This window comes from Ostreiculturibacter nitratireducens (genome assembly GCF_032670585.1).
GTDB lineage: Bacteria > Pseudomonadota > Alphaproteobacteria > Rhodobacterales > Rhodobacteraceae > Ostreiculturibacter > Ostreiculturibacter nitratireducens.
This window is the reverse complement of record NZ_JAVQHL010000003.1, coordinates 440,329-482,156: the sequence shown is the minus strand read 5'-3', so window position 1 is coordinate 482,156 and position 41,828 is coordinate 440,329. Positions and strand designations below refer to the sequence as shown.

At 64.4% G+C, this 41,828-nt stretch carries 49 protein-coding genes, 1 tRNA gene and 1 pseudogene (1 of these 51 running past the window's edge); 44 read left to right on the top strand and 7 right to left on the bottom strand.

The features are described from left to right. The 4 genes and pseudogenes from ABCN56_RS16755 to ABCN56_RS16740 all read right to left on the bottom strand — a co-directional run. Positions 1-123 (bottom strand): annotated as a pseudogene (locus ABCN56_RS16755) (electron transfer flavoprotein subunit beta/FixA family protein); the annotation flags it as partial. A 121-nt stretch (positions 124-244) separates the two neighbouring features. Continuing rightward, complete coding sequence (locus ABCN56_RS16750) at positions 245-817, bottom strand: cob(I)yrinic acid a,c-diamide adenosyltransferase (protein WP_343081961.1); 573 nt, start codon at positions 815-817, stop codon at positions 245-247. Continuing rightward, entirely contained in the window at positions 817-1,026 is a 210-nt protein-coding gene (locus ABCN56_RS16745; protein ID WP_343081960.1) for a twin transmembrane helix small protein, read from the bottom strand. Before ABCN56_RS16745 ends, ABCN56_RS16750 begins: the two co-directional genes overlap by 1 nt. A 74-nt stretch (positions 1,027-1,100) precedes the next feature. After that, positions 1,101-1,925 (bottom strand): SDR family NAD(P)-dependent oxidoreductase, encoded by an 825-nt coding sequence (locus ABCN56_RS16740; RefSeq protein WP_343081959.1) that lies wholly within the window; start codon positions 1,923-1,925, stop codon positions 1,101-1,103. 121 nt (positions 1,926-2,046) lie between these two features. On the opposite strand from ABCN56_RS16740, the gene parC reads away from it, so the two are divergent. Beyond that, the gene (parC, locus tag ABCN56_RS16735; protein WP_343081958.1) at positions 2,047-4,284 is read left to right on the top strand and encodes a DNA topoisomerase IV subunit A; all 2,238 of its coding nucleotides are present in this window, start codon (positions 2,047-2,049) and stop codon (positions 4,282-4,284) included. A gap of 75 nt (positions 4,285-4,359) precedes the next feature. On the opposite strand, the gene ABCN56_RS16730 is transcribed toward parC, so the two are convergent. Further along, positions 4,360-5,721 carry a cytochrome P450 gene (locus ABCN56_RS16730; RefSeq protein WP_343081957.1) on the bottom strand — a complete coding sequence of 454 codons (1,362 nt, stop codon included), beginning with the start codon at positions 5,719-5,721 and terminating at the stop codon, positions 4,360-4,362. A gap of 93 nt (positions 5,722-5,814) precedes the next feature. Between ABCN56_RS16730 and ABCN56_RS16725 the strand changes: the two genes are divergently transcribed. Next, positions 5,815-6,447, top strand: coding sequence for a hypothetical protein (locus ABCN56_RS16725; RefSeq protein WP_343081956.1), 633 nt, complete (start codon positions 5,815-5,817; stop codon positions 6,445-6,447). A gap of 104 nt (positions 6,448-6,551) precedes the next feature. Further along, a complete protein-coding gene (gene tuf / locus ABCN56_RS16720; RefSeq protein WP_343081942.1) occupies positions 6,552-7,727 on the top strand; it encodes an elongation factor Tu in 1,176 nt (391 codons plus the stop codon). A 115-nt stretch (positions 7,728-7,842) separates the two neighbouring features. On the opposite strand, the gene ABCN56_RS16715 is transcribed toward tuf (ABCN56_RS16720), so the two are convergent. Beyond that, on the bottom strand, positions 7,843-8,616 hold the full coding sequence (locus ABCN56_RS16715; RefSeq protein ID WP_343081955.1) for an MBL fold metallo-hydrolase: 774 nt from the start codon (positions 8,614-8,616) through the stop codon (positions 7,843-7,845). Between the two features lie 203 nt (positions 8,617-8,819). Here ABCN56_RS16715 and ABCN56_RS16710 point away from each other — a divergent pair, with 203 nt between their 5' ends. From ABCN56_RS16710 to rplP, 24 genes are all read left to right on the top strand, one after another. Further along, the gene (locus tag ABCN56_RS16710; RefSeq protein ID WP_343081954.1) at positions 8,820-9,248 is read left to right on the top strand and encodes a c-type cytochrome; all 429 of its coding nucleotides are present in this window, start codon (positions 8,820-8,822) and stop codon (positions 9,246-9,248) included. Positions 9,249-9,357: 109 nt separating this feature from the next. Next, positions 9,358-9,433, top strand: a tRNA-Trp gene (locus tag ABCN56_RS16705). Between the two features lie 241 nt (positions 9,434-9,674). Continuing rightward, on the top strand, positions 9,675-9,860 hold the full coding sequence (secE, locus tag ABCN56_RS16700) for a preprotein translocase subunit SecE (RefSeq protein WP_343081953.1): 186 nt from the start codon (positions 9,675-9,677) through the stop codon (positions 9,858-9,860). A gap of 195 nt (positions 9,861-10,055) precedes the next feature. Further along, positions 10,056-10,589 (top strand): transcription termination/antitermination protein NusG, encoded by a 534-nt coding sequence (gene nusG, locus ABCN56_RS16695; RefSeq protein WP_343081952.1) that lies wholly within the window; start codon positions 10,056-10,058, stop codon positions 10,587-10,589. Positions 10,590-10,685: 96 nt separating this feature from the next. Then, on the top strand, positions 10,686-11,114 hold the full coding sequence (gene rplK, locus ABCN56_RS16690; protein WP_343081951.1) for a 50S ribosomal protein L11: 429 nt from the start codon (positions 10,686-10,688) through the stop codon (positions 11,112-11,114). A 3-nt stretch (positions 11,115-11,117) separates the two neighbouring features. Beyond that, positions 11,118-11,816 (top strand): 50S ribosomal protein L1, encoded by a 699-nt coding sequence (rplA, locus tag ABCN56_RS16685; protein ID WP_343081950.1) that lies wholly within the window; start codon positions 11,118-11,120, stop codon positions 11,814-11,816. Positions 11,817-12,093: 277 nt separating this feature from the next. Then, positions 12,094-12,609, top strand: coding sequence for a 50S ribosomal protein L10 (gene rplJ / locus ABCN56_RS16680; protein WP_343081949.1), 516 nt, complete (start codon positions 12,094-12,096; stop codon positions 12,607-12,609). Positions 12,610-12,676: 67 nt separating this feature from the next. Next, on the top strand, positions 12,677-13,057 hold the full coding sequence (gene rplL, locus ABCN56_RS16675) for a 50S ribosomal protein L7/L12 (protein WP_343081948.1): 381 nt from the start codon (positions 12,677-12,679) through the stop codon (positions 13,055-13,057). Between the two features lie 232 nt (positions 13,058-13,289). Continuing rightward, on the top strand, positions 13,290-17,423 hold the full coding sequence (gene rpoB, locus ABCN56_RS16670) for a DNA-directed RNA polymerase subunit beta (protein WP_343081980.1): 4,134 nt from the start codon (positions 13,290-13,292) through the stop codon (positions 17,421-17,423). A 47-nt stretch (positions 17,424-17,470) separates the two neighbouring features. Continuing rightward, positions 17,471-21,712 (top strand): DNA-directed RNA polymerase subunit beta', encoded by a 4,242-nt coding sequence (gene rpoC / locus ABCN56_RS16665; protein WP_343081947.1) that lies wholly within the window; start codon positions 17,471-17,473, stop codon positions 21,710-21,712. Between the two features lie 124 nt (positions 21,713-21,836). Next, entirely contained in the window at positions 21,837-22,754 is a 918-nt protein-coding gene (locus ABCN56_RS16660) for a DMT family transporter (protein WP_343081946.1), read from the top strand. A gap of 379 nt (positions 22,755-23,133) precedes the next feature. Next, positions 23,134-23,505, top strand: a complete 372-nt coding sequence (rpsL, locus tag ABCN56_RS16655) for a 30S ribosomal protein S12 (protein ID WP_343081945.1) — start codon at positions 23,134-23,136, stop codon at positions 23,503-23,505. A 12-nt stretch (positions 23,506-23,517) separates the two neighbouring features. After that, positions 23,518-23,988 carry a 30S ribosomal protein S7 gene (rpsG, locus tag ABCN56_RS16650; RefSeq protein WP_343081944.1) on the top strand — a complete coding sequence of 157 codons (471 nt, stop codon included), beginning with the start codon at positions 23,518-23,520 and terminating at the stop codon, positions 23,986-23,988. Positions 23,989-24,006: 18 nt separating this feature from the next. Continuing rightward, positions 24,007-26,130, top strand: coding sequence for an elongation factor G (gene fusA, locus ABCN56_RS16645; RefSeq protein WP_343081943.1), 2,124 nt, complete (start codon positions 24,007-24,009; stop codon positions 26,128-26,130). A 48-nt stretch (positions 26,131-26,178) separates the two neighbouring features. Next, positions 26,179-27,354 carry an elongation factor Tu gene (gene tuf / locus ABCN56_RS16640; protein ID WP_343081942.1) on the top strand — a complete coding sequence of 392 codons (1,176 nt, stop codon included), beginning with the start codon at positions 26,179-26,181 and terminating at the stop codon, positions 27,352-27,354. Positions 27,355-27,427: 73 nt separating this feature from the next. Then, positions 27,428-27,736, top strand: coding sequence for a 30S ribosomal protein S10 (gene rpsJ / locus ABCN56_RS16635; RefSeq protein WP_071469578.1), 309 nt, complete (start codon positions 27,428-27,430; stop codon positions 27,734-27,736). Between the two features lie 13 nt (positions 27,737-27,749). Next, the gene (gene rplC, locus ABCN56_RS16630; protein WP_343081941.1) at positions 27,750-28,598 is read left to right on the top strand and encodes a 50S ribosomal protein L3; all 849 of its coding nucleotides are present in this window, start codon (positions 27,750-27,752) and stop codon (positions 28,596-28,598) included. Continuing rightward, positions 28,588-29,208 carry a 50S ribosomal protein L4 gene (gene rplD / locus ABCN56_RS16625; RefSeq protein WP_343081940.1) on the top strand — a complete coding sequence of 207 codons (621 nt, stop codon included), beginning with the start codon at positions 28,588-28,590 and terminating at the stop codon, positions 29,206-29,208. The genes rplC and rplD overlap by 11 nt, the downstream gene beginning before the upstream one ends. Continuing rightward, positions 29,205-29,501: a 50S ribosomal protein L23 gene (locus ABCN56_RS16620; protein ID WP_343081939.1), complete on the top strand. Its 297-nt coding sequence runs from the start codon at positions 29,205-29,207 to the stop codon at positions 29,499-29,501. The genes rplD and ABCN56_RS16620 overlap by 4 nt, the downstream gene beginning before the upstream one ends. A gap of 117 nt (positions 29,502-29,618) precedes the next feature. Next, entirely contained in the window at positions 29,619-30,455 is an 837-nt protein-coding gene (gene rplB / locus ABCN56_RS16615) for a 50S ribosomal protein L2 (RefSeq protein ID WP_343081938.1), read from the top strand. A gap of 3 nt (positions 30,456-30,458) precedes the next feature. Continuing rightward, complete coding sequence (gene rpsS / locus ABCN56_RS16610) at positions 30,459-30,737, top strand: 30S ribosomal protein S19 (protein WP_343081937.1); 279 nt, start codon at positions 30,459-30,461, stop codon at positions 30,735-30,737. A gap of 5 nt (positions 30,738-30,742) precedes the next feature. After that, complete coding sequence (gene rplV / locus ABCN56_RS16605) at positions 30,743-31,132, top strand: 50S ribosomal protein L22 (protein ID WP_343081936.1); 390 nt, start codon at positions 30,743-30,745, stop codon at positions 31,130-31,132. Continuing rightward, positions 31,132-31,842: a 30S ribosomal protein S3 gene (rpsC, locus tag ABCN56_RS16600; protein ID WP_343081935.1), complete on the top strand. Its 711-nt coding sequence runs from the start codon at positions 31,132-31,134 to the stop codon at positions 31,840-31,842. Before rplV ends, rpsC begins: the two co-directional genes overlap by 1 nt. 14 nt (positions 31,843-31,856) lie before the next feature. Beyond that, positions 31,857-32,270 (top strand): 50S ribosomal protein L16, encoded by a 414-nt coding sequence (rplP, locus tag ABCN56_RS16595; RefSeq protein ID WP_343081934.1) that lies wholly within the window; start codon positions 31,857-31,859, stop codon positions 32,268-32,270. A gap of 123 nt (positions 32,271-32,393) precedes the next feature. On the opposite strand, the gene ABCN56_RS16590 is transcribed toward rplP, so the two are convergent. After that, positions 32,394-33,110, bottom strand: a complete 717-nt coding sequence (locus ABCN56_RS16590; RefSeq protein ID WP_343081933.1) for a hypothetical protein — start codon at positions 33,108-33,110, stop codon at positions 32,394-32,396. Positions 33,111-33,267: 157 nt separating this feature from the next. On the opposite strand from ABCN56_RS16590, the gene rpmC reads away from it, so the two are divergent. The 17 genes from rpmC to ABCN56_RS16505 all read left to right on the top strand — a co-directional run. Then, complete coding sequence (gene rpmC / locus ABCN56_RS16585) at positions 33,268-33,471, top strand: 50S ribosomal protein L29 (RefSeq protein ID WP_343081932.1); 204 nt, start codon at positions 33,268-33,270, stop codon at positions 33,469-33,471. Between the two features lie 12 nt (positions 33,472-33,483). Then, entirely contained in the window at positions 33,484-33,714 is a 231-nt protein-coding gene (rpsQ, locus tag ABCN56_RS16580) for a 30S ribosomal protein S17 (protein WP_343081931.1), read from the top strand. A 76-nt stretch (positions 33,715-33,790) separates the two neighbouring features. Then, positions 33,791-34,159, top strand: a complete 369-nt coding sequence (gene rplN, locus ABCN56_RS16575) for a 50S ribosomal protein L14 (RefSeq protein WP_035714274.1) — start codon at positions 33,791-33,793, stop codon at positions 34,157-34,159. Then, positions 34,159-34,464 carry a 50S ribosomal protein L24 gene (gene rplX, locus ABCN56_RS16570; RefSeq protein ID WP_343081930.1) on the top strand — a complete coding sequence of 102 codons (306 nt, stop codon included), beginning with the start codon at positions 34,159-34,161 and terminating at the stop codon, positions 34,462-34,464. Before rplN ends, rplX begins: the two co-directional genes overlap by 1 nt. Next, a complete protein-coding gene (gene rplE / locus ABCN56_RS16565) occupies positions 34,464-35,024 on the top strand; it encodes a 50S ribosomal protein L5 (RefSeq protein WP_343081929.1) in 561 nt (186 codons plus the stop codon). Before rplX ends, rplE begins: the two co-directional genes overlap by 1 nt. A 20-nt stretch (positions 35,025-35,044) precedes the next feature. Beyond that, positions 35,045-35,350, top strand: a complete 306-nt coding sequence (gene rpsN, locus ABCN56_RS16560) for a 30S ribosomal protein S14 (RefSeq protein ID WP_343081928.1) — start codon at positions 35,045-35,047, stop codon at positions 35,348-35,350. Between the two features lie 12 nt (positions 35,351-35,362). Further along, the gene (gene rpsH, locus ABCN56_RS16555; RefSeq protein ID WP_343081927.1) at positions 35,363-35,761 is read left to right on the top strand and encodes a 30S ribosomal protein S8; all 399 of its coding nucleotides are present in this window, start codon (positions 35,363-35,365) and stop codon (positions 35,759-35,761) included. Between the two features lie 10 nt (positions 35,762-35,771). Continuing rightward, the gene (gene rplF / locus ABCN56_RS16550) at positions 35,772-36,305 is read left to right on the top strand and encodes a 50S ribosomal protein L6 (protein WP_343081926.1); all 534 of its coding nucleotides are present in this window, start codon (positions 35,772-35,774) and stop codon (positions 36,303-36,305) included. 11 nt (positions 36,306-36,316) lie between these two features. Then, entirely contained in the window at positions 36,317-36,676 is a 360-nt protein-coding gene (gene rplR, locus ABCN56_RS16545) for a 50S ribosomal protein L18 (RefSeq protein ID WP_343081925.1), read from the top strand. Between the two features lie 10 nt (positions 36,677-36,686). After that, a complete protein-coding gene (rpsE, locus tag ABCN56_RS16540; protein WP_343081924.1) occupies positions 36,687-37,265 on the top strand; it encodes a 30S ribosomal protein S5 in 579 nt (192 codons plus the stop codon). A 12-nt stretch (positions 37,266-37,277) separates the two neighbouring features. After that, positions 37,278-37,469: a 50S ribosomal protein L30 gene (gene rpmD, locus ABCN56_RS16535; protein WP_343081923.1), complete on the top strand. Its 192-nt coding sequence runs from the start codon at positions 37,278-37,280 to the stop codon at positions 37,467-37,469. A gap of 349 nt (positions 37,470-37,818) precedes the next feature. Continuing rightward, a complete protein-coding gene (rplO, locus tag ABCN56_RS16530; protein ID WP_343081922.1) occupies positions 37,819-38,292 on the top strand; it encodes a 50S ribosomal protein L15 in 474 nt (157 codons plus the stop codon). Positions 38,293-38,396: 104 nt separating this feature from the next. Continuing rightward, complete coding sequence (gene secY, locus ABCN56_RS16525) at positions 38,397-39,758, top strand: preprotein translocase subunit SecY (RefSeq protein ID WP_343081921.1); 1,362 nt, start codon at positions 38,397-38,399, stop codon at positions 39,756-39,758. Then, positions 39,755-40,420, top strand: coding sequence for an adenylate kinase (locus ABCN56_RS16520; protein WP_343081920.1), 666 nt, complete (start codon positions 39,755-39,757; stop codon positions 40,418-40,420). Before secY ends, ABCN56_RS16520 begins: the two co-directional genes overlap by 4 nt. Positions 40,421-40,623: 203 nt before the next feature. Next, a complete protein-coding gene (gene rpsM, locus ABCN56_RS16515; protein ID WP_343081919.1) occupies positions 40,624-40,992 on the top strand; it encodes a 30S ribosomal protein S13 in 369 nt (122 codons plus the stop codon). A 15-nt stretch (positions 40,993-41,007) separates the two neighbouring features. Then, positions 41,008-41,397, top strand: coding sequence for a 30S ribosomal protein S11 (rpsK, locus tag ABCN56_RS16510; RefSeq protein ID WP_343081918.1), 390 nt, complete (start codon positions 41,008-41,010; stop codon positions 41,395-41,397). Positions 41,398-41,518: 121 nt separating this feature from the next. Continuing rightward, positions 41,519-41,828, top strand: partial view of a DNA-directed RNA polymerase subunit alpha gene (locus tag ABCN56_RS16505; RefSeq protein ID WP_343081917.1) — the 5' portion only. Its footprint extends 707 nt past the window's final position; only the first 310 of its 1,017 coding nucleotides appear in the window; its start codon is at positions 41,519-41,521; the stop codon falls past the right edge of the window.

Genomic DNA, 41,828 nt, shown 5'->3' with positions numbered 1-41,828 from the left:
GATCTCGTCGAACGGGTTCATCGACATCTTGACGTTGGCGAGATCGACACCCGTCCCGTCCGCCTTCACGCGAACCTTCACGTTATAGTCGATCACCCGCTTGACGGGCACGAGGACCTTCATGGCTAGCAACTCCTCTAATCCAAGCTCTCGGTCGCTCTGTTAGCCGCTCCGCGCCGGGGAAAACAGTGCAAAATCGACGCGGGAAGTCGCAGGCACGCCAAGTTTCGGCCCGCGAAGGGGTTCAGCGGTTCGCGCCGGGGACCCAGAGCACGTCTGCACGGCCCTCGTCATTGGCAATGCGCGCCGCGACGAAGAACCAGTCCGACAGCCGGTTGAGGTATTTCACCGCAGCCTGATTCACCGATTCCATCGTGGCGAGTTCCACCGTCAGACGCTCCGCCCGGCGCGAGACCGTGCGGCAATGGTGGAGATGCGCCGAAAGAGCGGAACCGCCAGGGAGAATGAAGCTTCTGAGCGGCTGGAGCCGCGCGTTCATCGCGTCGATCTCTTTTTCCAGCCTGTGGACCTGCGCCTCGACCATGCGCAGGACGGGGTATCCCGCCTCGCCGTCGCGTTCCATGTCCGGCCGGCAGAGATCGGCCCCCAGGTCGAAGAGGTCGTTCTGGATGCGCGCCAGCGCGGCGTCCATCTCGCCCCCGGCGTGGAGCCGCGCGAGGCCAAGGGCCGAATTCGCCTCGTCCACCGTCCCGTAGGCCGCGACGCGCAGCGAATGCTTGGCGACCCGCGCCCCGTTGCCGAGCGCCGTTTCGCCGGCGTCGCCGGTCTTCGTGTAGATCTTGTTCAGAACGACCATCAGCCCCCTCCGGAACGGCGAAATGCCACGAACGCCAGGATCAGCGCGACCGCGACGGCCTGCGCGATGATCCGGTAGCGCATGATGCGGTTCGCGTGCTTGCGGTTGAAGTCGCCACCCTTCGCGAAGCCGCCGATCCCGATCATCAGGATGACCAGGACGCCGAGGCAGGCGAGCGCAGCGACGATGAAAAGCGGGTCTTTTGCCATGATCTCCCCCGGGCGATGGGCCCCATGTAATGCGGGGCGCGGAAAAAGCGAACCCCGAAACACCGAAACCACGGTCAGCCCTTGCGCAGGACCCAGTCGAGCACGCGGCCCGGAAGGACGCGCCTCAGCGCGCCCATCATGTAGGTCGGGGTGGTCACGTAGTAGCGGGGCTTCGGGTTCCGCGATTCGAGCGCGCGCAGGATCTTTTCGGTGACGGCCGAGGCGGGCAGTTCGAAGCGGTCCGGTCCACGCTTTTCGTAGAGGCGCTTCAGGAGGCTCGCGCGGTATTGTTCGACCCGCGCGCTGTTCTCCCAGTCGATCCATTTCTCGAAATGCGGGATGGAGTTCACGCGGATCTTCGACGTGACGGGCCCCGGCTCGATCAGGATCACCCTGATCGGCGTGTCGGAAAGCTCCAGCCTCAGGACATCCGTGAGGCCCTCCATCGCGAATTTCGTCGCGACATAGGCCCCGCGCCAGCGGATCGCGACGAGGCCGAGGACGGAGGAGCAGTTCACGATCCGCCCGTGCCCCTGCGCACGCATGACAGGTATCACCCGCCGTGTGAGGTCATGGACCCCGAAGAGGTTCGTTTCGAAGATTTCCCTGAGCGCACCGCGCGGCAGGTCCTCGACCGCGCCGGGGCAGGCGAAGGCGCCGTTGTTATAGAGAGCGTCGAGTGTTCCCCCCGTGCGCGACAGCGCCTCGGCCAGTCCCGCCTCGATGCTTGCCTCATCGGCGTAGTCGAGGGGAAAGCTTTCGAGCCCCTCCGCCTCGAGCCTCGCGCAGTCCTCAGGCTTCCGGCAGGTCGCGAAGACCCGCCAGCCCGCGCGTTTCAGCCCATGCGCGGCGTCATGGCCGATGCCGCTCGAACAGCCGGTAATCAGGATCGATTTCATTGCCGCCCTTCCGATTTGCGCCTTCTCGCTAGGCCCTTTTCGCGCCGCGCGCAAACCCCACGATGGGGACTCGGGCGAATTCGCGCTGGACCGGGACCCGCCCGCGATTTACACAACATCCATGTCCGACAAGTCCGACGATACCAATATGGAGCCCACGACGGTCGCCGAACCGCTATCCCGCGCGATCGGGGAGCGGTATCTGACCTACGCGCTCTCGACGATTATGAACCGGGCGCTGCCGGACGCGCGCGACGGGTTGAAGCCCGTGCACCGCCGCATTCTCTTCGCGATGCGGGAGCTGAAGCTCTCGTCCACCGGGGGGTTCCGGAAATCGGCGAAGATCTCGGGCGACGTCATGGGGAACTACCACCCCCACGGCGACGCGGCGATCTACGACGCGATGGCGCGGCTCGCGCAGGACTTCAACATGCGCTACCCGCTCGTGGACGGGCAGGGGAACTTCGGCAATATCGACGGCGACAACCCGGCCGCCTCGCGCTACACCGAGGCGCGCCTCACCGCCGCCGCCGAGGCGCTGATGGAGGGGCTCGCGGAGAACGCGGTCGACTTCCGCCCGAACTATGACGGAACGCTCGAGGAACCCGTCGTCCTTCCCGCCGCCTTCCCGAATCTTCTGGCGAACGGTGCCTCCGGGATCGCGGTCGGAATGGCGACGAACGTCCCGCCGCACAACCTGCACGAACTGATCGACGCCTGCCTGCATCTGATCAACGCGCCGGACGCCCGCGACGAGACGCTGGTGAAATACATACCCGGCCCGGATTTCCCGACCGGCGGCGTGATCGTCGAACCACCCGAATCGATCCTCGAAGCCTACCGCACCGGCCGCGGCGCCTTCCGCCTGCGCGCCCGCTGGGAGGTTGAGGATCTCGGCCGCGGCACTTGGCAGATCGTCGTGACCGAAATCCCGTTCCAGGTGCAGAAGTCGAAGCTGATCGAGCGTCTGGCCGAGGTCATCCAGACCAAGAAGGTGCCGCTTCTGGCCGACGTGCGCGACGAAAGCGCCGACGACGTGCGGATCATCCTGGAGCCGCGCGCCCGCACGGTCGATCCGGAACTCCTCATGGGCATGCTCTTCCGCAACTCCGACCTGGAGGTGCGGTTCTCGCTCAACATGAACGTGCTGATTGACGGGCGCGTGCCCAAGGTCTGCTCGTTGAAGGAGGTGCTCCGCGCCTTCCTCGATCATCGCCGCGCGGTGCTCCTGCGCCGCTCGCAACACCGGCTGGACAAGATCGACCATCGGCTCGAGGTCCTCGAAGGCTACATCATCGCCTATCTCAACCTCGACCGCGTGATCGCGATCATCCGGACCGAGGACGAGCCGAAGCCCGTGCTGATGGCCGAATTCGAACTGACCGACGTTCAGGCCGAGGCGATCCTCAACATGCGCCTCAGGAGCCTCCGCCGGCTCGAGGAGATGGAGCTGCGCAAGGAGCGTGACAACCTTCTGATAGAGCGCGCCGACCTCGAGGACCTTCTCGCCTCCGAGGCGCTGCAGTGGAAGCGGATCGGGACGGAACTGAAGGACGTCCAGAAGGCCTTCGGCAAGAATGCCCCCGGCGGCGCGCGGCGCACCAGCTTCGCCGAGGCCGGCGAGGTCGAGGAGGTGCCCTTCGAGGCGATGATCGAGCGTGAGCCGATCACCGTCATCTGCTCGAAGATGGGCTGGATCCGCGCGATGAAGGGTCACCAGCCGCTCGACGCCGAGGTGAAGTTCAAGGACGGCGACGAGGGGCGTTTTACCTTCCATGCCGAGACGACCGACCGGATCCTCCTGTTCGGCACGAATGGCCGCGTCTACACGCTGACCGGCGCGAACCTGCCCGGAGGGCGCGGGATGGGCGAGCCCGTGCGCCTGATGGTGGACCTGCCGAACGAGGCCGACATCGTGGACCTCGTCATCCACCGCGCGGGCGAGAAATACCTCGTCGCCTCGACGGATGGCGACGGGTTCGTGGTGCCCGCCGATGAATGCCTCGCGCAGACGCGGGCAGGGAAAGTCGTGCTGAACCTCCGCGAGGGGGCGAAGGCGCGGGTCTGCCGGCCCGTCACCGGCGACCACGTCGCGGTGGTGGGCGAGAACCGCAAGGTCCTGGTCTTCCCGCTCGAAGAACTTCCGGAGATGAGCCGCGGCAAGGGCGTCAGGCTTCAGAAATACAAGGATGGCGGCCTTTCGGACGCCACGACCTTCACGCTCGCCGACGGGCTTTCCTGGAAGGATCCGGCGGGCAGGACGCGGACGGAATCCGACCTCACCGAGTGGTTCGGCAAGCGCGCGAGCGCGGGCCGGATGGCCCCGCGCGGCTTCCCGCGCGACAACCGGTTCAACTGAGGCCGGGCGGTTGACGCCGCCCCGGTCAGGCTCAAGGCCCTTCGCCCCGCGGCGGCCGCGAACCGGAAACCGCAGTCAGACCTTCTCGACCATCAGCCAGACACCGCCCTCTGGCCGCAGTGTGACGATCATCACCGGCTTGGGGTCCCGCCCTGGCACACGGGAAAACCGGAACTGCGCAAGCAGTGTCGCGAGGATGATCACCGCCTCCTGCAGCGCGAAGGAGGCGCCGATGCAGATGCGCGGCCCGGCGCCGAAGGGCAGGTAGGCGTAGCGGTCGATCGCCTTCAGGTCCTCGAAGCGGTCCGGATCGAAGCGGTGTGGGTCTTTCCAGTGCAGGTGGCTCCGGTGCAGAGCGTAGATGGGCAACATCACGGTGTCGCCGGGCTGGATGTCGCGGCCGCAGAGCGTGTCGTGCCTCAAGGCCGTTCGCGACAGGAAGGCCGCCGGCGGGTAGAGCCGCAGCGCCTCGTCCACGATCTGACGCACGTAGCCCAGTTTCGGCAGATCCGCGACCGTTGCCGCACGGTCGCCGAGCGCCCCGCGCGCCTCCTCCCGCGCACGTTCCTGCACGGCGGGATCGAAGGCACAGAGGTAGAGTGCCCAGGACAGCGTCAGCGCCGTCGTCTCGTGCCCCGCGACGATGAAGGTCAGAAGGTTGTCGCGCAGCTCGCCCGTGTCCATCTTCCGCCCCGTCTCCGGGTCCTCGGCGACGAGGAGGAGGTCGAGGAGATCGGGCACCTCGCGCGGACCGGCGCTGCGCCGCGCCTCGATCGCGCCGTCGGCCATCCGTTTCATGTCCCGCATCGCTTGCGCGGAAACGAGACGCTGCGGCCGCGGCACCCATCCCGGCGCACCGAGGATGTCCAGCAGCGACACCTTCGCCGTCTGGCCGATATAGGCGTCGATCGCTTGGTGCACGGCGGCCCGGTCGAATCCTTCGTCGCCCGAGAAAGTCACGTCCGAGATGACCTCGAAGGTCGCCGTAACCATCTCGTCGTAGAGATTCGCCGCCCGCCCTTCGGCCGCCGCGATCCGCTCCGCCGCGCGTTCCGCCGCCGCGGTCATCACGGGGGCGAGCGCCTCGACGTTCCGCGCGGCGAAGGCGGGCGCCGCGGCGCGCCGCTGCCATCGCCACTCGGCCCCTTCCGCGATGAAGAGGCTGTCGCCGATCGCGGGCCCGAGGATCAGCTTGGTCACGTCGGATTTCGGATAATCCTCCAAGGCCTCCTTGAGGATGCGGCGGAGCGCGCCCGGGTCCATCACCATGTGCCAGCGCTTTCCGGTCTTGCCCGACACCATCGGCTGCCTGAGCGCGATTTCCGGGATCAGCTCGAGCAGGTTCCGCCGCGCCACCTTCAACGTCTGCCAGATTCCCCAGGGCTGGGTGACGAGGGGCACCTGGACCGGAAGTTCGGGGCTCGCGGAAATGTTCATCGCAGTCTCCTTCCGGCCAAGGATATAGGCCCATCGGCGCCCCGGCAAAGCCCGGCGATTGCATGACCTGCCCTGTCGCGCTATGGCAAATCCATGAAGGAGACGCTGCTCATGCCCCGCACCGCCCGCCTGCTCCGTTCGATCACCGCCGTCGCTGCGGCGCTGCTCCTTGCGGCCTGCGCCAAGGAGGATCTGACCAGGCCGCCGCCGCCGATCGGCGATTTCGCCCTCGGCTACACGATCATCGTGGCGGAGAACGCCAAGCAGGCCGGCCCGTCGCGGCAGGCGACGCCCGAGGAATGGCAGGCGGTTCTGAAGGAAGAGATCGACAAGCGCGTCGGCCGCTACGATGGGGAGAAGCTCTACCACCTCGGCATCGCCGTCGATGCCTACGCTCTCGCGATTCCGGGCGTTCCGCTGGTCGTTAACCCGAAATCCGTGCTCGTGGTCAGCGCCAACGTCTGGGACGACACCGCGCAGCGCAAGATCAACGCGGTGCCGAAGCAGATCACCGTCTTCGAGAAGAGTTCGCCCAGGACCTTCATCGGCTCCGGCCTGACCCAAAGCGGCGATACCCAGATGCGGAACCTGTCCGCCTCCGCGGCCCGTGCGATCCAGGCCTGGCTGGTCGAGAACAAGGCCTGGTTCACGCCCGAAGCGGTCGCCGCGCGCGCCGCTGCGGCGGGTCCGCCCGAGACCGTTTCCGCCCCAGAACCGGCAAACTGATCGCAGTCCAACTGCCGCTTGATTTTTCCCGCCGCTGTGGCTACGCAGCGCGCGGTGTTGAACCCGGGTTCCCAGGAACCCCCGAACCATGAGGCGCCCGCGAGATGGCAAAGGCAAAGTTTGAACGGACGAAACCGCACGTGAACGTTGGCACGATTGGCCACGTTGACCACGGCAAGACGACGCTGACGGCTGCGATCACGAAGTATTTCGGGGAGTTCAAGGCGTACGACATGATCGACGCCGCGCCGGAAGAGAAGGCGCGCGGGATCACGATCTCGACGGCGCACGTTGAATACGAGACGGCGAACCGCCACTACGCGCACGTCGACTGCCCCGGCCACGCCGACTACGTGAAGAACATGATCACGGGCGCGGCGCAGATGGACGGCGCGATCCTCGTGGTGAACGCGGCCGACGGCCCGATGCCGCAGACGCGCGAGCACATCCTGCTCGGCCGTCAGGTTGGCATTCCCTACATGGTCGTCTACCTGAACAAGGTCGACCAGGTTGACGACGAGGAGCTCCTCGAGCTCGTCGAGATGGAAGTGCGCGAGCTTCTGTCGTCCTACGAATACCCGGGCGACGACATCCCGATCATCAAGGGTTCGGCGCTGGCCGCTCTTGAAGGCCGCGATCCGGAGATCGGCGAGAACTCGATCCGCGCCCTGATGGACGCCGTCGACAGCTACATCCCGACCCCGGCGCGTCCTGTCGACCAGCCGTTCCTGATGCCGATCGAGGACGTGTTCTCGATCTCGGGCCGCGGCACGGTTGTGACCGGCCGTGTCGAGCGCGGCGTGATCAACGTCGGCGACGAAGTCGAGATCGTGGGCATCCGCGCGACGCAGAAGACGACCTGCACGGGCGTCGAGATGTTCCGCAAGCTCCTGGACCGCGGTGAGGCCGGCGACAACATCGGCGCGCTGCTGCGCGGCATCGACCGTGACGGCGTCGAGCGTGGTCAGGTTCTCTGCAAGCCGGGTTCGGTGAAGCCGCACACGAAGTTCGAGGCCGAAGCCTACATCCTGACGAAGGAGGAAGGCGGCCGCCACACGCCGTTCTTCGCGAACTACCGTCCGCAGTTCTACTTCCGCACGACGGACGTGACCGGGACGGTGAAGCTTCCGGCCGGCACCGAGATGGTGATGCCGGGCGACAACCTGAAGTTCGAGGTCGAGCTGATCGCCCCGATCGCGATGGAAGAGAAGCTCCGCTTCGCCATCCGTGAAGGCGGCCGCACCGTCGGCGCAGGCGTCGTCTCCAAAATCATCGAGTAATCTCGTCCGGAGCGATCTTCGAAGGCGCGGGCAGGGAACTGTCCGCGCCTTTTTCTTTTCCGCGTCCTGGAGCCGTATCCCGCTATCGCGAGCGGATGGCTGACCAGGGGCGCCGCTATATCTCGATGAGATCCCCCGCTCCCACCGTCGGCATGGCGAAGGCGGCATGGAATTTGACGAGATATTCGAACTCCACGCAATGCATCGGCAGGAGGCGCTCCACCTTCTCCTGCATGAACCAGTCGATCGTTTCATCGATCGGCGGGTCCTCGGCCTTCATCATGTGGAAGCCACCTATGACCGCGTGGAGATGCTGTCCGGTCACTTCCTTCGCGCGGATGGCGATGTTGCATATCCCTGCATGGGAGCATCCGGAAACCACAACCGCGCCCTTGTCCGTCCTGAACGCCAGGGCGGTGTCGTCCTCCATCGGGTCGTCGAAGCACGTGCCGCGTTCGAACGGGGTGACGCGCGGGATCTCGCCCAGAAAGAACGCTCCCGGAGCGAGTTCCAGCGGCGCGCGCGTCGTTTCGACCTCGAAGTCAGAAGCCAGTTTCGCGCGAATGTCCCGATAGTCCTGCATCGCACCGGGGTCGTCGGAGTCGTATGACTCGGTCAGAACCCTCGGGTGGCAAACGACACGTTTCCTTTCCTTGAACCGGTGGGACAACAGCCCGCGCGTGTGATCGTCGTGAAAATGCGACAGTGCGATGACGTCGACATCGTCGAGATCGATGCCTGCGATGTCCGAGTTGCGCAGCCAGACATCCGAATAGCCCGTATCGAACAGGATATTCTCGCCACCATGCTCGATCAGTGCCGAGAAACCCCACTCTGCCTGCCACACAAGGCCGCAGGCGGAGTTTTCGCAGAGCAGCCGGATCTTCATATCCCTCAGGCTACAGTGATTGCCCGTCAAGTCAAACGCCCCGTGGAGCCCGGCTTTCAGCTGGCTCTCCAGAAGGAGCATCGTGACCGGGGCATGCTTTGGGTTCCCTCCGCGGGCGAAGCCGGGGATAAGGCTTGTGATATTGGCTTGGGCAGCATACGTTTCTTTTGACGCGCGACAGATACAGGTTGGAGGAGCCTCACATGCCTAAATCTCGCTCGCTGGCCATTGCAGCCGCGCTTGCGTCAATCACCTTCACGTTCGCCGCCAACGCCCAGGATGGAAGCCTGGGCGAAATAGAGTTCATGAACAGTTGCGCCCAGTGTCACGGCGCAGGGGGGAAGGGTGACGGCGTGATGGCCGGCTTCCTGAATACCGCCGCGCCGGACCTGACCGTGCTGCAGCAGGCCAACGGCGGCGTATTCCCCTTCGCCCGCGTCTATGGCGTCATCGATGGAACCGTCCAGGTCGGAGCGCATGGCACCACCGAAATGCCCGCCTGGGGTCAGCGCTATGCCGCCAAGACGCCCGCGGCGCTCGGGTGGGAGTATAGCCAGCAGGATCAGGAAGCCTTCGTGCGCGGCCGGATTCTTGCGCTTACCGAGTACATCTCGACGCTCCAGCAACAGTGACGCGCGCCGTTGGCCGCATCCCGGGGCGCGCTTCGGTGCGCCCCGTTTCCTTTCGCGTGAAAACCCCACTTGATTTCGCCGCGCCGCTGGCTTAGGTCGGCGCTGGCCTAGGGGTATAGCTCAGTTGGTAGAGCATCGGTCTCCAAAACCGAGGGTCGCGGGTTCGAGTCCTGCTGCCCCTGCCAGGCCCATCCAGACATGGTTCGTTTGCACAATCCGTGGCCGCCCGGTCCGAAACTGGCCGCAGGAACCGCATGGCGCAATCCTGCGAAGGCTTGCGGGGCAAGGGTTGCGGCCACTTCACCGGTTCCCTGCGCATGAAAAAGTCACGTTGGCGACAGTCTTTCCCGCTTGCGCTTGAAATTCCCCTCTGGGCAGCGTATCTCGCCCCGGTCGGAAGCAGGCCCGGAACGCGAGACGAGATAGATGGCGAATCCCCTTCAATTCATCCAGCAAGTCCGTTCCGAGGTCGCGAAGATCGTGTGGCCGACCCGCCGCGAGGTCGTCCTGACCACGGTCATGGTGTTTCTCATGGCTTCCCTCGCATCGGTCTTTTTCTTCCTGGTGGACCTGATCATCCGCCAGGGGCTCAACGTGGTTCTCGGGGTCTGATCCCCGAGCGGCAAGCGCCCTTTCCGGACTTGAAAACCAAGGCCATCGCCTGTAGAGGGGGCGCGTCAATATGGAACCGGCGTGCATCGATTCGGGTGATGCGCGCTGTTTTTTGTTCGGGCAAGCGCGTACAGGCGCGCGCTGAATAACGGAATCTCCGGCGGCTCGCCGTCGGTCTCAAGAGGTCGGGCTAGCATGGCGAAGCGGTGGTATTCGGTGAGCGTTCTCTCGAACTTCGAGAAGAAAGTCGCCGAACAGATCAAGCAGGCCGTGGCTGACCAGGGTCTCGAGGGCGAGATCGAAGAGGTTCTCGTGCCGACCGAAGAGGTGATCGAGGTTCGTCGCGGCAAGAAGGTGACGTCCGAGCGCCGCTTCATGCCGGGTTACGTGCTCGTGCGGATGGACATGTCCGACCGGGGGTATCACCTGATCAACTCGATCAACCGCGTGACCGGTTTCCTCGGCCCGCAGGGCAAGCCGATGCCGATGCGCGACGACGAGGTGAACGCGATCCTGAACCGGGTCGAGAAAGGCCAGGAGGCGCCGCGCAGCCTGATCCACTTCGACATCGGCGAGCAGGTCAACGTGACCGACGGTCCGTTCGAAGGTTTCAGCGGCATGGTCGAAGAGGTGGACGAAGAGAACAGCCGCCTCAAGGTGACCGTGTCGATCTTCGGCCGCGCGACGCCGGTCGAACTGGAATTCACGCAGGTGTCCAAGGGTGCCTGACGTGTGAGCCGTGGGAGGCGAGCGGGGCTTGGGCCCCGCGGACCGGACCACTAAACCAAGGCCCCTCGCGGGGCGGGTGACAAAGGAGAGGCCCTTATGGCCAAGAAGGTAATCGGGCAGCTGAAGCTGCAAGTCAAAGCGGGGCAGGCAAACCCGTCTCCGCCGATCGGTCCGGCGCTGGGTCAGCGCGGCATCAACATCATGGAATTCTGCAAGGCGTTCAACGCCAAGACGCAGGAAATGGAGCCCGGCTCGCCGGTTCCGACCATCATCACCTACTATGCGGACAAGTCCTTCACCTTCGAGATGAAGACGCCGCCGGCGTCCTACTACCTCAAGAAGGCCGCCAAGCTGCAGTCCGGCTCGAAGAAGCCCGGCCGCGACACGGCGGGCGCGGTGACCGTGGCTCAGATCCGCGAGATCGCCGAAGCCAAGATGAAGGACCTGTCGGCCAACGACGTCGAGGCTGCAATGCAGATCATCCTCGGCTCGGCCCGTTCGATGGGCATCGAGGTGAAGGGGTAAGACATGGCCAAGCTCGCTAAACGCACTGCGGCCGCTCGCGCCGCCTTCGAAGGCAAGTCGAACCTCTCGGTCGAGGAAGCCGTCAAGCTGATCAAGAGCACGGCTGCGGCCAAGTTCGACGAGACGCTCGAAATCGCGATGAACCTCGGCGTCGACCCGCGTCACGCCGACCAGATGGTCCGCGGCGTCGTCACGCTGCCGAACGGCACCGGCAAGACGGTGCGCGTGGCCGTGTTCGCCCGTGGCGCCAAGGCTGACGAAGCCAAGGCCGCCGGCGCGGACATCGTCGGTGCGGAAGACCTGATGGAAACCGTGCAGGGCGGCAAGATCGAGTTCGATCGCTGCATCGCCACCCCGGACATGATGCCGCTCGTCGGCCGTCTGGGCAAGGTGCTGGGCCCGCGCAACCTGATGCCGAACCCGAAGGTCGGCACGGTGACCATGGACGTCGCGGCTGCCGTTCAGGCGGCGAAGGGCGGCGAAGTCCAGTTCAAGGTCGAGAAGGCCGGCGTCATCCATGCCGGCATCGGCAAGGTTTCGTTCGACGAGGCGAAGCTCGCCGAGAACGTCCGCGCCTTCGTGGACGCCGTCTCGCGCGCGAAGCCCTCGGGAGCGAAGGGCACCTATGTCAAGAAGGTGTCGCTGTCCTCGACCATGGGTCCGGGCGTGTCGCTCGACTTGGCGTCGGCGACCGGGAACTGATTGAACGGGTGGGCCCGGCGCCCACCCATGAAATTCCCCGGGCCTTCGGGCTTTGGGAATGGCGGGGCGGAAACGCCCCGTCCTGTCCGAGACGGCGGGTGGGAGCGATCCCATAAATCCTGCCTGAGATGGGGAACGAGACCATTACCGGGGTTCACCTCGGGCGATCTGGCCTCGGGACCATCGCGGACCCGAACGCTTCCGGCCTCCGCCGAGTTGGAGGTCGGCCGGGAGCAAACTTGAGCCGGGGGGAAACCCCCACACTTGGAGTGAAACCGTGGATAGAGCCCAGAAAGAGAAAGTGGTCGAGGAACTCGGCCAGATCTTCGAAAGCTCTGGCGTCGTGGTGGTTGCCCACTACGAAGGCATGACGGTTGCTCAGATGCAGGACCTGCGCGCGGAGATGCGTGCCGCAGGCGGGTCCGTCCGCGTCGCCAAGAACAGGCTCGCCAAGATCGCCCTTGAAGGCAAGCCCTGCGAAAGCATCGGCCAGCTTCTCACGGGCATGACCGTACTCGCCTATTCCGAGGACCCTGTCGCTGCTGCGAAGGTCGCGGACGCCTATGCCAAGAAGAACGACAAGTTCGCGATTCTCGGCGGCGCCATGGGCGATACGGCGCTGGATCCGGCCGGTGTCAAAGCCGTGGCCGCCATGCCGTCGCGTGAAGAGCTCATCGCTCAGATCGTGTCCTGCATCGGCGCCCCCGCTTCGAACATCGCCGGGGCCATTGGCGCACCTGCTTCGAACATCGCGGGCATCCTTTCCACTCTGGAAGAGCGGGAAGCCGCGTGAGCAATCAGTGCCTTCGTGGGGGTCGAAACCTCGACGTTGGAACACCATATGAGAACGGATGAGAAAAATGGCTGATCTGAACAAACTTGCCGAAGAAATCGTCGGCCTGACGCTCCTCGAAGCGCAGGAACTGAAAACCATCCTCAAGGACAAGTACGGCATCGAGCCCGCCGCTGGCGGCGCTGTCATGATGGCGGCTGGTCCGGCTGCTGGCGCTGCTGCCGCTGCCGAAGAGGAAAAGACCGAGTTCGACGTCGTCCTGACCGACGCCGGCGCCAACAAGATCAACGTGATCAAGGAAGTTCGCGCGATCACCGGTCTTGGCCTGAAAGAAGCCAAAGACCTCGTGGAAGCCGGTGGCAAGGTGAAAGAAGCCGCGCCGAAGGCCGAAGCCGAGGACATCAAGAAGAAGCTCGAAGCGGCTGGCGCCAAGGTCGAGCTGAAGTAATTCCGCGTCCTGGACGTGGAAGAGGGCTGGGTCCGGGCAAAATCCGGGCCCAGCCGAACCTGTCTTGGAGAGGCCCGGATGCGGTCCGGGTCTGCCCAAGGTGAGGTTCGAGGTTCGGGAGTGGGCCGGTGGGACGGTCCGCATGAATGGAACCCCCTCCCTTCATTCGCAAGCGGCGCGCCCCGTGGCCCGACGGGACGCCCCCGCGAAGAGACGAAAGGTGACGACGAGCATGGCTCAGAGCTACGTTGGCCAGAAGCGCATCCGCAAGTACTACGGCAAGATCCGCGAAGTCCTGGAGATGCCGAACCTCATCGAGGTTCAGAAATCCTCCTACGACCTGTTCCTGAATTCAGGCGACGGTCAGAAGCCCTCCGACGGCGAGGGAATCCAGGGAGTCTTCCAGTCGGTCTTCCCGATCAAGGACTTCAACGAGAACGCGATCCTCGAATTCGTGAAATACGAGCTCGAGAAGCCGAAATACGACGTGGAAGAGTGCCAGAGCCGCGACATGACCTATTCGGCGCCGCTGAAGGTCACGCTGCGCCTGATCGTGTTCGATGTCGACGAGGACACCGGCGCGCGCTCGGTGAAGGACATCAAGGAACAGGACGTCTACATGGGCGACATGCCTCTGATGACGCCCAACGGCACCTTCATCGTGAACGGCACCGAACGGGTGATCGTCAGCCAGATGCACCGCTCCCCGGGCGTGTTCTTCGATCACGACAAGGGCAAGACGCATGCCTCGGGCAAGCTTCTGTTCGCCTGCCGGATCATTCCCTACCGCGGCTCCTGGCTCGACTTCGAATTCGACGCCAAGGACATCGTCTTCGCGCGTATCGACCGCCGCCGGAAGCTTCCGGTGACGACGCTCCTGTATGCGCTGGGGCTCGACCAGGAAGGCATCATGGATGCCTACTACAACACCGTCGACTTCAAGCTCGTGAAGAACAAGGGCTGGGTAACCAGGTTCTTCCCCGAGCGCGTCCGCGGCACGCGCCCGACCTATGACCTGGTCGACGCCGCCACGGGCGAAGTGATCTGCAAGGCGGGCGACAAGGTCACGCCGCGCATGGTCAAGAAGCTCATCGACGAGGGCAAGGTCACCGAGCTTCTGGTGCCCTTCGACCACATCCTCGGCCGCTACGTCGCCAAGGACATCATCAACGAGGAAACCGGCGCGATCTATGTCGAGGCCGGCGACGAGCTCACCCAGACCGTCGACAAGGACGGCGAAGTGACCGGCGGCACGCTGAAGGTGCTCCTGGACAACGGGATCACCGAGATCCCGGTCCTCGACATCGACAACGTCAACGTCGGCCCGTACATCCGCAACACCATGGCCGCGGACAAGAACATGAACCGCGACCAGGCGCTCATGGACATCTACCGGGTCATGCGCCCGGGCGAGCCGCCGACGGTCGAGGCCGCCTCGACGCTGTTCGACGGGCTCTTCTTCGACAGCGAGCGCTATGACCTTTCGGCCGTGGGCCGCGTGAAGATGAACATGCGCCTCGACCTCGACGCGCCGGACACGCAGCGCACGCTGCGCAAGGAAGACATCATCGCCTGCATCAAGGCGCTGGTCGAACTCCGCGACGGCAAGGGCGAGATCGACGACATCGACCACCTCGGCAACCGCCGGGTGCGCTCGGTCGGCGAACTCATGGAAAACCAGTACCGCGTCGGCCTGCTGCGCATGGAGCGCGCGATCAAGGAGCGCATGTCCTCGGTCGAGATCGACACGGTCATGCCGCAGGACCTGATCAACGCGAAGCCCGCCGCGGCGGCCGTGCGCGAGTTCTTCGGTTCCTCGCAGCTTTCGCAGTTCATGGACCAGACCAACCCGCTGTCGGAAGTGACGCACAAGCGGCGCCTCTCGGCCCTCGGGCCGGGTGGTCTGACCCGCGAGCGCGCGGGCTTCGAAGTCCGCGACGTTCACCCGACGCACTACGGCCGGATGTGCCCGATCGAGACGCCGGAAGGCCCGAACATCGGTCTCATCAACTCGCTGGCGACCTATGCACGCGTGAACAAGTACGGCTTCATCGAAACCCCCTACCGCAAGGTCAAGGAAGGCCAGGTCACGGACGACGTGATCTACATGTCCGCGACCGAAGAGATGCGGCACACGGTGGCGCAGGCCAACGCGCAGCTCGACGAAAAGGGCCGGTTCAAGAATGAACTCGTCTCGACCCGTCAGTCCGGCGAATTCATGCTGAACCCGGCGGAAGCCGTGGACCTCATCGACGTCTCGCCGAAGCAGCTCGTTTCGGTGGCCGCCTCGCTCATCCCGTTCCTCGAGAATGACGACGCGAACCGCGCGCTCATGGGTTCGAACATGCAGCGGCAGGCCGTGCCGCTTCTGCAGGCGGATGCGCCCTATGTCGGCACCGGGATCGAGGCCATCGTGGCCCGCGATTCGGGCGCGGCGATCATGGCGAAGCGCGGCGGCATCATCGACCAGGTCGACGCCACCCGTATCGTCGTTCGCGCGACCGAGGATCTCGAGATCGGCGATGCCGGCGTTGACATCTACCGTCTGCGCAAGTTCCAGCGGTCGAACCAGAACACCTGCATCAACCAGCGTCCGCTGGTGAAGGTGGGTGACCGCGTCGCCAAGGGCGACGTGATCGCCGACGGCCCGTCGACCGACATGGGCGAACTGGCGCTCGGCAAGAACGTCATCGTCGCCTTCATGCCCTGGAACGGCTACAACTACGAAGACTCGATCCTGATCTCCGAGCGCATCGTGCGCGACGACGTCTTCACCTCGATCCACATCGAGGAATACGAAGTCGCCGCCCGCGACACGAAGCTTGGGCCCGAGGAAATCACCCGCGACATCCCGAACGTCGGCGAGGAAGCGCTTCGCAACCTCGACGAGGCGGGCATCGTCTACATCGGCGCCGAAGTGGGGCCGGGCGACATCCTCGTGGGCAAGATCACGCCGAAGGGCGAAAGCCCGATGACGCCGGAAGAAAAGCTTCTGCGCGCCATCTTCGGCGAGAAGGCCTCGGACGTGCGCGACACCTCGCTCCGGCTGCCGCCGGGCGACTTCGGCACGGTCGTGGAAGTGCGCGTCTTCAACCGCCACGGCGTGGACAAGGACGAGCGCGCGCTGCAGATCGAGCGTGAAGAGGTCGAGCGTCTGGCGCGCGACCGCGACGACGAGCTCGCGATCCTCGAACGCAACATCTACGCGCGTCTGAAGACGCTGATCCTCGGCAAGACCGCGGTGAAGGGTCCGAAAGGCATCAAGGCCGGCTCCAAGATCGACGAGGCGCTTCTTGAAAGCCTCTCGCGCGGTCAGTGGTGGCAGCTTGCGCTCGGCGAAGAAGCCGACGCGCAGGAGGTCGAGGCGCTCAACGCCCAGTTCGAGGCGCAGAAGCGTGCTCTCGAGCACCGGTTCGAAGACAAGGTCGAGAAGGTCCGCCGGGGCGACGACCTGCCTCCGGGCGTCATGAAGATGGTCAAGGTCTTCGTCGCGGTGAAGCGCAAGCTGCAGCCGGGCGACAAGATGGCCGGCCGTCACGGCAACAAGGGTGTCGTGTCCAAGGTGGTCCCGATGGAGGACATGCCGTTCCTTGGGGACGGCACGCCGGTCGACATGGTTCTGAACCCGCTGGGCGTGCCGTCGCGGATGAACGTCGGGCAGATCCTCGAGACCCACATGGGCTGGGCCGCGCGCGGCCTGGGCCTGCGGATCGACGATGCACTGCAGGACTATCGCCGCACCGGCGACATGACGCCTGTTCGCGATGCGCTGAAGCACGGCTACGGCGACGAGGTCTACGCGGAAGCCTTCGGCGACCTGGACGACGCCACCGTCGTCGAGCGCGCCGAGGTCGTGAAGAAGGGCGTGCCGATCGCGACGCCGGTCTTCGACGGCGCCAAGGAGGCGGACGTGAACGACTCGCTCATGCGTGCCGGTTTCGACCAGTCGGGTCAGTCCGACCTGTTCGACGGCCGCACCGGCGAGAAGTTCGCGCGTAAGGTGACGGTGGGTGTGAAATACCTGCTCAAGCTTCACCACCTTGTCGACGACAAGATCCACGCCCGTTCGACCGGCCCCTACTCGCTCGTCACGCAGCAGCCCCTGGGCGGCAAGGCCCAGTTCGGCGGCCAACGCTTCGGCGAGATGGAAGTCTGGGCGCTCGAAGCCTACGGCGCTGCCTACACGCTGCAGGAGATGCTCACCGTCAAGTCGGACGACGTGGCGGGACGCACCAAGGTCTACGAAGCCATCGTCAAGGGCGAGGACAACTTCGAGGCCGGCGTGCCGGAGAGCTTCAACGTGCTCGTGAAGGAAGTGCGGGGCCTCGGCCTCAACATGGAACTCCTGGATGCGGAGGAGGAGTGAGGGCGCCCGCGCCCCACTTCCCCATCCCCTGACATGAAGGACGCAAGATGAACCAGGAAATCACCACACACCCGTTCAACCCGATGGCGGCGCCGAAGGCCTTCGACGAGATCAAGATCTCGCTGGCCTCTCCCGAGCGCATCCTCAGCTGGTCCTACGGGGAGATCAAGAAACCCGAAACGATCAACTACCGCACGTTCAAGCCGGAGCGTGACGGTCTGTTCTGCGCCCGTATCTTCGGGCCGATCAAGGACTACGAGTGCCTCTGCGGCAAGTACAAGCGCATGAAGTATCGCGGCGTCGTCTGCGAGAAGTGCGGCGTGGAAGTGACGCTCCAGAAGGTGCGCCGCGAGCGGATGGGCCACATCGAGCTCGCCGCCCCGGTCGCGCACATCTGGTTCCTGAAGTCGCTCCCGAGCCGGATCGGCCTCATGCTCGACATGACGCTGCGCGACCTAGAGCGCATTCTCTACTTCGAGAACTACGTCGTCATCGAGCCGGGCCTGACCGATCTTTCCTACGGCCAGCTCCTGACCGAAGAGGAATACCTCGACGCGCAGGACCAGTATGGCGCTGACGCCTTCACCGCCAATATCGGCGCCGAGGCGATCCGCGAGATGCTGGCGGCCATCGACCTCGAAGCCACGGCCGAGCAGCTCCGCGAGGAACTGAAGGAAGCCACCGGCGAGCTGAAGCCGAAGAAGATCATCAAGCGGCTGAAGATCGTCGAGAATTTCCTCGAGTCCGGCAACCGCCCGGAATGGATGGTCCTGACCGTGATCCCGGTCATCCCGCCGGAACTGCGTCCGCTGGTTCCGCTGGATGGCGGCCGCTTCGCGACCTCGGACCTGAACGACCTCTACCGCCGGGTCATCAACCGGAACAACCGTCTGAAGCGGCTCATCGAGCTGCGCGCGCCCGACATCATCGTCCGCAACGAAAAGCGGATGCTGCAGGAATCGGTCGACGCGCTGTTCGACAACGGCCGCCGCGGCCGCGTCATCACGGGCGCCAACAAGCGCCCGCTGAAGTCGCTGTCCGACATGCTCAAGGGCAAGCAGGGCCGGTTCCGTCAGAACCTTCTCGGCAAGCGCGTGGACTTCTCGGGCCGTTCGGTCATCGTGACCGGTCCGGAACTGAAGCTCCACCAGTGCGGCCTGCCGAAGAAGATGGCTCTCGAGCTGTTCAAGCCGTTCATCTATTCGCGGCTTGAGGCGAAGGGTCTGTCCTCGACCGTCAAGCAGGCCAAGAAGCTCGTGGAAAAAGAGCGCCCGGAGGTCTGGGACATCCTCGACGAGGTGATCCGCGAACACCCGGTGCTTCTGAACCGCGCGCCGACGCTTCACCGTCTGGGCATCCAGGCGTTCGAGCCGGTGCTGATCGAGGGCAAGGCGATCCAGCTTCACCCGCTGGTGTGCTCGGCCTTCAACGCCGACTTCGACGGCGACCAGATGGCCGTGCACGTTCCGCTGTCGCTGGAAGCCCAGCTGGAAGCGCGCGTCCTGATGATGTCGACGAACAACGTTCTGTCGCCCGCCAACGGCGCGCCGATCATCGTTCCGTCGCAGGATATGGTGCTTGGCCTCTACTACGTGTCGATGATGCGCGATGGCATGAAGGGCGAAGGCATGGTCTTCTCCTCCGTGGACGAGGTGCAGCACGCCCTCGACGCGGGAGAGGTGCATCTGCACGCCAAGATCCAGTGCCGCGTGAAGCAGATCGACGAGGAAGGCAACGAGGTCTTCAAGCGCTACGAGACGACGCCCGGCCGGGTGCGCCTCGGCGCGCTGCTGCCCCTCAACGCCAAGGCGCCGTTCGAACTGGTCAACCGTCTTCTTCGGAAGAAGGACGTTCAGAACGTCATCGACACCGTCTACCGCTACTGCGGCCAGAAGGAGTCGGTCATTTTCTGCGACCAGATCATGGGCATGGGCTTCCGCGAAGCCTTCAAGGCCGGCATCTCCTTCGGCAAGGACGACATGGTCATCCCGGAGACGAAGTGGACCATCGTGAACGAGGTCCGCGAGCAGGTGAAGGAGTTCGAACAGCAGTACATGGACGGCCTCATCACCCAGGGTGAGAAGTACAACAAGGTCGTCGATGCCTGGTCGAAGTGCTCGGATGCCGTCGCGGCGGCGATGATGGGCGAAATCTCGGCCGTCCGGAAGGACGACGCCGGGGCGGAGCTCGAGCCGAACTCGGTCTACATGATGTCGCACTCCGGTGCGCGGGGTTCGCCGGCGCAGATGAAGCAGCTGGGCGGTATGCGCGGCCTCATGGCCAAGCCGTCGGGCGAGATCATCGAGACGCCGATCATCTCGAACTTCAAGGAAGGCCTGACGGTGCTCGAGTACTTCAACTCGACCCACGGCGCCCGGAAAGGTCTGGCGGACACGGCGCTCAAGACGGCGAACTCGGGTTACCTGACCCGCCGTCTGGTCGACGTGGCGCAGGACTGCATCGTTCGCATCCCGGATTGCGGCACCGAGCGGGCGATCACCGCCTCGGCGGCCGTCAACGACGGCGAGGTCGTCTCGCCGCTTTCCGAGCGCATCCTGGGCCGTGTCGCGGCCGACGACGTTCTGGTGCCGGGCTCCGACGAGGTGCTGGTGCGGCGCAACGAACTGATCGACGAGCGCAAGGCCGACGCGGTGGAAGCCGCGGGCGTCGCCTCTGTCCGGATCCGTTCGGCGCTGACCTGCGAGGCCGAAGAGGGCGTCTGCGCGCTCTGCTACGGCCGTGACCTCGCGCGCGGCACGCTCGTCAACATCGGCGAGGCGGTGGGTATCATCGCCGCCCAGTCGATCGGCGAACCGGGCACGCAGCTGACGATGCGGACCTTCCACATCGGCGGCATCGCGCAGGGCGGTCAGCAGTCCTTCCAGGAAGCTAGCCAGGAGGGCAAGATCGAGTTCCGCAACCCGATGCTTCTGGAAAACGCCGCGGGCGAGCAGATCGTCATGGGGCGGAACATGCAGATCGCCATCATCGACGAGAACGGCCAGGAACGGGCGAGCCACAAGGTGAGCTACGGCGCGAAGATCCACGTGAAGGACGGCCAGGACGTCAAGCGTGGCGCCAAGCTCTTCGAATGGGACCCCTACACCCTGCCGATCATCGCCGAAAAGGCGGGTGTGGCGAAGTTCGTCGACCTCGTTTCGGGCATCTCGGTGCGCGAAGAGACCGACGAAGCCACCGGCATGACCCAGAAGATCGTGTCGGACTGGCGCACCGCTCCGCGCGGCTCGGACCTCAAGCCCGAGATCATCGTCATGGATCCGGAAACCGGCGACCCGGTCCGGAACGACCAGGGCAACCCGGTTTCCTACCCGATGTCGGTCGACGCCATTCTGTCCGTCGAGGACGGGCAGGAGATCAAGGCCGGTGACGTGGTCGCGCGTATCCCGCGCGAAGGCGCGAAGACGAAGGACATCACCGGGGGTCTTCCCCGCGTGGCCGAACTCTTCGAAGCGCGCCGTCCGAAGGACCACGCCATCATCGCCGAGATCGACGGCTATGTGCGGTTCGGCAAGGACTACAAGAACAAGCGGCGGATCGCGATCGAACCGACCGACGAAAGCTTGCAGCCCGTCGAATACATGGTGCCGAAGGGCAAGCACATCCCGGTGCAGGAAGGCGACTTCGTGCAGAAGGGCGACTACATCATGGACGGCAACCCCGCGCCGCATGACATCCTGCGGATCATGGGGATCGAGGCGCTGGCCGACTACCTCATCGACGAGGTGCAGGACGTCTACCGGCTGCAGGGCGTGAAGATCAACGACAAGCACATCGAAGTGATCGTCCGCCAGATGCTGCAGAAGTGGGAGATCCTCGACTCGGGCGAGACGACGCTGCTCAAGGGAGAGCACGTCGACAAGGCCGAGTTCGACGACGCCAACGAGAAGGCGATCGCCGACGGTCGCCGCCCGGCCCAGGGCGAGCCGATCCTTCTCGGGATCACCAAGGCTTCGCTCCAGACCCGGTCGTTCATCTCCGCCGCCTCCTTCCAGGAAACCACGCGCGTCCTCACCGAGGCCGCCGTGCAGGGCAAGCGCGACAAGCTTGTCGGCCTGAAGGAGAACGTCATCGTCGGCCGCCTGATCCCGGCCGGGACCGGCGGGGCGACGATGCGCGTGCGCAGGGTTGCCCACGACCGTGACGAGGACGTGATCGAAGCCCGCCGCGCCGAGGCTGAAGCCGCCGCCGCGCTCGCCGCTCCTGCGGATGAGGTCATGGGCGACGAGGTCGAGACCGGTCTCGTGGACACGCCGGAAAGCCAGGACTGAGTCCTGCCGACGACAAGCGATCGGGGAAGCCCCGCCGGCAACGGCGGGGCTTCTCGTTTTGCGCATGCAGGGATGCACAGAAGACCTCTGGCGCATGCAACTGGCGGGTGCTACGCGCGTTTGCATGAAGATCCTGTCCGACAACATGCGTGGATCCCTGATGATGACGGCCGCCATGGCCGGCTTCACGCTGAACGACACCTGCATGAAGGCGGTCACGGCGACGATGCCCCTCTACCAGGCGATCTTCCTGCGCGGGCTTCTCACGATCGCCTTGCTGGTGGCCTTTTCCGGCTATCTCGGCGGGCTGAAGTTCGCCCTGCCGCGTCGGGACGCGGTGATCATCTCGATCCGAACGCTGGCTGAAGTCGGCAGCACCGTAACATTCCTGACGGCGCTGATGCACATGCCGCTCGCCAACCTCTCGGCCATCATGCAGTCGCAGCCCCTGGCCATCACGCTGGCGGCGGCGATAATCTTTCGGGAAAGGATAGGCTGGCGCCGGATCCTCGCGATCGGCATCGGTTTCATCGGCGTGATGATGATCGTGAAGCCCGGAACCGAGAGCTTCACGATCTGGGCGGCGGTCGGAGTCCTTTGCGTTCTGATCGTGGTCGTGCGCGACCTGTCCACGCGCCAGCTCTCGCCTGCGGTGAATGCCGTGACCGTCGCTTTCCACGCCGCGACCGCCGTGACGGGCCTGGCCCTGTTGATCGTCCCCTTCTCCGGCTGGGAGCCGGTCGGCCTGCGGGAAGCGGCCGCCATCGCGGCTGCGTCCGTCTTCCTCATCGCGGGCTATCTCTTCATCGTCGCGGCGATGCGGATTGGCGAAATCGGCGTCATTGCCCCGTTCCGCTACACCGCGCTGGTCTTCGCGCTGATCCTTGGCTGGCTCATCTTCCGTCAGTTGCCGGGCGGATGGACGATGGCCGGCGCCCTGATCGTCGTTGCCACGGGCATCTACACCTTCTACCGCGAACGCACCGTGGCGAAGCGCGCCGCAGCGGCGGCGGCCATTTCCGTCGCACGAGGGGCCGATTGACGGCCCGCTGGGGCATCGCCACGCTGGGTCCGCGGGGGAATTCGGCGTGAACGATGACGTCTCGGACCTGGCTGTCGCGCTCAAGCGGCCATTGTGCCATCAAGGGCGCAGTGAGAGAGCGGCCTTGTTGACAAGCCCCGCGACTCCCCCTATACGGCGCCCACTCGAGCTATGGGGAAATCCATGTCTGCTCGGGTATCAAAATTGAAGTGGTCACGATCCGGGCGCTAAAGCCCCGATCCTCTGGAATTCCACCGCGTCGTCCCCGCGCAGGGGACGAATGCGGTTTTGGTGTTTTGTGAAGGCACAAGGCACCGTCGAGAAGCGGCGCATCCGGTCGGGTGCGAGTATTGACGAAGTTGCAACACGAGGAACGTGCATGCCAACGATCCAACAGCTGATCCGCAAGCCGCGGCAGCCGAACGTCCGAAAGTCCAAGTCGCAGCACTTGGAATCCTGCCCGCAGAAGCGTGGCGTCTGCACGCGCGTCTACACCACGACGCCGAAGAAGCCGAACTCGGCCATGCGGAAGGTCGCCAAGGTGCGTCTGACCAACGGCTACGAGGTGATCAGCTACATCCCCGGCGAGAAGCACAACCTTCAGGAGCACTCCGTTGTCCTGATCCGTGGCGGCCGGGTGAAAGACCTTCCGGGCGTCCGTTACCACATCCTCCGCGGTGTTCTCGATACGCAGGGCGTCAAAGACCGCCGCCAGCGTCGTTCGAAATACGGCGCGAAGCGTCCGAAGTAAGGAGAGGCGAGAATGTCCCGTCGTCACGCTGCCGAGAAGCGCGAAGTCCTGCCCGACGCCAAGTATGGCGACCGGGTTCTGACGAAGTTCATGAACAACCTGATGGTCGACGGCAAGAAGTCGACCGCCGAGCGGATCGTCTACAACGCGCTTGACCGGGTTCAGTCCCGTCTGAAGCGCGAGCCGGTGGAAGTTTTCCACGAGGCGCTGGACAACGTGAAGCCCTCCGTCGAGGTCCGTTCCCGCCGTGTGGGCGGTGCGACCTACCAGGTTCCGGTCGAGGTTCGTCCCGAGCGCCGTGAAGCCCTTGCGATCCGCTGGCTGATCACCGCCGCGAAGAACCGCAACGAGAACACGATGGAAGAGCGCCTCGCCGGCGAACTCTCCGACGCGGTCAACAACCGTGGCACCGCCGTGAAGAAGCGCGAAGACACCCACAAGATGGCCGACGCGAACAAAGCGTTCAGCCATTACCGCTGGTAAGCGGAAGGAAGGCCCCAGATGGCACGCGAATATCCCCTCACCCGATACCGCAACTTCGGCATCATGGCCCACATCGACGCGGGCAAGACGACGACGACCGAGCGGATCCTCTACTACACCGGCAAGTCCCACAAGATCGGCGAAGTCCATGACGGCGCCGCCACGATGGACTGGATGGAGCAGGAGCAGGAGCGCGGGATCACCATTACCTCCGCCGCCACGACCACCTTCTGGCAGCGTCAGGAAGATCCGACTTCGGAAGGCACTTCGGAAACGAAGTACCGCTTCAACATCATCGACACCCCCGGCCACGTGGACTTCACCATCGAGGTGGAGCGTTCGCTCGCCGTTCTCGACGGTGCCGTTTGCTTGCTCGACGCCAACGCTGGCGTTGAACCGCAGACCGAAACCGTGTGGCGTCAGGCTGACCGCTACAAGGTTCCGCGTATCGTGTTCGTCAACAAGATGGACAAGATCGGCGCGGACTTCTTCAAGTGCGTCGAAATGATCAAGTCGCGCACCGGCGGCACCCCCTGCCCGATCGCTCTGCCGATCGGTGCCGAGGACAAGCTGGAAGGCATCATCGACCTGATCAAGATGGAAGAGTGGGTTTGGAAGGGTGAAGACCTCGGCGCAAGCTGGGTTCGTCAGCCGATCCGTGACGATCTGAAGGATCTCGCCGACGAATGGCGCTCCAACATGATCGAACTCGCCGTCGAAATGGACGACGACGCGATGGAAGCCTACCTGGAAGGAAACGAGCCCGACGAGGCCACGCTGCGCAAGCTGATCCGTAAGGGTACGCTGTCGCTGACGTTCTTCCCGGTCGCTGCTGGTTCGGCGTTCAAGAACAAGGGCGTTCAGCCCCTTCTGAACTCCGTGATCGACTTCCTGCCGTCCCCGCTTGACGTGCCGGCCTACAAAGGCTTTGCACCGGGCGACGAAACGGAAACCCGGAACATCGAGCGCACCGCCGATGACGCACAGCCCTTCTCGGCGCTGGCGTTCAAGATCATGAACGACCCCTTCGTGGGCTCGCTGACCTTCACGCGCATCTACTCGGGCGTCCTCAAGAAGGGCGACCAGATGATGAACTCCACGAAGGGCAAGCGCGAGCGCGTCGGCCGCATGATGATGATGCACGCCATCAACCGCGAGGAAATCGAAGAAGCCTTCGCGGGCGACATCATCGCGCTGGCGGGTCTCAAGGAAACCACCACGGGCGACACGCTCTGTGATCCGACGAAGCCGGTGGTCCTTGAAACGATGACCTTCCCCGAGCCGGTGATCGAGATCGCCGTCGAGCCGAAGTCGAAGGCCGACCAGGAAAAGATGGGTATCGCTCTGGCGCGTCTCGCGGCCGAAGACCCGTCCTTCCGCGTCGAGACCGACTTCGAATCGGGCCAGACGATCATGAAGGGCATGGGCGAACTTCACCTCGACATCCTCGTCGACCGCATGCGTCGCGAGTTCAAGGTCGAGGCGAACATCGGTGCTCCGCAGGTGGCCTACCGCGAGACCATCTCGCGCGAAGCCGAGATCGACTACACCCACAAGAAGCAGACCGGCGGCACGGGCCAGTTCGCCCGCGTCAAGCTCGTCATCACCCCGACCGAGCCGGGCGAGGGTTACTCGTTCGAATCGAAGATCGTCGGCGGTGCGGTGCCGAAGGAATACATCCCCGGCGTCGAAAAGGGCATCAAGTCGGTCATGGACTCGGGTCCGCTCGCGGGCTTCCCGGTCATCGACTTCAAGGTCGCGCTGATCGACGGTGCGTTCCACGACGTCGACTCGTCGGTTCTCGCCTTCGAAATCGCTTCCCGTGCGGCCATGCGTGAGGGCCTCAAGAAGGCCGGCGCGAAGCTGCTCGAGCCGATCATGAAGGTCGAGGTCGTGACGCCGGAAGAGTACACTGGCGGCATCATCGGCGACCTGACCAGCCGTCGCGGCATGGTGCAGGGGCAGGACACTCGCGGCAACGCGAACGTCATCAACGCCTTCGTGCCGCTCGCGAACATGTTCGGCTACATCAACAACCTGCGCTCCATGTCCTCGGGCCGGGCGAACTTCACCATGCAGTTCGACCACTACGAGGCGGTGCCGCAGAACATCTCTGACGAGATCCAGAAGAAATACGCTTGAGGGCGGGCTTCATAGCCCCCCCTCTTTCAGAGACATCAGGAGGCCACCATGGCAAAGGCAAAGTTTGAACGGACGAAACCGCACGTGAACGTTGGCACGATTGGCCACGTTGACCACGGCAAGACGACGCTGACGGCTGCGATCACGAAGTATTTCGGGGAGTTCAAGGCGTACGACATGATCGACGCCGCGCCGGAAGAGAAGGCGCGCGGGATCACGATCTCGACGGCGCACGTTGAATACGAGACGGCGAACCGCCACTACGCGCACGTCGACTGCCCCGGCCACGCCGACTACGTGAAGAACATGATCACGGGCGCGGCGCAGATGGACGGCGCGATCCTCGTGGTGAACGCGGCCGACGGCCCGATGCCGCAGACGCGCGAGCACATCCTGCTCGGCCGTCAGGTTGGCATTCCCTACATGGTCGTCTACCTGAACAAGGTCGACCAGGTTGACGACGAGGAGCTCCTCGAGCTCGTCGAGATGGAAGTGCGCGAGCTTCTGTCGTCCTACGAATACCCGGGCGACGACATCCCGATCATCAAGGGTTCGGCGCTGGCCGCTCTTGAAGGCCGCGATCCGGAGATCGGCGAGAACTCGATCCGCGCCCTGATGGACGCCGTCGACAGCTACATCCCGACCCCGGCGCGTCCTGTCGACCAGCCGTTCCTGATGCCGATCGAGGACGTGTTCTCGATCTCGGGCCGCGGCACGGTTGTGACCGGCCGTGTCGAGCGCGGCGTGATCAACGTCGGCGACGAAGTCGAGATCGTGGGCATCCGCGCGACGCAGAAGACGACCTGCACGGGCGTCGAGATGTTCCGCAAGCTCCTGGACCGCGGTGAGGCCGGCGACAACATCGGCGCGCTGCTGCGCGGCATCGACCGTGACGGCGTCGAGCGTGGTCAGGTTCTCTGCAAGCCGGGTTCGGTGAAGCCGCACACGAAGTTCGAGGCCGAAGCCTACATCCTGACGAAGGAGGAAGGCGGCCGCCACACGCCGTTCTTCGCGAACTACCGTCCGCAGTTCTACTTCCGCACGACGGACGTGACCGGGACGGTGAAGCTTCCGGCCGGCACCGAGATGGTGATGCCGGGCGACAACCTGAAGTTCGAGGTCGAGCTGATCGCCCCGATCGCGATGGAAGAGAAGCTCCGCTTCGCCATCCGTGAAGGCGGCCGCACCGTCGGCGCAGGCGTCGTCTCCAAAATCATCGAATAAGACCAAGGTTCGAAGCAGGCCGGGTATGAGGCCCGGTCTGCCTCTCAACCTCAAGCCTTGAAGAGGCAACACAATGCAAGGTCAAAACATTCGCATCCGGCTGAAGGCCTTCGATTACCGCGTACTGGACGCCAGCACGCAGGAGATCGTCAACACGGCCAAGCGGACCGGCGCGCAGGTTCGCGGGCCGATCCCGCTGCCGAACAAGATCGAGAAGTTCACCGTTCTGCGTGGTCCGCACATCGACAAGAAGTCGCGCGACCAGTGGGAAATCCGCACGCACAAGCGGCTGCTCGACATCGTCGACCCGACGCCCCAGACCGTGGACGCGCTGATGAAGCTCGACCTCGCCGCGGGCGTGGACGTCGAGATCAAGGTCTGAGGAGGGCAAGAAGATGCTGCGCTCCGGAGTGATCGCAAAGAAGCTGGGCATGACCCGGCTGTTCATGGAAGACGGCCGCCAGGTTCCGGTGACCGTTCTTCAACTCGACAACCTGCAGGTCGTGGCGCAGCGCACGGCTGAGAAGGACGGCTACACCGCCGTTCAGCTCGGCGCCGGCGCGGCCAAGGCCAAGCGGACCACCGCGGCAATGCGCGGCCATTTCGCGAAAGCGAACGTGGCGCCCAAGCGCAAGATCGCCGAGTTCCGGGTGAGCCCCGAGAACCTGATCGGTGTGGGCGAAGAGATCACGGCTGACCACTACTTCGAAGGTCAGTTCGTGGACATCGCCGGCACCTCGACGGGTAAGGGCTTCGCGGGTGCAATGAAGCGGCACAACTTCGGCGGTCTGCGCGCCTCGCACGGCGTGTCGATCAGCCACCGCTCGCACGGTTCGACCGGCCAGTGCCAGGACCCCGGCAAGGTGTTCAAGGGCAAGAAGATGGCTGGCCATCTCGGCGCCGTCCGTGTCACCACGCAGAACCTCCAGGTTGTGCGCACCGATGCCGACCGCGGCCTGATCATGGTCAAGGGTTCGGTTCCGGGCACCAAGGGTGGCTGGGTCACGATCAAGGACGCCGTCAAGAAGCCGGTGCCCGACAACGTCATCCTGCCGGCTGCGCTGAAGTCTGCGGCTGAAGAGGCCCGCAAGGCGGCCGAGGCGGCTGCGGCTGCTGCGGCGGCGGAAGAGGAAGCGGCTCGCAAGGCTGCTGCCGAGGCGGAACAGGCGGCGATCGCCGCTGCCGAGGCCGAAGCGGCTGCGGCGTCCGAGGCGTCTGAAGGAGACGAGAGCAATGAAGGCTGATGTGATCAAGCTCGACGCCAAGAAGGCGGGCTCGATCGATCTCGACGACGAGATCTTCGGGCTGGAGCCGCGCGCCGACATCCTGCACCGCGTGGTGCGCTGGCAGCGTGCCCGCGCCCAGGCCGGGACCCACAAGGTCAAGGGCCGGTCGGAGGTCAGCTACTCGACGAAGAAGATCTACCGCCAGAAGGGCACCGGTGGCGCACGTCACGGTGACAAGGGCGCTCCGATCTTCCGTCACGGCGGTACCTACAAGGGCCCGACGCCGCGGAGCCATGCGCATGACCTGCCCAAGAAGTTCCGGGCGCTCGGTCTGAAGCATGCTCTGTCGTCGAAGGCCGCGACCGGGAACCTCGTCATCCTCGACTCGATCGAGATGAAGGAAGCCAAGACCTCGATCCTCGCCAAGGCGGCGAAGGAGCTGGGCTGGAAGCGCGTCCTCATCATCGACGGTTCGGACGTGAACGAGAACTTCGCCCGCGCCGCCCGCAACATCGAGGGCATCGATGTGCTGCCGTCGATGGGCGCCAACGTCTACGACATCCTCAAGCGTGACACGCTCGTGATCACGAAGGCGGGTGTGGAAGCTCTGGAGGCTCGTCTGAAATGAGCGCGAAACCGGAACACTACGACGTGATCGTGAAGCCGATCATCACCGAAAAGGCGACCATGGCCTCCGAGGCCAACGCGGTTGTCTTCCAGGTGGCGAAGGACGCTTCGAAGCCCCAGATCAAGGAAGCGGTGGAGACCCTCTTCGGCGTGAAGGTGAAAGCGGTCAACACCGTCGTCACCAAGGGCAAGACGAAGAAGTTCCGCGGCCGTCCCGGCGTGCGGAGCGACGTGAAGAAGGCCTATGTGACCCTCGAAGAGGGGAACACTATCGACGTCTCCACGGGACTTTGATAGAAGGCGCCGAATCTCGCGGCCCCGGGTTCCGGGGCCGCTTGATCTTTTGAAGAGCGGGCCTTCGGGCCCAGGACGGAACGGACCTCTGGTCCAAGGCAACGGAAGACAGAAAGCATGGCACTCAAGTCGTACAAACCGACGACGCCGGGCCAGCGTGGGCTGGTTCTGATCGACCGTTCGGAGCTTTGGAAAGGACGCCCGGTCAAGGCCCTCACCGAGGGTTTGACCAAGACGGGCGGCCGGAACAATACCGGGCGCGTCACGATGTGGCACAAGGGCGGCGGGGCGAAGCGCCTCTACCGCGTGGTGGATTTCAAGCGGCGCAAGTTCGATGTGCCGGCGACCGTCGAGCGGATCGAATATGACCCGAACCGGACCGCCTTCATCGCGCTCGTGAAGTATCAGGACGGCGAACAGTCCTACATCCTGGCGCCCCAGCGTCTGGCCGTTGGTGACCAGGTCGTCGCCGGCGCCAAGACCGACGTGAAGCCGGGCAACGCGATGCCGTTCTCGGGCATGCCGATCGGCACGATCGTGCACAACGTCGAGCTGAAGCCCGGCAAGGGTGGTCAGCTGGCGCGCGCCGCGGGCACCTATGCCCAGTTCGTCGGCCGTGACGGCGGCTACGCCCAGATCCGCCTGTCCTCGGGCGAACTTCGCATGGTCCGCCAGGAATGCATGGCGACGATCGGCGCGGTGTCGAACCCCGACAACTCGAACCAGAACTTCGGCAAGGCCGGCCGCATGCGTCACAAGGGCATCCGCCCGACCGTCCGCGGCGTTGCCATGAACCCGATCGACCACCCGCACGGCGGCGGTGAAGGCCGCACCTCGGGCGGCCGTCACCCGGTCACCCCGTGGGGCAAGGGCACCAAGGGCAACAAGACCCGGAAGAACAAGTCGACGGACAAGTACATCGTCCGCTCGCGCAGCGCGAAGAAGGGGCGTTAATCGATGGCACGTTCTGTTTGGAAGGGCCCCTTTGTCGACGCCTACGTCCTGAAGAAGGCGGAGAAGGCGAAGGCTTCGGGCCGCAACGAAGTTATCAAGATCTGGTCGCGTCGTTCGACCATCCTGCCGCAGTTCGTCGGCCTGACCTTTGGCGTCTACAACGGGCAGAAGCACATTCCCGTTGCCGTCACCGAAGAGATGATCGGCCAGAAGTTCGGTGAGTATTCGCCGACGCGGACCTACTACGGCCACGCCGCGGACAAGAAAGCGAAGAGGAAGTAAGAGCCATGGGTAAGGAAAAGAATCCGCGCCGCGTGGCGGAGAACGAAGCGATGGCCAAGTCCAAGATGCTTCGCACCTCGCCGCAGAAACTGAACCTCGTCGCCGCGATGATCCGCGGCAAGAAGGTGGAAAAGGCCCTGGCCGACCTCACCTTCTCGAAGAAGCGGATCGCCGAAGACGTGCGGAAGTGCCTTCAGTCGGCAATCGCCAACGCAGAAAACAACCACGGGCTCGACGTCGATGAACTCGTCGTCGCCGAAGCCTATGTCGGCAAGAACCTGACCATGAAGCGCGGCCGTCCGCGGGCGCGTGGCCGGTTCGGCAAGATCATGAAACCGTTCAGCGAACTGACGATCAAGGTGCGCCAGGTCGAAGCAGCCGGGGAGCAAGCGTAATGGGACAGAAGGTCAACCCCATCGGGATGCGCCTCCAGGTCAACCGCACCTGGGACAGCCGCTGGTTCGCCGACAGCAAGGACTACGGCAATCTTCTGCTTGAAGACCTCAAGATGCGGGAATTCATCCAGGAAGAGTGCAAGCAGGCTGGCGTCAGCCGCGTCGTGATCGAGCGCCCGCACAAGAAGTGCCGCGTCACCGTTCACACTGCGCGTCCGGGCGTCATCATCGGCAAGAAGGGCGCCGACATCGAGACGCTTCGCAAGAAGCTCGCGAACATGACGGACTCGGAACTGCACCTCAACATCGTCGAGGTTCGCAAGCCCGAACTCGACGCCCAGCTGGTGGCCGAATCGATCGCCCAGCAGCTCGAGCGCCGCGTTTCGTTCCGTCGCGCGATGAAGCGTGCCGTGCAGAACGCGATGCGCATGGGCGCCCTCGGCATCCGTGTGAACGTTGCGGGCCGTCTTGGCGGCGCCGAAATCGCCCGGACCGAATGGTACCGTGAAGGTCGCGTGCCGCTGCACACGCTGCGCGCCGACATCGACTATGCGCTTGCCGAAGCCTCGACCCCCTACGGGATCATTGGCGTGAAGGTCTGGATCTTCAAAGGCGAGATCATGGAACACGATCCGCAGGCCCGCGACCGCCGCCAGAGCGAAGCCCAGGAAGGCCCGGCCCCGCGTGGTCCGCGCCGCGACGCCCGGTGACAGGAGAGTAAGAGATGCTGCAACCGAAACGGACAAAGTTCCGCAAACAGCACAAGGGCCGCATCCACGGCGAAGCCAAGGGCGGGTTCGAACTGAACTTCGGCTCCTTCGGCCTCAAGGCCACGCAGCCCGAGCGCATCACCGCGCGGCAGATCGAAGCGGCACGCCGCGCGATCACCCGCCACATGAAGCGTCAGGGCCGGGTCTGGATCCGCGTGTTCCCGGACGTTCCGGTCTCGTCCAAACCGACCGAGGTGCGGATGGGCAAGGGCAAGGGCTCCGTCGATTACTGGGCGGCCAAGGTCAAGCCGGGCCGGATCATGTTCGAGATCGACGGCGTCGGTGACGACATCGCCCGCGAGGCGCTCCGCCTCGGTGCGATGAAGCTGCCGATCAAGACGCGCGTCGTCGCCCGCGAGGACTGGTAAGTCCCGCTATCGCGAGAAGCAAGAAGTCGGGGCGTCCGTGATCGGGCGCCCCGTATTCTTTTGTGACCCGCCGGATTTCCCATAGACCTTCTCTCCGCGCGGGTGGCCCATGCCCGGGATCGTTCAGGCACCCCTTGCGGTTGCGTCCTTGCAGAGATCGCCAAGATCCAGATCCTGCTGCTGTACCGGAGCGAATTCCCGAGCGTGGAAGATCCAGACACGTGCCTCCCCGTTCGTGACAAGGTAGTATCTGGGCAGGGTCTCGCCCCCAAGCCAGCCGGGCTGAAGATCTTGCAGACGCAAGACCCGCGCGGCGCCGTCGAGACGCGTTGGATAGCGGCCGTGCACGGGTGCCCGGACGAGGCAGTCCGCCTGCAGATCGAGCGTGGAAACCGCCGCCAGAAGGGGCTCGACCTGATCGCCGCGCAATTTCCCGACGAGCAAGGGAAAGGCCAAGGCGGTCGCCACCACGAAGCCGAACGCGAGCCGCAGATCGAAGAGGACGATCAGGACCGCGTTCAGCAACCCGATCGCGAGGGCCGGCGCCGCTTCGCAGTTCCCCAAGCGTTGTTCGCATCCACCCCCGATGCAGAAGCAGGAGAGCGATGCCTCGATCGAAGCGAAGACGAAGATCACGAGGGCCACGCCGTTGATCAGGGCCAGTCGCCAGGACCGCAGCAGGAACGCTGCGACGTATCCCAGGAGATTGATGGCAACGGTCGCGGCGATTGCCGCATCGTTCGCCTGGTCCACGCGCGTTCCATCGAAGGCCACCGCCACGTAGAGCAGCAACGAGGAGCAAAGAGCGAGCGGCGCCAGAAGAACGAAGCGTGGCAGCATGACGTCCAAACTTTCCCTTGCCCTCCTGCGGACGCTCCCTTATACGGACGCATCCTGCGATTCCGGGTCATCTGGATTCGCTTGTCTATCATTGACTCCACCGGATGCAGGGTCACCCGCAAGGGCCCTCTGGTGATGTTGAAAGGAACAAGGCGAAATGAACGCCAAGGAACTGACGACAAAGACGCCCGACCAGCTCCGCGACGAGCTGGTGGCGCTCAAGAAGGAGGCCTTCAACCTCCGCTTCCAGCAGGCCACCGGCCAGCTCGAGAACACCGCCCGCATGCGCGCCGTCCGCCGTGACGTCGCCCGCATCAAGACGGTCCTGTCCCAGAAAGCCGCTGAAGCGGCGGCGAAGTAAGGAAGAGAAGACATGCCCAAACGCATCCTGCAAGGCGTCGTCACCTCCGACAAGAACGACCAGACCATCACCGTCCTGGTCGAGCGCCGCTTCACGCATCCGGTTCTCAAGAAGACGATCCGGAAATCCAAGAAGTATCGCGCTCACGACGCGAACAACCAATTCAAGGTTGGCGACACCGTCCGCATCCAGGAATGTGCGCCGATCTCGAAGACGAAACGCTGGGAGGTGATGACCGCCTGAGGTCGTCGCCTTCGAGATTTATCGAAACCCTGGGGCCAATGTCTGAGAAGCGGCCCCAAAGGTCGGGAGAAACCAAATGATCCAGATGCAGACCAATCTGGATGTCGCTGACAACTCCGGCGCCCGCCGGGTTCAGTGCATCAAGGTCCTGGGTGGTTCCCATCGCCGTTACGCCTCTGTGGGCGACATCATCGTGGTGTCGGTGAAGGAAGCCATTCCGCGTGGTCGCGTGAAGAAGGGTGACGTCCGCAAGGCCGTTGTCGTTCGCACGGCCAAGGAAGTCCGTCGCGAAGATGGCACGTCCATCCGCTTCGACCGCAACGCCGCCGTCATCCTGAACAACCAGGGCGAACCGGTCGGCACCCGTATCTTCGGGCCGGTCGTTCGCGAGCTTCGCGCGAAGAACTTCATGAAGATCATCTCGCTTGCTCCGGAGGTGCTGTGATGGCCGCGAAACTCCGTAAAGGCGACAAGGTCGTCGTCCTCGTCGGCAAGGACAAGGGCAAGACCGGCGAGATTTCGAGCGTCGACCCGAAGGCCGGCAAGGCCGTGGTCGAGGGGATCAACATCGCGATCCGTCACACCAAGCAGAGCCAGACCAGCCAGGGCGGCCGCGTGCCGAAGGCCATGCCTGTCGACCTGTCGAACCTCGCTCTGATGGACAAGGACGGCAAGGCGACCCGCGTCGGCTTCCGCATGGAAGGCGACAAGAAGGTTCGCTACGCCAAGACCACCGGGGAGGCGATCTGATGCTCGACGCAGCCACCTACACCCCGCGCCTCAAGGCGCACTACCAGGCCGCCGTTCGCGCCGCTCTCAAGGAAGAGTTCGGCTACAAGAACGACATGATGATCCCGAAGCTCGACAAGATCGTGCTGAACATGGGCGTCGGCGAGGCCGTGAAGGACACCAAGAAGGTCAAGAACGCCGCCGAAGAGTTGTCGCTCATCGCCGGTCAGAAGGCCGTGGTGACGAAGGCGAAGAAGTCCATCGCGGGCTTCCGCGTCCGGGAAGAAATGCCGCTCGGCGCCAAGGTCACGCTCCGTGGCGACCGGATGTATGAATTCCTCGACCGCCTCATCACGATCGCGCTGCCGCGCGTCCGCGACTTCCGCGGCGTTAAGGGCACGTCCTTCGACGGTCGCGGCAACTACGCGATGGGCCTGAAGGAACACATCGTGTTCCCCGAGATCGACTTCGACAAGGTCGACGAGGTTCTCGGCATGGACATCATCATCTGCACCACCGCGCGTACCGACGCGGAAGCGAAGGCGCTGTTGAAGCAATTCAACATGCCGTTCACGGGCTGACGCGGGCGAGGAGATAGACAATGGCAAAAGTTTCCATGGTTGAACGCGAGAAGAAGCGCGCCCGGATGGTGAAGCAATACGCCGCCAAGCGCGCCGCTCTCAAAGCGGTCATCGAAGATCAGTCCCGCCCGATGGAAGAGCGTTTCAAGGCTACGCTCAAGCTGGCGGAACTGCCCCGCAACTCGTCCGCCACGCGGCTGCACAACCGGTGCCAGCTGACTGGCCGTCCGCATGCGTACTATCGCAAGCTCAAACTCTCGCGGATCATGCTGCGCGACCTGGCCTCGTTCGGCCAGATCCCCGGCATGGTCAAGTCGAGCTGGTAAGGAGACCGGGACATGTCGATGAACGATCCTCTCGGCGATATGCTGGCCCGCATCCGCAACGCGCAGATGCGTGGCAAATCCACCGTCCGCACCCCGGCGTCGAAACTGCGCGCCTGGGTTCTGGACGTGCTTGCCTCGGAAGGCTACATCCGCGGCTATGAGAAGGTTACGGGCGCCAACGGCCTCCCGGAACTCGAAATCAGCCTGAAGTACTTCGAAGGCACCCCGGTCATCCGCGAGTTGAAGCGCGTCTCCACTCCCGGCCGGCGCGTCTACGCCTCCGTCAAGGATATCCCCTCGGTCCGCCAGGGCCTCGGCGTGTCGATCGTCTCGACGCCCAGGGGTGTGATGTCCGATGCGGCCGCCCGCGCGGCGCATGTCGGCGGCGAAGTGCTCTGCACCGTGTTCTAAGGAGGGCATGATGTCTCGTATTGGCAAAAAACCGGTCGAGCTGCCCTCGGGGGTCTCCGCGACCCTCTCGGGCCAGACCGTGGAAGTGAAGGGGCCGAAAGGCACGCTTTCCTTCAACGCGACGGACGACGTGACGATCGCGATCGACGGGAACGTTGTGAAGGTGACGCCGCGCGGCACCTCCAAGCGCGCCCGCCAGCAGTGGGGCATGTCGCGTTCGATGGTCGAGAACCTCGTGACCGGCGTGACCCAGGGCTTCAAGAAAGAGCTCGAGATCCAGGGCGTGGGTTACCGCGCCGCGATGGCGGGCAACACGCTGAAGCTCTCGCTCGGCTACAGCCACGAAGTGAACTTCGAGGTTCCGCAGGGCGTCACCGTCACCACGCCGAAGCAGACCGAGATCGTCGTCGAAGGTATCGACGCGCAGCTCGTCGGTCAGGTCGCGGCGAACATCCGCGAGTGGCGCGGTCCGGAGCCCTACAAGGGCAAGGGCATCCGCTACAAGGGTGAGTACATCTTCCGCAAGGAAGGTAAGAAGAAGTAAGGACGCAAGAGATGGCAAACAGCAAACGGGAACTGTTCCTCAAGCGCCGCCTGCGCGTCCGGAACAAGCTTCGCAAGATGGCGGATGGGCGCGCGCGCCTCTCGGTTCATCGTTCCAGCAAGAACATCAGCGTGCAGCTGATCGACGACGTCAAAGGTGTGACGCTCGCCTCGGCTTCCAGCCTCGAGAAGGATCTGGGTGTCGTCGGCAAGAACAACATCGAGGCGGCGAAGAAGATCGGTGCGGCGATCGCCGAGCGCGCCAAGAAGGCCGGTGTCGAAGAGTGCTACTTCGATCGCGGCGGGTTCCTCTTTCACGGGAAGATCAAGGCGCTTGCCGACGCTGCCCGTGAAGGCGGCCTGAAATTCTGAGGAGACGAAGATGGCAGAACGTGAACAGCGCCGGGACCGTCGCGAAGACCGCCGTGAAGACCGGCGGGACCGCGAGGAAGCTCCGGAATTCGCCGATCGTCTCGTGGCGATCAACCGCGTCTCGAAGACGGTGAAGGGTGGCAAGCGCTTCGGCTTCGCCGCGCTCGTCGTCGTCGGCGACCAGCGGGGCCGTGTCGGCTTCGGCAAGGGCAAGGCCAAGGAAGTGCCGGAAGCGATCCGCAAGGCGACCGAACAGGCCAAGCGCTCGATGATCCGCGTGCCGCTGCGGGATGGCCGCACGCTGCACCACGACATCGAAGGCCGTCATGGCGCCGGCAAGGTCGTGATGCGCACCGCCGTTCCGGGTACCGGCATCATCGCCGGTGGTCCGATGCGCGCCGTGTTCGAGATGCTTGGCGTCCAGGACGTCGTGGCGAAGTCGCTGGGTTCGCAGAACCCCTACAACATGATCCGCGCCACGATCGACGGCCTGAAGCGCGAAGCGAGCCCCCGCATGGTGGCCCAGCGTCGCGGCAAGAAGGTCGCCGACATCCTGAAGAAGCCCGAAGCCGAAACGGCCGAAGCGTAAGGGAGCAGGGACATGGCCAAGAAAACCATCGTCGTGAAGCAGATCGCCTCGCCGATCCGCCGCCCCGCCGTCCAGCGCAGCACGCTGATCGGCCTCGGGCTGAACAAGGTGAACCGCACCCGCGAACTCGAGGACACGCCCGCGATCCGCGGTATGGTGAAGTCGATCCCGCACCTGGTGCAGATCATCGAAGAGCGCGGCTGAGCCGGCTCGGTCGGAATTGGAGGCGCCCCGGACCCGGTCCGGGGCGTTTCGCTTTTCAGGGGGGTGGCACAAAATTCGGCAAGAACGAACAAGGCCGCGACCCACGCCCGGTCTACACCCGCAAGGGGGCCGCCGAGCCAGCATGACCATCCGTGGCCCCTTTCCCGAAGCCGGAGCTCAGCATCCGCGCAGGCAAGCGGCCGCCACGCCTGCCATATGGCCTTGAACCGTCCGTTTCTTCCGTCTATACGCGGCCGGTGGCCTCTTCTGGGGTCAGGAATCAATGAAGAAATGCCGTGTTTGCTCCATCCGTCGCTGGCGGGGCAATTCCGGTCAAGGAGATAGCGACATGAAACTGCATGAACTTCGCGACAACGAAGGCGCTGCCCGCAAGAAGAAACGCGTGGCGCGCGGCCCGGGCTCGGGCAAGGGTAAGACTGCCGGCCGTGGTATCAAGGGTCAGACGTCCCGTTCGGGCGTTGCCCTCGGTGGCTACGAAGGCGGCCAGATGCCGCTCTACCGGCGCCTGCCGAAGCGTGGCTTCAACAAGCCGAACCAGAAGAAATACGCGGTCGTGAACCTGGGCCTGATCCAGAAGTTCGTCGACGCCGGCAAGATCGACGCCAAGGCCGAGATCAACGAGGACGTGCTCGTCGCGTCGGGCCTCGTCCGCCGCAAGCTCGACGGCATCCGCGTCCTTGCCAAGGGCGACGTCAGCGCCAAGCTCCAGCTCGTCGTCACCGGCGCCTCGCAGTCCGCCATCGCCGCGGTCGAGAAGGCAGGCGGCTCGCTTTCGGTCACTTCTGCGGCGGCTGCTGAATAAGAGGTTGTGGGCGGCCCGGGCGCCGCTTACATAGCTCATCGAGTTTTCCAAGCGCCGCCGACCGGAAGACGGTTTGGCGGCGCTGCCATGAAAGAGACGGGAAAATGGCATCTGCTGCAGAGCAAATGGCGGCGAACATCAGCTGGGGCGCGCTCGGCAAGGCGACCGACCTCCGCCAACGGATCTTCTTCACACTCGGCCTCCTTATCGTCTACCGCCTCGGCACCTACATCCCGGTGCCCGGCATCGACGGCGGGGCGCTCCGTGAATTCATGCAGGAGGCGGCGGCCGGCCTCGGCGGCATCCTGACGATGTTCACCGGTGGCGCGCTTGGCCGGATGGGGATCTTCGCCCTCGGCATCATGCCCTATATCTCGGCCTCGATCATCGTGCAGCTTCTGGCTGCGATGGTTCCCTCGCTCGAGCAGCTCAAGAAAGAGGGCGAGCAGGGCCGCAAGAAGATCAACCAGTACACCCGCTACGGCACCGTGTTCCTGGCGACGTTCCAGGCCTACGGCCTCGCCCGCTCGATCGAGGCGGGCGATCTCGCGCATGACCCGGGCCTGTTCTTCCAGGCATCGACGGTCATCACGCTGGTCGGCGGCACGATGTTCCTGATGTGGCTCGGTGAACAGATCACCTCGCGCGGCATCGGCAACGGCATCTCTCTCATCATCTTCGTCGGCATCGTGGCGGAAATCCCGGCCGCTCTCGCCCAGTTCTTCAGCCAGGGCCGCTCCGGCAGCCTGTCCCCCGCCGTCATCATCGGCGTGATGGTCATGGTCGTGGCGGTGATCGCCTTCGTCGTGTTCATGGAGCGCGCGCTGAGGAAGATCCACATCCAGTATCCACGCCGCCAGGTTGGCATGAAGATCTACGACGGCGGGTCGAGCCACCTGCCGATCAAGGTCAACCCGGCGGGCGTCATTCCGGCGATCTTCGCGTCGTCGCTTCTTCTCCTGCCGACGACGATCTCGACCTTCTCGGGCCAGCAGACCGGTCCGGTCATGTCGACGATCCTCGCCTATTTCGGCCCGGGTCAGCCGCTCTACCTTCTGTTCTTCACGGCGATGATCGTCTTCTTCGCGTACTTCTACACGCAGAACGTCTCGTTCAAGACGGATGAGGTAGCCGACAACCTGAAGAACCAGAACGGCTTCATCCCCGGCATCCGCCCCGGCAGGAAGACCGAGGAGTATCTCGACTACGTCGTCATCCGCCTCCTTGTGCTCGGCTCCGCCTATCTGGCCGCTGTCTGTCTCCTGCCGGAGATCCTGCGGTCGCAGCTTGCCATCCCGTTCTACTTCGGCGGGACGTCGGTTCTGATCGTCGTGTCGGTCACGATGGACACGATCAACCAGCTGCAGTCGCATCTTCTCGCGCATCAGTATGAAGGGCTGATCGAGAAATCGCAGCTTCGCGGCCGCAAGAAACCCGGGGCGAAAAAGGCGCCGGCGCGCAGATGACGAATATCATCCTGCTTGGCCCCCCGGGTGCGGGAAAAGGCACCCAGGCCCGCCGTCTCGTCGAAGAGCGTGGCATGGTCCAGCTCTCCACGGGCGACATGCTGCGCGAGGCCCGCACTTCGGGCACCGAGATGGGCAAGAAAGTTGCCGAGGTCATGGACCGCGGCGACCTCGTCACCGACGAGATCGTGATCGGCCTGATCGAGGAACGCCTCGCCGGGAACCACGGTTCGGGTTTCATCTTCGACGGCTTCCCGCGGACGCTCGCCCAGGCCGACGCGCTCGGCGCGCTCCTCGGGCGCACGGGACGGCAGCTTGACGCGGTCATCGAGATGCGCGTGGACGATGAGGCTCTGGTCGACCGCATCACCGGCCGCTTCACCTGCGGCCAGTGCGGCGAAGTCTACCACGACAAGACGCAGCCCACAGCGAAAGAGGGCGTCTGCGATGTCTGCGGTTCCACGGACCTGCGCCGCCGGGCCGACGACAACGAGGAAAGCCTGCGCCAGCGGCTGATGGAATACTACAAGAAGACGTCGCCGCTGATCGGCTACTACTACGCGCTTGGCGACCTTTTCACGGTCGATGGACTCGCCCCGATCGAAGACGTCGCGGCCGCGATCGACGGCGTGCTGAAGCAGGCGGAAGCCGGCCGCGGGTGACCGCTTCCGGAGTGGGACTTGACGACAAGGGAAAAAGCCTCTAGGTCACGGCGTCCCGCAATGGGAACGGCCTTGATTTAAGGGGTTTTGCCCCCGAATCGATCAGGTCCGAGAGATGAGGCCCAAGGGCAGGACGCCCCAAGGGTCTCGAGTTGTGAAAAAAGGTTCCGGGACTACGGAACCGCAACGGAAGGACATACCGCGTGGCACGTATTGCTGGCGTCAACATCCCGACCGCGAAACGGGTTCCGATCGCGCTCACCTACATCCACGGCATCGGCCCGGACGTCGCCCGGAAGATCTGCGAAGCCGTCAACATCGACGCGACGCGCCGCGTGAACGAGCTGTCGGACGCCGAAGTCCTCGCGATCCGCGAGCATATCGACGCGAACTACACCGTCGAAGGCGACCTGCGCCGTGAAGTGCAGATGAACATCAAACGGCTGATGGACCTCGGTTGCTACCGCGGCCTGCGTCACCGCAAGAACCTGCCCGTGCGCGGTCAGCGCACCCACACCAACGCCCGCACCCGCAAGGGCCCGGCCAAAGCCATCGCTGGCAAGAAGAAGTAAGGGGAGGGCAGAGATATGGCTCGCGATAAGGTCCGCGCTAAGAAAAAAGAACGCAAGAACATCGCCGCTGGCGTGGCGCATGTGAACTCTTCGTTCAACAACACCAAGATCCTGATCTCCGACGTTCAGGGCAACGCCATCGCCTGGTCCTCGGCCGGCACGATGGGCTTCAAGGGTTCGCGCAAGTCGACCCCCTATGCTGCCCAGATGGCTGCCGAAGACGCCGGCCGCAAGGCGCAGGAACATGGCGTCCGCACGCTTGAAGTGGAAGTCCAGGGCCCGGGTTCGGGCCGCGAGTCGGCGCTTCGCGCGCTGGCCGCTGTGGGCTTCAACATCACCTCGATCCGTGACGTGACCCCCATCGCCCACAACGGCTGCCGTCCGCCCAAGCGTCGGCGCGTCTGACCGGTTCTTACCCGCCGGGGCCCGTGCCTAGCTGCTCGGGCCCCGGCGGCATTCGCATTTTTATCCTCGGGCGTTCCCGCGCTTCGGACATGGGGCGGGAACAGGAATGGAGGCAGAACGCATGATCCACAAGAATTGGGCCGAGCTGATCAAGCCCGCGCAGCTTGAGGTGAAACCCGGGAACGATCCCGCCCGCCAGGCCACCGTCGTCGCGGAACCGCTGGAGCGCGGCTTCGGCCTGACGCTCGGCAACGCGCTGCGCCGCGTGCTGATGTCGTCCCTTCAGGGCGCTGCCATCACCTCCGTCCAGATCGACAACGTCCTGCACGAGTTCTCCTCGGTCGCGGGCGTGCGCGAGGACGTGACGGACGTCGTCCTGAACCTCAAGGGCGTGAGCCTGCGCATGGAAGTCGAAGGGCCGAAGCGGCTTT

Bases quoted from the DNA above. Each gene is read 5' to 3' on its own strand.
- ABCN56_RS16750 (WP_343081961.1), bottom strand. From the start codon at position 817: ATGGTCGTTCTGAACAAGATCTACACGAAGACCGGCGACGCCGGCGAA.
- ABCN56_RS16745 (WP_343081960.1), bottom strand. From the start codon at position 1,026: ATGGCAAAAGACCCGCTTTTCATCGTCGCTGCGCTCGCCTGCCTCGGC.
- ABCN56_RS16740 (WP_343081959.1), bottom strand. From the start codon at position 1,925: ATGAAATCGATCCTGATTACCGGCTGTTCGAGCGGCATCGGCCATGAC.
- parC (WP_343081958.1), top strand. From the start codon at position 2,047: ATGTCCGACAAGTCCGACGATACCAATATGGAGCCCACGACGGTCGCC.
- ABCN56_RS16730 (WP_343081957.1), bottom strand. From the start codon at position 5,721: ATGAACATTTCCGCGAGCCCCGAACTTCCGGTCCAGGTGCCCCTCGTC.
- ABCN56_RS16725 (WP_343081956.1), top strand. From the start codon at position 5,815: ATGAAGGAGACGCTGCTCATGCCCCGCACCGCCCGCCTGCTCCGTTCG.
- tuf (WP_343081942.1), top strand. From the start codon at position 6,552: ATGGCAAAGGCAAAGTTTGAACGGACGAAACCGCACGTGAACGTTGGC.
- ABCN56_RS16715 (WP_343081955.1), bottom strand. From the start codon at position 8,616: ATGAAGATCCGGCTGCTCTGCGAAAACTCCGCCTGCGGCCTTGTGTGG.
- ABCN56_RS16710 (WP_343081954.1), top strand. From the start codon at position 8,820: ATGCCTAAATCTCGCTCGCTGGCCATTGCAGCCGCGCTTGCGTCAATC.
- secE (WP_343081953.1), top strand. From the start codon at position 9,675: ATGGCGAATCCCCTTCAATTCATCCAGCAAGTCCGTTCCGAGGTCGCG.
- nusG (WP_343081952.1), top strand. From the start codon at position 10,056: ATGGCGAAGCGGTGGTATTCGGTGAGCGTTCTCTCGAACTTCGAGAAG.
- rplK (WP_343081951.1), top strand. From the start codon at position 10,686: ATGGCCAAGAAGGTAATCGGGCAGCTGAAGCTGCAAGTCAAAGCGGGG.
- rplA (WP_343081950.1), top strand. From the start codon at position 11,118: ATGGCCAAGCTCGCTAAACGCACTGCGGCCGCTCGCGCCGCCTTCGAA.
- rplL (WP_343081948.1), top strand. From the start codon at position 12,677: ATGGCTGATCTGAACAAACTTGCCGAAGAAATCGTCGGCCTGACGCTC.
- rpoB (WP_343081980.1), top strand. From the start codon at position 13,290: ATGGCTCAGAGCTACGTTGGCCAGAAGCGCATCCGCAAGTACTACGGC.
- rpoC (WP_343081947.1), top strand. From the start codon at position 17,471: ATGAACCAGGAAATCACCACACACCCGTTCAACCCGATGGCGGCGCCG.
- ABCN56_RS16660 (WP_343081946.1), top strand. From the start codon at position 21,837: ATGAAGATCCTGTCCGACAACATGCGTGGATCCCTGATGATGACGGCC.
- rpsL (WP_343081945.1), top strand. From the start codon at position 23,134: ATGCCAACGATCCAACAGCTGATCCGCAAGCCGCGGCAGCCGAACGTC.
- rpsG (WP_343081944.1), top strand. From the start codon at position 23,518: ATGTCCCGTCGTCACGCTGCCGAGAAGCGCGAAGTCCTGCCCGACGCC.
- fusA (WP_343081943.1), top strand. From the start codon at position 24,007: ATGGCACGCGAATATCCCCTCACCCGATACCGCAACTTCGGCATCATG.
- tuf (WP_343081942.1), top strand. From the start codon at position 26,179: ATGGCAAAGGCAAAGTTTGAACGGACGAAACCGCACGTGAACGTTGGC.
- rpsJ (WP_071469578.1), top strand. From the start codon at position 27,428: ATGCAAGGTCAAAACATTCGCATCCGGCTGAAGGCCTTCGATTACCGC.
- rplC (WP_343081941.1), top strand. From the start codon at position 27,750: ATGCTGCGCTCCGGAGTGATCGCAAAGAAGCTGGGCATGACCCGGCTG.
- rplD (WP_343081940.1), top strand. From the start codon at position 28,588: ATGAAGGCTGATGTGATCAAGCTCGACGCCAAGAAGGCGGGCTCGATC.
- ABCN56_RS16620 (WP_343081939.1), top strand. From the start codon at position 29,205: ATGAGCGCGAAACCGGAACACTACGACGTGATCGTGAAGCCGATCATC.
- rplB (WP_343081938.1), top strand. From the start codon at position 29,619: ATGGCACTCAAGTCGTACAAACCGACGACGCCGGGCCAGCGTGGGCTG.
- rpsS (WP_343081937.1), top strand. From the start codon at position 30,459: ATGGCACGTTCTGTTTGGAAGGGCCCCTTTGTCGACGCCTACGTCCTG.
- rplV (WP_343081936.1), top strand. From the start codon at position 30,743: ATGGGTAAGGAAAAGAATCCGCGCCGCGTGGCGGAGAACGAAGCGATG.
- rpsC (WP_343081935.1), top strand. From the start codon at position 31,132: ATGGGACAGAAGGTCAACCCCATCGGGATGCGCCTCCAGGTCAACCGC.
- rplP (WP_343081934.1), top strand. From the start codon at position 31,857: ATGCTGCAACCGAAACGGACAAAGTTCCGCAAACAGCACAAGGGCCGC.
- ABCN56_RS16590 (WP_343081933.1), bottom strand. From the start codon at position 33,110: ATGCTGCCACGCTTCGTTCTTCTGGCGCCGCTCGCTCTTTGCTCCTCG.
- rpmC (WP_343081932.1), top strand. From the start codon at position 33,268: ATGAACGCCAAGGAACTGACGACAAAGACGCCCGACCAGCTCCGCGAC.
- rpsQ (WP_343081931.1), top strand. From the start codon at position 33,484: ATGCCCAAACGCATCCTGCAAGGCGTCGTCACCTCCGACAAGAACGAC.
- rplN (WP_035714274.1), top strand. From the start codon at position 33,791: ATGATCCAGATGCAGACCAATCTGGATGTCGCTGACAACTCCGGCGCC.
- rplX (WP_343081930.1), top strand. From the start codon at position 34,159: ATGGCCGCGAAACTCCGTAAAGGCGACAAGGTCGTCGTCCTCGTCGGC.
- rplE (WP_343081929.1), top strand. From the start codon at position 34,464: ATGCTCGACGCAGCCACCTACACCCCGCGCCTCAAGGCGCACTACCAG.
- rpsN (WP_343081928.1), top strand. From the start codon at position 35,045: ATGGCAAAAGTTTCCATGGTTGAACGCGAGAAGAAGCGCGCCCGGATG.
- rpsH (WP_343081927.1), top strand. From the start codon at position 35,363: ATGTCGATGAACGATCCTCTCGGCGATATGCTGGCCCGCATCCGCAAC.
- rplF (WP_343081926.1), top strand. From the start codon at position 35,772: ATGTCTCGTATTGGCAAAAAACCGGTCGAGCTGCCCTCGGGGGTCTCC.
- rplR (WP_343081925.1), top strand. From the start codon at position 36,317: ATGGCAAACAGCAAACGGGAACTGTTCCTCAAGCGCCGCCTGCGCGTC.
- rpsE (WP_343081924.1), top strand. From the start codon at position 36,687: ATGGCAGAACGTGAACAGCGCCGGGACCGTCGCGAAGACCGCCGTGAA.
- rpmD (WP_343081923.1), top strand. From the start codon at position 37,278: ATGGCCAAGAAAACCATCGTCGTGAAGCAGATCGCCTCGCCGATCCGC.
- rplO (WP_343081922.1), top strand. From the start codon at position 37,819: ATGAAACTGCATGAACTTCGCGACAACGAAGGCGCTGCCCGCAAGAAG.
- secY (WP_343081921.1), top strand. From the start codon at position 38,397: ATGGCATCTGCTGCAGAGCAAATGGCGGCGAACATCAGCTGGGGCGCG.
- ABCN56_RS16520 (WP_343081920.1), top strand. From the start codon at position 39,755: ATGACGAATATCATCCTGCTTGGCCCCCCGGGTGCGGGAAAAGGCACC.
- rpsK (WP_343081918.1), top strand. From the start codon at position 41,008: ATGGCTCGCGATAAGGTCCGCGCTAAGAAAAAAGAACGCAAGAACATC.